This is a genomic window from Oceanobacillus jeddahensis, from assembly GCF_000750635.1.
Classification (GTDB): Bacteria; Bacillota; Bacilli; order Bacillales; family Amphibacillaceae; genus Oceanobacillus; species Oceanobacillus jeddahense.
In genome coordinates, this window is sequence record NZ_CCDM010000005.1 from 287,935 (window position 1) to 345,605 (window position 57,671).

A 57,671-nucleotide genomic window follows, 5' to 3' on the forward strand; every position below is an offset into this window, starting at 1 on the left:
AAGAATTACTATCCAGCTATCGTGTTTTGCTCCCATCGCGATAGGAATCAACAAAGAATTACTTAGCTGAAATAAAATCATAAGGATGAACAATTGTGTTGTACTGATTTTTGCCTTTTCCATAAATGAATGCTCTCCTTTCTTCCGTCATTAGACGAGAGTACTTTCAACCTCAAGAGAGGCTAATATATCAGACATCCTGAGGTATAAGAACACCCGGCCTATCAGAGGCATTTGTACATCGGAATGTGCAGGATGAAATTCAATGATGGGAGAGGATTCATTCACCTTTCATTTCAAGATCAAAAAGATATGGGCTGTTTCGCATCCCTGTACGGCGAATAAAGGCTTCCACTGTCACATCGACATCCAATGCTGGAAAATATACATCCTGCCACTTTGGCTCAAGTTCTTTCCACTTTTTTGGTTCAGATTGATGCAGCTTTTCTCCAAAACCAAAAATATCGGTTTTCGTTTCCTTTGCTTCCTGAATGGCGGCTTCTACTTCTTGCTTAATTTTTTGCTCCAATACTTTTTCAATTTGTAGCAGTACATGCGGGTCAGCCACATCGACAGGCACTTCGATCGTGCGGAGGTCCCCTTCTGCACGGATATGGATAGAGATAGCCGGCTTGTTGTCCTTTATTTGCGGTGATACGTTTGTTTTCTGGCGGATCACTTTATAGGAGATGGCATCTTTGTGATCCTCCCAATCAATATTTACAGGTGCTTGTCGGATTTGATCTAATATCCATAGTGTCCCTTCATTTTTTTCTCCATCAATCCAGTTCACCAATTTTCCTTCTTTAAAGACACCCATGCCATTTACTTCAAGCGTTGCCGATCCGTCTGAAGACTGAAGCTGCTCCATTGTTTTTGCTTTTTCGATATCTCCGCGTACTGTGAATCCGCTGACCAATGGTTCCTGTCCCGGAGATACAGCGGCATTAATAAATTTTTGAAGATTCGTAGCAATATTTTCTCCATACAGCTTTTCTGTGAATTCTAATGATTTAATCGCTTTTTCAGCAGGGACTTGATCGATAGCTGTTAAAACTTGAACGAAATCGCTTGCCTTGCCTCCCCGTGTAATTACCACTTTTGTCGTTGTCCGGAATTCAAGGCCTCGTTCCATTGCATCTAAAACAGAGGATAGTCCTTCTTCTCTGGCAAGCTCTTCGCTGACAACCAACAGACTCGTATGTGCAAAATAGAGGTCTCTGGAAACTACCTTGGAGGCACGATCAGCTACTTCTAACGGATTGCTGCCTGTTGTTGTATACGTGGCTATGCTCGGATTTTGTCCGGATGCTCCTCCCTGAAGCGCCCCGGGCACGTTCATTGGATTAATTAGTTGAAATGTGCCAACATACGTGCCGTCTTCCTTTTTATCAAGAGCATAGGCAGAGACAATTGCTAGTTCTTTTAACTCTATACTGCTCCAGCATCCAGAAAGGAAAGTAAGCGAGGCAGTCATGAAAAAGAGGATTATCCATTTACGAATCATTTTTATTTCCTTCTTTCGTATCGGCCCTGATCATTCCTCTTTTTATTGGTGGTGAAGGTCTTTGATTCTTGCCCTGACGAACTGAATTTTGGGGATGAAGAGATTTTGGTCTTTCATTGAACGACCATATTGGTCCACGCATAATGGTATCCTTCAAACTTTTCGGATTCAACGGTGCAATGGGTGACAGATAGGGAACCCCAAATGAACGTAAGCTGGCAAGATGAACAATCAGCATGATTAAGCCAAGGATGATCCCATAAAATCCGGCAATTGCTGCACTTAGCATAAAAGCAAAACGCAGCAATCGAGCTGAAATAGCAATGTCATACGTAGGAGTTGCTAAACTGGCAATCGCGGTTATCGCAACAACAATTACCATTGCTGGTGAGACGATACCGGCCTGGATTACTCCTTGTCCAATGACCAATGCCCCCACAATGGAGATGGTGGCACTGATCTTGTTTGGCATCCTTAGCCCAGCTTCCCGCAGAATTTCAAATGTAACTTCCATTATCAGTGCTTCAACAATCGCTGGAAAAGGGACGGAATTTGTCTGGGAAGCGATAATGATGAGCAAATCTGTTGGAATCATTTCTTGGTGAAAGGTTGTAACCGCCACGTAAAAAGCAGGACCAATCAGCGAAATCATATACATGGTAACGCGCAGCATCCGAATTAAGGTACTAATTGGAAATCGAACATAATAGTCTTCCGGTGTTTGAAAAAATTGAATCATTACCGCAGGAACAATCAACACATGAGGCGTTCCGCTGACAAAAATCGCAATCCTTCCTTCCAAAAGGTTTCCAGCTACAGAATCGGGCCTTTCCGTATGAATAATTGTCGGAAACAACCCCGAACTCTCGTCTTCAATCACTTGTTCAATATAACCGGAATCAAGAATGCTATCGAGATCCACCCGCCCCAAACGCTGCCGAACCTCCTCAACGATGTCGGGATCAGCGATACCATTTAGATACATTATTGTGATATCTGTTTTTGTCTGCTTGCCCAGATTCATGGATTCCATCCATAAATTTGGATTTTTAATAATTCGACGCACGAGCGCTGTATTGATATTAATCGATTCCGTAAATCCTTCTTTAGATCCCCGTAAAGTTATTTCCGAATCGGATTGCTCGACGAAACGTCTTTCTCCGCCTTTGGTACTGGCAATCAGTACTTCTTCTTTTCCATCTATGAGAATAATCGTGTCACCAGATAACAGAGATTGGAATAAGGTATCCCAATCTTTGACTGTTTCCAAACTGCTGACTGCAACCACTTTTTCAGAAAAAACGGTGAAAATATCTTTGTCCTGAAATTCTTCCTGCGCGCTTTCCTCCATTGCCTGTACCAAAAACTCATTAATCGTTGGATTATCCACTAATCCGTCTACATAAGTAATTGCTGTATTTACTTTAGGATCATGGCCAAAAGGAAGCATCCTGATAATGATGTCAGGGCTGTTACCTGTTTTTTGTTTGATTATATTCAAATTTTCAGTAATCGAAGTGCTAATGCTTTTTTGTGTATCGTTCGCTGAATCTGTAATTTGCTCTTTATCATTCATTTTTTTGCGTAATTTACGATAGGACATAGCACAGAACACCTCGTTGTTATGGTTACCTCTAATTTGTTCATTAAGTAGAATTTTTATGCACAGATTGAATTTAGTTAGTTAAGTGGAGGAAAAGGAGTAAAAGTCATTCTCAACATAATAAATGGAATAAAATAAATTTTGGCAGAATGATGGAAGTATAATAAAATTAATATATTCATTTTGCTAATGGAGGATTAAGAGGAGAACGATAGAGCGTGGCTTCGAATTCATTTGTCATATATCAAAATGAAACTTTGTAGCGGTAACTGTAGTATTACCTAATAGTAGTTACTCGCCGCTATATTTATCGCAGTGTAACTGGCTGAGACTGGGACTACAATTACTCGCTCCATCGTAAAAAGTTGTGCGTCGAAAAACCCTCACTGAAGGAAGTTTCACTTTATGTTTAATATAATAATGGTATCTATGTAGATACATAGCAATGGAGGCAAAGAATGAAACAACTTTATATAAAACAAAAGGTATTCAGTTTAAACGAAAAGTTCACAGTAAAGAATCAAGAAGAAAAAGATGTATATTATGTAGAAGGCAGTTTTATGCGTATCCCCAAGACTTTTTCTATAAAGGATGCAAAGGGAGAAGAGGTTGCAATTATAACGAAAAAAACGCTCAGCTTTTTACCTAAATTTTTTGTAGAAGTGAATGGCCAAGAAGTGTTAGCGATCAAGAAGGGACTTTCCTTTTTTAAAGCACGTTATACCATTGACGCAGCAGGGATTGAAGTACGTGGAAACTGGTGGGACATGAATTTTCAGGTATATCAGCACGGCGAGATCATTGGGAAGGTAAGCAAGGAGTGGTTCACTTGGGGAGACAGTTACAAGGTGCAAGTAGTAAATGAAGAGATGGAAACCAGCCTTATTGCGCTTGTTGTCGCCATCGATTGTGTGAAAGCTGACGAAAAAGGAGCTGCTTCAGCGAGCTCATTCACGAATTAATGTTATAAGAACTGTTCAATAATATAGATAAACTCCCCTTTGATTACTCAGAGGAGAGTTTATAAACTTATATAGCTTACCATTAGATATTTATCGCAGTGTAACTGACTGGGACTGCGGCTGGGGCTGCGATTACCAATGTTGTCAGGTTAATGTATTTTCTTACATTTAATACAGATAGTAGTAAAACTATCTAGCGGAGGAAAAACACGGAGACTCCTGTGGGAAAGCGCGGAGGGAAGACCCCGCAGAAAAAAGCGAACTTCTTTTTTCGAGGAGGCTGAGCTCAAGCCCACGGAAAGCGTAGTGTTTTTCTGGGGTTGCGATTACTCACCCCACCATAACCCGTCGCAGCGGTCGTATTAACCTGACAACATTGAGACCTGCGATTACTCGGTCTATTAAAACCGTTGCTGCGATTACTCGTCCCATCGTAAAGAGTTATGCGTCGAAAAACCCCCGATGGAGGAAGTTTCACTTTATATTTTCTTCCTGTTCGATGAAGCTGAGAACAGAACTCAAAGCTTCATCTAAATCATCAGCATAAATATGGATTTGTTTGTCTTCCGGATAGTAATGGAGCGTATGCTCATACCTTGGATCATAATAATATTCCAGTAACAGCGCTACAGCAGATTGGAAATTTCCCTGCTCTAAATCATCACCGATTTGCTTCGCTACAGGTGTGTGAATATGCTTTTGAATTCGCCCGAAAGCTTCGATTACTTGCGCCCGATGTTCTTCTGGATTATATTCACACAGTATATTCTCAATTCGTTTCTCCAAAGGCAAATGGATAAATAGCTGCATACTTGATTCTTTTGTATCATGTAAGAATAAAGGCAGCGTTGCCTTACCGATTCGCTTGCTTTCGCCTTCTAACAGAACAAATGGCATTTGATCATATCGTTCCATTTCTTGAACTAATAACGATTCAAATGTTTTTTGATTATTCGGTTCCAGGCCGATTTGGCCGAATATCGATCCACGGTGATTTGCCATTGCTTCTAAATCAAGTACAGGATAGCCTTGCTGTTTTAGCCTGTGCAGTAAAATGGTTTTACCAGTTCCTGTATAACCATTCAACACATACATTTTTGGAGAGAACTGCTGCTGTTCTAATTTATTTACAATCCATTGTCTGTAAGAGCGAATGCCGCCACTCAATCTGGAAACCTGCTGTCCCATTAAATCGACAACAGTGGCAGCAGTTTTGCTGCGCATACCACCGCGCCAGCAATAAACCATCTTTTCTTTTTCCAGCGATTGAAATTCGGCAATAAATTCCGGCAGCTTGATAGAGAAAATCTCTAACCCTTTTTCTTTGGCTGCTTCGGGACCAACTTGTTTATAAATTGTACCTACTTCAGCCCGTTCATCATTATCAAAAACGGGAATATTGATACTGCCCGGAATACGGAATTCAGCAAATTCTTGTGGAGAACGCACATCCACCAAGCAGATAGAATCTTCTTTTTGTTTCTTTAATAAATCAAGTAGCTCTATATCTTGAAACATACTTTCACTTCCTATATAAATGAATTATTCTTCAACAGTGATATGTCCATTGTTTTCATCTATAACGCGGCCAATGACGGCAGCTTCGATATTTTTATTCTGGAGCTCTACAAGTAATTTTTCCGCGTCTGCTTCTTTCACAGCTGCTAATAAACCTCCTGAAGTTACCGCATCACAGAGTATCCACTGATCGATCTGATCTAGTGATTCAGTAAATGTAACATCTTCTTTTAAATAGTTAAAGTTATTCTTCGTACCACCTGGGACAGCGCCATTTTCAGCAAGCTCTTTTACTCTTGGTAAAACAGGAACTTGCTGATTCGAAATACGGATTTCGACATTGCTTCCTTTTGCCATTTCTGAAGCATGTCCAAGCAAGCCAAATCCGGTAACATCGGTACATGCGTGTACATCATAGTTATCCATTGTTTCCGCAGCGGTTTTATTCAGTATTGCCATGATGTTTGTTACACGGTCTATTTCTGATTCGTTTAATAAACCTCTTTTAATCGAAGTGGTTAAAATTCCTACACCGATTGGTTTGGTTAAAATCAGCACATCCCCGGCTTTTGCGCCGCTGTTTGTACGAATTTTATCAGGGTGAATGGTTCCAGTAACGGCCAATCCGAATTTTGGTTCTTTATCATCGATGGAATGACCTCCAACTAAGGCTACCCCAGCTTCTTTTAGCTTACTGTCTGCGCCCTCTAATATACGAGAAAGGATCTGTTTATCTAAATCAGCAATTGGAAAAGCAACAATATTCAATGCCGTAATCGGCTTTCCACCCATCGCGTAGACATCGCTGATAGCATTTGCAGCAGCAATTTGTCCAAAAGAATAAGGGTCATCTACAATGGGAGTGAAGAAGTCGAGTGTTTGAACAATGGCTGTGTCGTCATTTAATTTATAGACACCTGCATCATCACTGGTATCCAACCCTACTAATAAATTTGGGTTATCTGTCGCAGGGGAGAGGGACTGTAGTACCTGGCGTAAATCAGCCGGTCCAATTTTACAGCCGCATCCGCCTTTAGAAGATAAAGCGGTTAGTTTTATTGACTCATTATTATTCATATGATCAACCCTTCTACATTGAATTTTCCATATCCATTTTAACATATGGCAGAGAAAAGGATGTTTTGACGGGATTTTAGAGAGAATGGTTATTGTTATTTCCTACAATCTTTTTTGCTGATATGATACGATGGAATCTGTATGAAATGGGGGAAGACGTGATGAGGAATAAAAAGATCCCTGCATGGTTTAAGGTAGACATCTTATTCAGCGTTCTTAAAGTATTTGTATTGTTTTTACTAACTATCCTTGTTTTATTTACAAATATTGTGATAGGTTCTGTTTATTTGTTTGTAGCTGTTTTTTCTATTTTATCTTTAACACACTTAATTGCGATTTATAAAATTACGGAGAAGATGCGAATTCCTTTGATTATTGAAATGTTGCTTATTCCATCTCTTTTTGTATTGATAATTTTGATGTTTTAAAAATAAATAATGTGATTACAGCTTACCTTTTCAGATTATTGGATAAAGAAAACACCTTGGAAAGCAGCTTTCTAAGGTGTTTTCTTTATCGATCTATTCAACTTGTTCTTCATAATACTCTTCTAAAGTAATACCTTGTTCGGTTATATACTTAGCTGTTTTTTCACCGACATAGCGAAGATGCCAGGGCTCGTATTGATATTCGGTAATATCTTCTTTTCCTTCAGGGAACCGGATAATAAATCCATATTCCGGAGCGTTTTCAGCAAGCCATTGTCCTTCTTCTGTTTCGCCAAATGCTTCTACCAACTCTAAGTTTACTTCTGCACTGGTGACATCCATAGCCAGCCCAGTTTGATGTTCGCTTTCTCCAGGACGTGCACTATAAGTATTTGCATGGTCCTCTCCATGTTGTGAAGCATTTGCTGCGAATATATCATCCTGACGATCATAAGAACGGTAACCGGATTGGGCGAACATCTCCAAACCAGCCTCTTCCGCGCCTTCAAACAATTCCTCTAAAGCATGTGCAGCATTCTCACGCATATACTTTTGAGGTAAATCCTCCGTGAATGGGAAAGGAACATCCGGGACAATTAAGTCTTCCGGGATGTAATCATCTGGAAGTGCAAAGCTCTTATTTACCAATGCTAATTCGTCGTATGGATTACTGACCACTTCTGTTCCAGCTTCAGTTTTTTCTGCTTCTTCTGAAGGCAAGACTAATCCTTCACCAGGCTCCATTGATTCTCCTTCCTCAAAATAAAGTAATAAGGCATCTCTAGTTGCTTCATCGTAGAAGCCTGAAGCTAATAAGTCCTCTGATTGTATTTGAAAGTCTGTTATAGCCCAAGTAAGCTCTTCATCAAACTCCTCTGTTGCTTCCAGATCATAGCCGATGGCATTGAGTGCATTCTTTAATTGTAATACAGCTTCATCAGTATCAAATTTCTGTAACACTGCATCGGGCGGCTCTACTTCGGTTTCTTCTTGTTTTTCTGCTTCTTCCGTCTGTTGCCCATCTGCTTGCTTGTCTTCCTCTCCATGTTGTTGTTCAGGTGTTGTTTGTTCCGATGCTGGAACATCCTCCTGTGATTGGGAAGGCTCTTGTGGTTCGCAGCCAATCAGCATGAAGCAAATCGCTGAAAGGATGACCCAACTAACTCCTTGCATATCATGATATCTCCTTGCTTTTAATAGAATTGATTCACCTCAAATACGAAGATTTGATAGATTCATTTTTAAATTGAGCTGTTTATAGAAAATAGTCATATTCAGCTTTATCACGGAGAAGCGTCCGTAAAACTCCCGCCTCAAAATAAAGCGTGAAAATAAATTTATTTAGGCGGGAGATGAGGTGAGCTAACTCCCTGAATCACTTAGGCTAACGCAGTGGGAGAATGAAGGAAGCAGACTAAGTTCGCGACGTCCTGGGGCTGGGACTGCGATTACTCACCCCACCGTAAAGAGCTGTGCGTCGAAAAACTCCCACTGAGTGAAGTTTCGTTTTATGCATATAGCAGCTAAGTCCTTTTTTCATCCGTATATGCACGGTAGAAAAAAATAAATAAGAGAACGGGAAGCTGAATACTTATCATTCTAAAATATAGAAACACTGTATTATCAGATTGGGAAAAGGATTTCCATTTCATCTTATATTATATGATGTATGGAAGTGAAAAAGAAAGGAAAGTGAAGAAATAATTTTAAAGGAAATAATTAGAAAAAAGGTTATCACCAAACTTTTAGGTGATAACCTTTGTTACATTGATGCAGTAAGAATATTTATCACGGAGAATCGCCCGAAAAACTCCCGCTGAATAAGTTTCGTTTTTCATCTTTGTTATGCATTTTTTGTTGCAAATAAACGGCTGATTTCTACGATAACGTTTGCTGCTTTTTCCATATTATCAATAGAAATATATTCAAATTTGCCATGAAAGTTTTCCCCGCCAGTAAATAAATTCGGTGTCGGTAATCCCATAAATGAAATCTGAGAACCATCTGTGCCGCCACGAACTGGATGAATAATCGGCTTAATATCAAGGTTTTTAATAGCATGTTCAGCAATATCCACGATATGTTTTACAGGTTCAATTTTTTCACGCATATTGTAATATTGATCATTCATTTCTAATTGGATTGCTTTTTCACCATAAACACTTTGCATTTCTTCTACATACTGTTTAAGTGTATCCTTGCGAGCTTCAAATTTCTGCCGGTCATGGTCACGAATGATGTAGTAAACATTTGTTTTTTCAACATCACCTTCTACAGATATAAGATGATAGAAGCCTTCATACCCCTCTGTGTGTTCTGGAGATTCCTCTTCAGGGAATTTGCATATAAATTGTGCTGCCATTTTACCGGCGTTCGCCATTTTATTTTTTGCTGTTCCCGGATGAACACTGTTTCCGTAAAAAGTCACTCTGGCAGCTGCGGCATTAAAGCTTTCATACTGCAATTCGCCTAAAGGTCCGCCGTCTACCGTGTAAGCATAGTCACAGCCAAAACGTTCTACATCAAATTTATGTGGCCCACGCCCAATCTCCTCATCTGGTGTAAAGGCAACACGAATTTTTCCATGTTCGACTTCCGGATGATTGATTAAATACTCCATTGCAGTCATAATTTCAGCAATGCCAGCTTTATCATCGGCACCAAGTAATGTTGTTCCATCGGTAACCATTAATTGATGGCCTTTATAACCGGCAAGCTCAGGAAATTCTTTTGGAGAAAGAATTACTTGTAAAGCTTCATTCAATACAATATCTCCGCCATCATAATCGATAACTTTAGGTGAGACACCTTTTCCAGTAAAGTCTGTTGCTGTGTCTACATGCGCTAAGAAGCCAATTGTTGGAATGTCTTTATCTGTGTTAGCTGGCAATGTGGCCATTAAATAACCATTTTCATCGTGCGATACCTCTTCCAGTCCGACGTCCTTCAATTCATTTTCCAATAATTTAATTAAATCCCATTGGCCTGGAGTGGAAGGTGTTGAGGACGAATGCATATCCGATTGTGTATCTATTTTTGCATAAGTTTCTAACCGCTTGATTAGTTGTTCCTTCATTAAAAAGACTCCTTCTGAATTAATTTTAGTTGAATAATCTAATTATTAACGTGAAATTTACTACGATTTTTTTCACGGCTCTTTGTATATTTTACCATATACCACATAAAATCCGTATTAGAATATTTTTGTGAATAAAGAGTTTTTTTAATAATTACTTTAGAAAAATTTTTTCTGTTAAAATAAACAGGGAATGGTATGATTAGAAAAAAAGAATATGGGAGGGTCAGATTTTGAAAAACATCATTAGCGTAGAAAGATTAAAGAAACGTTTAACACAAAATAATATTGTGATTGTAGATGTGCGGTTTAATTTAATGGATGCTGATGCTGGGCGAAAGGCTTATTTACATGGTCACTTACCTGGTTCTGTCTATATGGATTTAAATAGAGATCTATCCGGCAAAGCAGGGAAGCATGGCGGAAATCACCCTTTACCTGACTGGGAGTTATTTGCAAATAAATTGGGGAAATTAGGTATTTCAAATGATACGACAGTTGTTGTGTATGACCAGGGAAATGATATGTTTGCGCCACGTTTTTGGTGGCTGCTTGATTATTTAGGACATGATAAAGTTTATATTTTAAATGGTGGATTAGATCGTTGGGTAGAGGAAGGTGGAGAGCTGACAACAGAGGTTCCGAATCTCCAACCAACCATTTTCCGGAAAAATGAAAAAGCGAATCGATATGTTGATATGGAGGAAGTAAAAGAAAAAATAGGGTCCCCTAAGACAACGATTATTGATGCTAGAGCACGGTCAAGATATTTAGGCGATGAGGAGCCTCTGTATGCTCGTGCAGGCCATATTCCGGGAGCTATAAATTATTTTTGGAAGGGCGTTTTAAACGAAGACGGTGCTTGGAAAAATGAGCAGCAAATAAGGGAGCACTTTTCCGAATTAGATAAGGATGAGGAAATTATTGTGTCCTGCGGTTCTGGCGTTTCCGCATGTCCAAATATTCTTGCTCTGGATAATGCTGGATTTAAAAATGTAAAATTATACCCAGGGAGTTTTAGTGACTGGATTTCTTATGAAAAAAATGAAGTAGCTATCGGTGAAGAAGATGAATAAAGAGCGTTGTGCTTGGGTGAGCGAGGATCCTGTTTATATTGCATATCATGATGAAGAATGGGGTTATCCTGTTTTTGAGGACGATCGTTATTTATTTGAAATGCTAAGCCTCGAAGGTGCGCAGGCTGGCCTGAGTTGGATTACGATTTTAAAGCGCCGGGAAAATTATCGCCAGGCATTTGATAATTTTGAAGCTGATCTTATCGCTGCTTATTCGGATGAAAAAATAGAAGAACTTATGCAGGATGAAGGAATCATTCGAAACAGACGAAAAATTGAATCTGTTGTAAAAAACGCGAAGGCATTTCAACAGGTTCAAAAAGAATTTGGATCGTTTAGCAACTATATATGGAAATTTGTTGATAGAGAGCCGATTGTGAATCATTGGGACGAGCATAAAGACGTCCCGGCTCAAACAGATTTGTCAAAGTACATCAGTAAGGACTTAAAAAAGAGAGGTTTTTCCTTTGTGGGACCGGTAATTTGTTACTCATTTATGCAAGCAACTGGTATGGTAAATGATCACACGACAAACTGTTTTCTAAGCAAAAAAGAATAAATCGTCTATTTTTTGTGGATGTTTTTGCTAATAAAGATACTCTTAAAAGAGAGAAGCACTTTGCTTTGTTTTAACTGCCTGTTATTGTAAACTAAAAAAGAATCATTAAGTTATCAGTAAATGTAGTGCTGTTATGCATTCTCCATGCTATTTTAGTATATTTCTTCTTTATTCCATCAGGAGAAAAACGGATGCTCATGCGCTGATAAGACAATAGACTGATCTGAATAATCAAAGATAAAAACTCGCAGGAGGTATTAACACGATGAAGTACATTACACTTAATAATGGTTTAGAAATGCCACAACTAGGTTTTGGCGTTTGGAAAGTAGAAAATCAAGAAGCTATTCCTGCTGTAGAGCATGCTTTAAAGTCTGGTTACCGTTCGATTGATACCGCAAAAGTTTATGGGAATGAAGCTGGTGTCGGACAAGCAATTGTAAATAGCGGTGTACCTCGTGAAGAAATCTTTCTTACCACAAAAGTTTGGAACGCAGACCATGGCTATGAAGAAACATTAAAAGCATTTGATGCAAGTCTGGAAAGACTGGGGACAGATTATGTGGATTTGTATTTGATTCATTGGCCGACACCGGAATACGATCAATATATTGATACGTATAAAGCATTGGAAAAAATCTATAAAGACGGCAAAGCAAAAGCAATTGGTGTATGTAATTTTGAAATAGAGCATTTAGAACGCTTGCTGGACGAGTGCGAAGTTGTTCCTGCTGTAAACCAAGTAGAATGTCATCCGTACTTGCAGCAAAAAGAATTACGTGCATTCTGCAAAGAAAAAGGTATTTACGTGGAAGCATACAGCCCGCTCATGAATGGAAAAGATGTGTTAGAGGATGAAGCACTGACGCAAATTGCTGAGAAAAAAGGGAAAACAATTGCGCAAGTAATTCTTCGCTGGCATTTACAGTCAGACTTAATTGTGATTCCAAAATCAGTAACCCCTTCTCGTATTGAAGCAAATTTAGATGTGTTTGATTTTGAATTAAGTGAAGATGAAATAAAAACAATTGATGCTCTGGATCGCAATATTCGTAGTGGAACTCATCCAAACGAAATGCACAAACGCTGATCTGAAACATAATATTCATTCTGAAATAAAGCAAACACCTTCTTTTATATAGGGAGAAGGTGTTTGATTTATTAAATAAGAAAAATAAAATTATCAGTTTTAAATCACTCAACTTTCACACCTAAGAATAAGCATATATATCTTGCCATTCCAGGATTATCGTGTTCTTCATTATTGTGCTTGTTTTTTGGTTACATATCAGCGATCGCCTTACACCTCACCTTCTATTCTTTATCAAGGGAGTTAACAAAGGAATAATCAACTCCTGTTTCTATGGAAATGAAGTTACTTTTTAACGTGCGAAAGTTGAGTAAATAAATATAGACACGGAATAGAGCTTAAATCTTAAAAATATTTCATGATCATTTGAAAAAACGCTTTACAGCTTGTTCATACTCTTTAAAGTAAGCAGGGATTTCATTTGCGGTTAAATGAGCATACATTTGTTTGGCAATTTCCTGGTTATACCATTTTTGTTGGCTATAGTCAGCGTTAAAATTCTTCCAAATAGCATCACCAAGCTCTGCATGTTCTTTTTCCAGCTCTAAGAGATTATCCAGTTTATCCGCAATAATCAGATATTTTATTTCTTTGGATGCATCTTTTAAATGATCCACCGTCTGCTTTTTTCTATCCCACCATGATTTTGATTTATCTTCCGTATGCGATGCAACGAGTTCAGCAACCACTTTGCCAAATTGTTGTTCAATTTCTTCGATGCAAATATCCGTATCTTCTACAACATCATGTAAGTATCCTGCACTAATTAAATCATCCGAACAGCCTTCTTTTTCCAGACGTTCCGCAACACGGATTGGATGGGTTATGTATGGTTCGCTGGAATTTTTACGTACCTGTCCTTGATGCGCTTTTGTGGCAAAAGCTTTTGCATGGTCTTTTTTCATTATTTCCTCCCAAAAACATAAATAAGTAGTATTATTATAACAGAAAAAGCGAGTATAAATTGATTTTTTTCCTAATGAAATATAAAACGGAATGTGATGTCGCACAAGTGAATATTATCCATTGGAATAAGGTCATTTGCCTTTCATTTATTGTGGGAAACAAGTACACTAGATGTAATGATAGTTGAGGAAATAAGAGTAAACATACCTGAATCTATTTGTGGGTAATGGCTATTATTCTCCTCCGATGGCACATATATTGTGATAAATTGAGATAAGCGAGGGACATTCATGGAAAAAGGAATTAACCAACGTAAAACAGAACATATCCGTCTTTGTCTTGAAGGGGATGTAGAAGGCGTAAATAAATCAACGGGGCTTGAAGGAATTCATTTTCTTCATAATGCTTTGCCAGAAATTGATTTTGCTGATATTTCATTAGAAACATCATTTTTAGGTAAAGCCTTGCAAGCACCATTTCTTGTCAGTTCCATGACTGGCGGATCAGAACTGGCGACAACAATTAACCAAAATTTAAGCTTAGCAGCAGAACAAAAAGGCTGGGCACTTGCAATTGGTTCAACGAGAGCGTTCTTAGAGAGTGACCAGCATAAAGATTCATTTCTTATCCGTAGACAGGCTCCAACCGTGCCGTTAATCGTTAATATTGGTGCTGTCCAATTAAATTACGGTTATGGAGCAGAGGAATGTCAGCGTATCATTGATAAGACAGAGGCTGATTCGATCGTTCTTCATTTAAATTCACTTCAAGAAGCTGTACAAGACGGTGGCGATTTGAATTTTAAAGATTTACTGCCAAAGATTGAACAGGTTTGTAAACAGGTGAATGCCCCAGTTGGTGTGAAAGAAGTAGGGTTTGGCATCGATGGAGAAGCTGCAAAGAGACTTTATGATGCAGGAATCTCCTATATTGATGTTGCAGGAGCCGGCGGCACATCCTGGAGTCAGGTGGAAAAACTGCGCTCGAAGGCCCCCTTGAAGAGAGCTGCTGCAGAAGCATTTAATAACTGGGGAAATCCAACTAAGGATTGTCTTGTATCGGTACGTAGTCAGCTTCCAGAAGCGCCTTTAGTTGCAAGTGGCGGTATGAAAACAGGTGTAGATGCTGCGAAAGCAATTACGATTGGAGCAGACATTATCGGCTATGCGAGGCACTTACTTCAAGCAGCAACAGAGTCGAAAGAAGCTGTTGTTCAAACCATGGAACAACTAGAATTAGAATTAAAAATGACGATGTTTGGAATTGGCGCTGTTAATTTAGAGGAATTAAAAAATACAAAGCGTATCTCCATTAACGGAAAATCGTTGTTAGATGCATAGGTTGAAAAAGGAGCAGTTTTGAAACGCAAAATGTGATGATGTAATGATGCTGACACAAGTAGTAAGGGAAGACTTTACATTAATAAGTGGAGAAGAAATCGAATATGAGGAGCAATAAAAACTGATGTAAATATGATATAGGGAGGATGACATTATGAATATTCTTGCTAACAATCAGGATATAGGCGCTTCAAAATTTGGTTTATGGTCAATTAAATTTTTTGATTTATTAACCTTTAAGAAATCAAAGCATTTAAAAAAAGTCATTCAAGATGTTGAGAAACAAATAGAAGATAATAAAAACAAAAAAATTTATTAATTGATATATATTTTTTCACAAGGACCATCTTAAATTGTCAGGTTAATCAAATATAAGAAGAACTCGTTTCTTAGAAACGAGTTCTTCTTATATTCAGGTTTTAGTTCATTGCAAAAGGGAAAAGTATAAACAAATATAATTTAGTAGAAAAAGTTACTTTAATTTTATTGCGTTTTAGAAACGTATTCTTTGAATAATAACGTTTATTTTGAATGGATAAAAAAAGAAGGAGGCTTTTTTTATGGTTTGGACAATGAATGATTATCCAAGCTCCATGAAAAATCTAGAGAAACCAGTTCGTAAAAAGGCAATTGATATAGCCAATTCTATGCTCGACGATGGTTATATGGAAGAGCGGGCTATTCCGATAGCTATTGAACAAGCAAAGGAATGGTATGAAAATGCTGATAAAGAAGAAATTCAGAGCTATGAGAAAGCTGGAAAACCAACGCAGCGTTCTAAGGAAGGCAAGGAAAGAACAAATAATCCAGAGCGGCTGGAAGAAGGGGAACAGGTATATAAACATGAAGATGGCTGGGCGATAGCTTCTTCCGGCTCCAGTCAGGCAAGTGAAGTAGTTGATACAAAAGATGAGGCAGTAAAGCGGGCGATAGAAATTGCTAAAAATAAAGGGACATTTTTAAAGGTTTACCAGGCTGATGGGACCTTAGAAGAGACAAGAAAATACCACGATTAAAAATAAAACGAAACTTCACTCAGTGGGAGTTTTACGGACGGTTCTCCGTGATAAAACAAACCTTCATTCTCTATGTGAGATGGAGGTTTGTTGCTGTTATTCATGATAAATGCAGATTACTTTGTTCCCAGGTTTCCTTGTGCTAAAATAAGTGAGGAAATTGAGGTGAACATAATGAAAGTTGAAATTTGGTCTGATTTTATATGTCCATTTTGTTATATTGGAAAACGCCGGTTTGAGCATGCTTTGGAGAAATTCTCACATAGTGATCAAGTAGCGGTTCAGTATAGAAGTTATCAGCTTGATCCGACTGCTCAGCACATCCCGGAAAAAAACTTTGCGGAGACATTTTCTGAGCTGAAAGGCATTTCTTTAGAGCAAGTATATACGATGAATCAACAGGTAGCCGAGCAGGCAAAAGAAGTCGGTTTAACTTATCATTTTGATACGATGAAATACAGTAATACCTTTGATGCGCATCGAATTGCTAAATTAGCTGCTGTTAATGAAAAAGAAGCTGAATTGACAGAGCGTCTCTTTCAGGCATATTTTACAAATTCCGAATTATTGAGTGATAAAAACACGTTGATCCGAATAGCAGAAGAAGTTGGTTTGGATAAAGAAGCTGCTGAGCATGTATTGGATAGCTGTAAGTATCGGAATAGAGTCAATGAAGATATTGATTTGGCAAAACAACTGGGAGTTCAAGGTGTTCCATTTTTTGTTTTTAATGAGAAATACGCTGTGTCTGGTGCACAACCAGAAGAAACATTTACGCAGGTACTTGAAAAAGTATGGCAGGAAGAGCAGGAAAAGCCTGTTTTGCAATCATTGAACCCAAATGAGAATAAAACATCTTATTGTACAGGTGATGGATGTGAGAATAAATAAAACGGGAATCTTCAATAGTTGTTTCTGTAAATGAAAGGATAATATCCTTTAAATAACTATAATAGCTACAATTTTGACAGAAAATTGAACGAAATAATCAAAAAAACTGCCGTTAATGGCAGTTTTTTTGATTATCACCATATTTATGTGAATCATCCATTGACGATGGCTGAAATTTTGATATACTAGGTATTGGTATCTAATTGATAATGAATATCATTCTTATTTAGAACTATTAGAACTTGATAATAATTATTATCTAGCTTTAGTTTGAGTGGAATTTTAGAATAAGGAAGTTTGATGAATTCTTATTTGAAAAAAGACTATACATGTAATGAGGATTTGATGCTTGGTTACACGATTGATTCTTTTTTCACTGACTTCTATTTTGTATATAATACTTAAAGAAAGTAGGGCTACGACATGATTGATATTAAAGGATTGACAAAGAAGTATGGTAATAAATCTATCGTAAATGACATATCGGTTCAAATTCAGCCTAACAAAATTACATCGTTTATCGGGCCAAACGGGGCAGGGAAATCAACACTGCTTTCTATGGTAAGCCGCTTGCTTGATGCTGACACGGGAGACGTATTACTAGATCAAAACAATGTAAAGAATATGAAATCGAATGAATTTGCTAAGCGCATTGCCATTTTAAGACAAGCGAATTTTTTCACTGTGAAACTAACGATTCGCCAATTAGTATCTTTTGGTCGTTATCCTTATTCAAAAGGCCGTCTAAATGCGGAGGATAATCGAATCGTTGATCAAGCTATTGAATATTTGAACTTAACAGATATCCAGCATAAATTCTTAGATGAGCTGTCTGGCGGTCAAAAGCAACGTGCGTTTATTTCCATGGTCATTGCTCAGGATACGGAATATATTTTATTGGATGAGCCGTTAAATAATTTGGATATGAAGCATTCTGTACAAATTATGAAAATATTACGTAAGCTAGTCGATGAGCTTGGTAAAACAGTTGTAATTGTATTGCATGATATTAACTTTGCTTCTGTTTATTCGGACCAGATTGTAGCTTTAAAAGAGGGCCGTTTAGTAAAAAATGGTCCAACACACGAAATTATTAATTCAGAGGCATTAAACGAAATCTATGATATGCATATTCCGGTTCATATGCAAAACGGTTGCCGTTTTTGTGTATACTTTGACTCTCATATAAGTAAAACCAGCTAATCATTCAGACCCTTAAGGTGCTAAGTGAAACAGGGAATGGTTTGTTTAAAAATGTCCAGCCCTTTTGCTTTCTCAATAAATAAACATACCCCCATGGGAAATATTTTCTCTATCACAACCTGACTTGAGTTGGTGCGGTTAATTGAAAATGATTCTTTTAAATCATGCGTACTTCTTTCATAGGGGTACGCATATCTATCATATGGGACATCGTTCTAACTACATAGTAGTATATGTTCAAGAAACTTGTGCTTAAAACGGTTTCTTTTATTGTTTTAGGTAACACTATTTTTAACTTGATCACTGCATCTGCAGTTGAAGAAGGGATGGGAATACGGGGCATTTAAGCAGGTGTTTTATTGTATGGGATATAAGATTTCAAAATATAGTTGACATCTCTTTTTATTTTGATATACTTTAAACAAGCTAATTGAGATTGATTATCATTATCAATAAATTGTGTTATAGCGATGCACTATAGTAAAACAGGAATTATTATTCAAATCTCGCGCTAAAATATAATGCAGATAGTAGTTTAATCAATTCAGTAGTCAGTTTGTCAATAAAATATACATACGGAAAGAGGTAGGAGAAATGAGAAAATCAAATGTATTTAAATCAACATTTATTATAGCAATTTTCGCAATTTTTGCTTTGGTATTGGCAGCTTGTTCGGATTCAGGCAGTGAAAACGAAGATGCCGATGATCAAACAAATGATGATTCGTCTGGAAGTGAAACGGTTGAAATCGAGGATGCTCATGGAACGGTTGAAGTCCCGGTAGATCCAGAAAATGTGGTTTCTTTAGATAGTAGAACTTTTGAAACATTATCTGATTGGGGAGTTGAATTAGCTGCTGCTCCAAGAGATTTAATACCTGAGGATATAGACTATGCAAGTGATGAATCTATTGAAAATATAGGAAACCATCGCGAACCAAATCTTGAACTTATAGCAGCTGCAGATCCTGAACTAGTTATTGTAGGTCAAAGATTTGGCGGGTTTTATGAAGATATTAAAGAATTAGTGCCGGAAGCAGCAGTTATTGATCTTAATTTTGATGTTTCCGAGGAAGCTGACACGCCTGGAGAAAACTTAGAAAATGGGTTTAAGGATATTACAACTTCTCTTGGACAAATTTTTGATAAAAATGAAGAAGCAGAACAATTGATAGCTGATTTTGAACAATCCATTGAAGATGCTAAATCTGCTTATAACGGGACAGATACAATCATGAGTGTTATAGTATCTGGTGGAGATATTAATTTTGCAGCTCCTCATTCCGGCCGTGTCTGGGGACCACTGTATGATATTTTTGATTGGACGCCGGCATTAGAAATTGATCAATCTTCTTCAGATCACCAAGGTGATAATGTTTCTGTTGAAGCTATAGCAGAAACGGATCCGGATTGGCTTTTCGTAATGGATCGTGATGCTGCTGTTTCATCTGAAGAGGAAGCATCTCCTGCCCAAGATGTAATTGATGATGCACCTGCTCTTCAAAGCACAAATGCTGTTTCTGAAGGACAGATCCTTTATGCACCGGCAGACACGTATACAAATGAATCTATACAAACATTTACTGAATTATTTGAAGATCTTGCAGATACTTTAGCTGAGTAATTTAGAGAGGTATAACTATAGTGCGTAAAAATACAAAACAAAAAATGTCCGGGGCTGAGAATTCTCAGTCCCTGCATACTAATCATCAAAAAATATGGACGAAGCCTTTTATATTAGCAATTATCATTGTTATTATTTTAGGTGCTATTTCCATGTCTGTGGGAGTTTATGATATACAAGGACGAGTAGATGGAATGGATATGTTTTTCATTACCCGTATCCCGAGGACAGCTGCGCTCATGCTTACTGGAGCTGCAATGGCAATGTCTGGACTCGTCATGCAGCTTATTACTCAGAATCGTTTAGTTGAACCTACCACAACAGGAACGATTGAATGGGCAGGCTTGGGACTGGTTTTAGTTTATTTATTAATTCCTGCCCCATCTTTAGTTGAAAGAATGACTGGAGCGATCATTTTTTCCTTTATAGGAACAATGGTTTTCTTTTTGTTTTTAAGAAGAGTGAAGCTCCGTTCTTCTTTAATCGTCCCGATTATCGGGATCATGCTTGGAGCGGTTATTTCAGCCGTTGCCACATTTGTTGGACTTGTTTTTCAAATGTCGCAAAGTGTTGAAACCTGGTTTGTCGGTTCTTTTGCATCGATTCAGGTTGGAAGATATGAATATTTATGGCTGATTGTTGTCGTTACTTTTCTTATTTTTATCTATGCTAATAGATTGACATTAGCTGGGTTAGGGGAGGATGTTACAAAAAGTCTTGGGGTGAGTTATAATACAATTGTTCTTGTTGGGACGGCTCTTATTGCTGTTGCAGTAGGAATTGTTGCAGCTGTAATTGGAAACTTACCTTTTTTAGGTTTGATTGTACCAAACATTGTTTCCATGTTTAGAGGTGATGATCTAAGGAGTAACCTGCCTTGGGTATGTGTGTCCGGAATGGCGGCTCTGACCGCAGCTGATATTATATCCCGGACAGTTATTATGCCATTTGAAGTACCTGTTTCTTTGATACTTGGAACAGTGGGCGCAGTTGTATTTATTGTTATTTTATTAAGAAGAAGGAGGCTAGGATAACAAATTGGATTATACTAACGAAAAAAATGTCAAAATGGATTCTAGCCTTCCAAATAAAGATAAACCATCTAGAGCTTTTCGTTCAAAAAAAGAGGAAAGACGTTATTGGATACTGCTGATCGCACTGATTGGATTAGGTATTCTTTCTTCGTATGGTCTTTTAGTTTATAACAATCCGGTTCCAGTAGACTCCCCTTCCTTTATTCCGGTTGCTAAAAGAAGAATGGTAGCTATTGTTTCCATGATTATTGCAGCAGTCTGTCAGAGCTTAGCGACCGTTGCATTTCAATCGATTACGAATAACCGAGTGATCACTCCTTCGCTTTTAGGATTTGAAGCACTATACTCCACAATACATACGAGTACGATGTTTTTCTTCGGTACCACGGCATTTATAGGTTACATGGGTACTGGGTCATTTTTATTTCAAGTGGCTGCTATGGTCGCGATGTGTTTGATACTGTATGGATGGTTACTTTCCGGAAAGTATGGAAATTTACAGCTTATGCTTTTAGTTGGAATCATTATTGGAACGGGACTAAGGTCTTTGTCAACTTTTATGAGAACACTGCTTGCGCCTTCTGAGTTTGATATTTTACAGGCGCAGTTGTTTGGCTCTGTCAACAATGCGGATGCAGCATATTTTCCGATTGCCATTCCAATCGTAATCGTTGTGGCATTCCTTCTGCTCGCATATTCTAAGCGATTAAATGTATTATCGCTCGGAAAAGAGATTTCCAGTTCTTTGGGATTGAATCATAAATTTAGTATCATTTATGTTCTTGTGTTAGTTTCTATTTTAATGTCAGTATCAACGGCTTTAGTTGGACCGCTTACTTTCTTTGGGTTTTTGGTTGCAACATTGAGTTATCAGTTGGCACAAACGTATGATCACAGATACATTTTTCCAATGGCGCTGGCTATCGGCTTCCTGGTACTAACTGGTGCATATTTTATTATGAATCATGTATTTAACGCCCAGGGCGTTGTTTCCATTATTATTGAAATCGTCGGCGGAGTAACATTTTTGGTTATCATCTTAAAGAGAAAGACTTTATGATAATTTAAATTTATTAATGTTTTATATCACAGTGTAGCTGGCAATAAAGCTCTTATTTCAAGAATTGAGAGAACTAGAAAATTCTAAGTGGAATCCAATAGTCAGTAACAGCTAAATTCGTTCTGTCCTACAGGATGTGAGTCAGAAGTTATGTTTACTCGCGCTGCTGGAAACATTTTTACATTGAAAACATTTTCCTCTGAAGAAATTTTCGTTTTATATCTTCTGAATAACTTAAACAAGAGTAGCATTTTACGTTGCTCTTGTTTATTTTTGCTGTTAAAGAATAAGAATGAATATAAAAAGTCATACTGTTAAAGAAACGTTTTCTCACAGAGAACCGTCCGTAAAAACTTCTGCCTCAAAATAAAGTGTAAAAATAAATTTATTTAGGCGGGAGATCAGGTGAGCTACCTCCCTGAATCACTTAGGCTAACGCAGTGGAAGAACAAAACTTCCACTGAGTGAAGTTTTGTTTTATAAAATTTAATACTTTAAAACTTGAAACACTGGAAGCATGTGTGGTTGAATGGAACATGACAAATTTTTAAAGTGAGGGATGTTTTAATGAAGAAATTGACACTTTCAATATTTATGATAATCACTATGCTCTTTGCAGCATGTAGTAATGACGATAATGAAAATGGAGAAGGAGAAGAAGAACAAGCTCAGCAGCAAGAACAAGAAGATGCAGCGCAACAACAACCACAAGAACCGGAGCCAGTTGAATTTTCTGATGATGAATTTGTAGACAGTGATGAGGGTGTAGTCGTTGTAAATGGAGAAGAATTGCAAGGAGATGACTATAATACGGCTTATTCTTTAGTTAAGTCAATGATGCATCAAGCTGGACAAGACGTATCAGATTTAGAAGCATTGCAGGATGAAACAATCAATTTCCTTGTAGAACAAGAGCTTGTTATGCAGGAAGCAAATGATGAAGGCGTTGAGGTAACGGATGAAGAAGTACAAGAAGAAATTGATACACTAAAAGCAAATGGTGAAGAACAATATCAAGCTTCACTGGAGCAATTAAATTTAAATGAAGAACAATTTGAACAACAGCTCAGATATAATTTAGCAACAGTCCATTATATGGAAGAGGCATTTGATACAGAAGCAACAGATGAAGAAGTTGAAGAAATGTACGATGAATTATCTGCACAAATGGGTGATCAACAAATGCAAGATCTAGACGAGATGAGAGATCAGCTTGAACAGATGGTTGAGCAAAATAAGCAACAGGAAGCTTATGCAGATAAAGTAGATGAACTAAGAGAATCTGCAGATGTTGAAGAATTACTTTAATTAAAAAAATAAAAGAGGCTGGAGCATAACTAGCCAAAAATAAACAAAAGAGGAATTTCACAGCGAGTTTTGATGTGAAATTCCTCTTTTGTTTATACTATAGTCCAAACTAAGGCATTCGCTTAGTGGAGTAAAAGGGATTCTAAGAAGGTAAATTAATTTTTAAGAATCACTTTTATGAATACCAAGTTTTCGTTATAAAAAGCTGGTAACTGCATCTACTAAGCTGTAAGTACCGAGGAAGAATACGATGGCAGTCACAAGCCAGCCGATAATATTTAACCACAATTTGTTTACATATTTCCCCATTGCATTTTTCTTATTTACGACAATCATAATGAAAACAGCAATAATAGGTAAGATTATTCCATTTAGTGCTTGTGCGACAAGTAGTACTTCTAAAGGTTCAAAACCAATTGCAGAAGTAATAATACCTAAAATAATAACTACACTGAAAACAGTTTTATATTTTTTATTAGAGAATCCGCCCTCCCATCTCATAAAACTACTTACTGTCACAGCAGCTCCCATAGGGGAAGCAATAGCGGAAGAAAATCCAGCAGCAAAAAGACCAATACTGACAAAGAAGGGAGCTAGGTTCCCCATAAGAGGTTCCAACGGAGATGCGAGCTGAACTACACTTGTAACCTCTGTTCCATGAATTAATGCTCCGGATGTAATAAGAATTGCAGCTGTAATAATTCCGCCTACTGTAATTGAAATGATGGTGTCTGTCCTTACTGCTTTTAAATCATTAATACTATTCCATTTTTGCCCTACCGTGGAAGCATGAATAAAAAAGTTATAAGGAACAACAGTTGTACCAATTAAAGCGATAATCATTAAAATAGATCCTTCTGGAATAGAAGGGATGAAAGCTCCCTCAAGTATACGGAGAATATCTGATGCAGCGACAAACATTGTTGTGATAAAAGTGATACTCATGACGACAATTAAACCAATCATCACTTTTTCAATAAACTTATATCCACCAAGTAAATTAATGATTAAAATTATAGTTCCAACAATAGGTGCGACATAATTTTCAGATATACCAGTTAAATAAGAAATACCCAGGGAAGTTCCTAACAAGTCTCCGCTTATGTATGCTGCACACCCTATACATACGGCGATGAGAACTATCCATACCGAAGCAAATTTGAGAACTTGATTTTGAAATAGTTCCCTGATATTTTCCCCTAAACCTTGTTTAGTTATAATACCAATTCTAGCTACCATTTCCTGAAGAATAATGGTGGCCAGAATAGAAAATATAACTGCCCATAATAAAGCAAAACCAAACCCTGCACCTGCCCGTGTTGCAGTAGTTACGGTACCTGGTCCGATAAATGAAGCGGTAATAATTGCACCGGGTCCAATGATTTTGAGCTTTTCAACAACTTTTGACTGTGCCAAGTCAAACTCCCCCTTTGCTTTATAAGTAATAAAAGGGAGAGCCCCTTTACTACTTTGGTGTCATACAGTCAAAGACTTACATTACAGCTTATAAGGGCTCTGAAAAACCAAGATACGCTATCAAAACTACCTTTGATGAACGAGTATCGATTTTTTAGGCATGCCCGCCATGTATATGACCAGCCAATACATACAGTACTGCTGTAGATACAAAATGCGCTGAATTCTGATTGAAATCCTGCTGCGGATATACTTCCACAAAATCCATACCGCATAATCCACGTTTAGCAAACTCATATATCATTGTTAGAAGCTCGTAGGAAGTTAATCCATTTCCATCAACGGGTCCGCCTGGATTGAAAGCAAAATCAAGTACATCACTGCAAATGGTTAAGTAGACAACATCTACATCTTTAGCAGCCATTTCATAAATTTCATTCGCATATTTCTTTAAATCGCGTTGTGCACGAATATCGTTGATGGTTATAGTTACAGCACCGGCGTCTTTTGCATGCTTGCCCGTTTCCGGCTTATTGCGGGGACCTTTGATTCCTGTATGAATTAAGCTTTCATTCCGCACACCTTCTGTTTCATATAAGCGCATAAAAGGGGTACTTCTTGCAAACTTATCTCCATCATGATGTGGCATATTGTCATAATGAGAGTCGAGATGGATGATACCGACTTTCTTGCCAGTGTTAGTTAGGCCTTTCACAATTGGATACGTAATGCCGTGATCTCCGCCAAGCCCAACAAGAAACTTTCCACTTTTCCATAAATCTTCTGCAAAATCTTCAATTCGATTCATTGTTTCTGGAACATTATGAGGAACGATGCTGACATCACCGACATCTCCTAAACTTAAATGGTCTTCCACATTGATATGATCCAATTCCGGCAGATAAGTGCTATATCTGGCAGAAGATAAACGTATTTGCTTTGGACCAAGTTCGCAGCCTGTATAATCCCCCCATGTACAAGCTCCTTCCCAAGGAACACCATAAATTAATACATCAGTATCATAGTCTTTTTTATTCGTTCGATTTTGTGCTCCTAATAACGGCGGAGTATTACCATAAATATTTGTACTCATTACCATTCTCCTTTTTGAACAGAAGTTATTTTGTATCTGAATTCTTGAATAGTAAGAGAAAGATAGATTGATATCAAGAAAACAGATATGATAAAAAATCTACTTTAACAATTCTCCTTTACTTCATGTATACACTTCAGAAAAAAATATAAACCTTAAATTTTACAATATAAAAAGCCATCAGATTTTAATTCTGACGGCTTTTTATAAATCTATGCAAAATGTATTATTTTTCTGTGACTCTATCGATAGCGTCTAATAACTTTGTCATCTGTTCCTTTGTCCCAATCGAAATTCGTAAATAGCTTTCCAGTCGCGGTTTATTAAAATAACGGATTAAGAAGCCTGCTTGTTTCAGCTCGGTGAATAAACTTTCTGCCGCTATATTTGCTGGAGAAGCAAGCACGAAATTAGCTTGGGAAGGGAGGACATGGAAGTCTCTTTTCTCTAATTCCTGCTGGAAATATTCTCTTGTTGCGATAATTTCCTGCCGTGTATTTTCAAAATAAGCTGTATCTCGAAATGCCTCCATAGCCCCGACAATGGCTAATCGGTCAATGGTATAGGAATTAAACGAATCTTTCACTCTCGTTAACCCTTCAATTAAGTCTTTATGTCCCATTGCCATACCTACACGCAGGCCGGCAAGCGATCGGGATTTAGACAGCGTCTGTACAACAAGTAAATTTGGATAACTATCTATCAGGGAAGCAGCTGAACTTTTAGCAAAATCAACATATGCTTCATCAATAATCACAACCTGGTCCCGATTATTTTTTAAGATTTCTTCGATCGATTCCAGCTCCAGGTAAAGACTTGTCGGTGCATTTGGATTTGGAAAAATAATACCACCTTCTGAATGAAAGAAGGATTGGACCGGGATAGTAAAATCATCCGCTAAAGCTACTTCTTCCACATCTAGCTGATAAAGCTTAGCATATACCGGATAAAAACTGTAAGTAATATCTGGATATTTTATGGCTTTTCCAGGTTCAAAAAAGGTCATAAAGCTAAGCGCAAGTACTTCATCCGAACCATTGCCAATAAAGACCTGTTCTTTTTCCAGTCCGTAGTAACTGCCTATTTCTTTCCTTAGTTCATCCACAGATGGAGAAGGGTAAAGTTGTAATTTTGTTTTGGCCTCTTCTTCAATTGCTGTGAGTACTTTTGGAGAAGGAGGAAAGGGGTTTTCATTCGTATTTAATTTGATGATAGAAGGATCATCTAATTGTTCCCCTGGAATATAAGGTTCCAATTCTTCAATTAAAGGATTCCAGAATTTACTCACGATGCTGCCCCTCTTTTTCAATATGGCGTTCATTTAGTATTTTCTTAATGTCTTTGGAGTTTACACCCTGTTCCTCCATTAAAACAAGGGAGTGATACAATAAATCAGCTAACTCATTTGTTAATTCTTCTTTATCATTATTTTTTGCACCGATGACGACCTCGGTCGACTCTTCACCGATTTTTTTAAGGATTTTATCTAATCCTTTATTAAACAGATAGGTTGTATAAGCACCTTCCTGCGGGTTTTCTTTACGGTCTTTAATTTTGTCCGTAAGCTCATTAATCATAGAAAATAGCGGCTTTTCCGTTTCAAATAAGGTTGTTTCAAAGCAAGTCGTTGTTCCTTTATGACAGGCCGGTCCAAGCGGTTGTACTTGGACAACTAAAGCATCCTGATCACAATCCACTGAAATATTTTTGACGATCTGCTTATTGCCGGAAGTTTCCCCTTTATTCCAGAGCTCGTTGCGGCTGCGGGAATAGAACCATGTTTCGCCGGTCTCTAATGTTTTTACTAAAGCAACATCGTTCATATAAGCTAAGGTTAAAACGTTTCCTGTTGCGTAATCTTGAACAATAGCTGGAACGAGTCCATTTTCATCGTATTTAATTGAAATCTCCATCATGTATTCCTCCTCATTGGTATTCCTTGTGAGGATAAATAATCTTTTAATTCCGGAATCGGAATCTCCTCGTAATGAAAGACAGAAGCGGCAAGTGCTGCATCGATGCCTGCTGCAAAAACTTCTGCAAAATGTTCTATTTTACCTGCGCCGCCGCTGGCGATCACAGGAATATTGACGGCATCTGCAATTCTTTTGGTCAATTCGATTTGATAGCCATTTTTTTCACCATCGGCGTCCATCGCATTGACAACAAGTTCACCCGCTCCAAGAGCTTCTCCTTGCTTTGCCCATTCAACGGCATCCATTTCTGTATCTTTTCTTCCGCCGTTAATAAATACGTGAAATGAACCGTCTGCTGTTTTTTTGGCGTCAATTGATAGCACAATGCATTGGCTGCCAAACTTATCGGAGGACTCCTTAATTAACTCCGGGTGTTGCACAGCAGCACTGTTTATCGAGACTTTGTCTGCTCCGGCATGGAGCACACTGTGAATATCCTGGATGGTACGGATTCCCCCGCCGACCATAAAAGGTATGGCGATTTCGCGTGCAACCTGTTCAACAACATCCAGGAAAATATTCCGCTCTTCATTGGAGGCAGTAATGTCATAAAAAACCAGTTCATCTGCACCTTCACGGTTATAACGTGCAGCCAATTCCACTGGATTAGCAACGTCTTTGATATTCTGAAATTTCTTTCCTTTAACAACCCTGCCTTTGTCTACATCCAGGCAGGGAATAATCCGTTTAGCGAGCATGATTGTCCTCCTCTATGACATCTTCCAGCTGAATAGTTCCATCATACAGCGCTTTTCCAATTATCGCGCCATAAAGATCAAGCTTCTGAAGGTTCGTAACATCCTCTTTCCGGGAAACGCCACCAGAAGCAATAATATTCATATTTGTCGCTTCCTGCATGGCTTTCAGCTCTTCCAAATTTGGTCCACGCAGCATGCCGTCCTTTAAAATATCGGTATATACAATCGTCGTTAAGCCGGCTGCTTCTAATTCCTTCGCAAGGTCAGCAGCTTTCTTATCGCTATTTTTTGTCCAGCCATCTGTTGCAATATATCCATTTCTTGCGTCGAGGGAAACAGCGATTTTATCCCCATATAATTGAATCGCTTCGGTGAGCATGTCCCAATCGGTGATTGCAGAGGTGCCAAGAATAACCCGTGCAGCCCCGCCTTCCACATACTCCTTGATGGTGTCTATGGAGCGGATACCCCCGCCGACCTCAACGGGGATGGTTAATGCTTGGATCGTTTTAAGAATTATTTCTTTATTTTTGGGATCTCCTGTCTTTGCTCCGTCTAAATCGACCATATGAAGGAAGGTTCCGCCCGCTTCCTGCCATTTTACTGCTGTGTCCACAGGTGAATCGTTATAGGTTGTCTGCTGATTATAATCTCCCTGCTTTAAGCGGACACAATTGCCATCTTTCACATCAATTGCTGGAAAAATGATCATGAAATCATCTCCTCATAATTTTTCAATAATGCAATACCAATATCCCCACTTTTTTCCGGGTGAAATTGCATCCCTGTCACATTTTTATCTTGTACAATCGCTGGTACGCATCCGCCATAATCTGCGCTGGCAATCAATGTCTTTTCCTCCAGTTCATCGATTGCATAGGAATGGACGAAATAAACATATGGGTTTTTGCCGAGCTGATTTAATAAGCTTTGAGGCTGATTAGGTTGAAGGATATTCCAGCCCATATGCGGAACCTTGACTCTATCTGAAATACGTTTTACAGAACCGGATAGAAGACCAAGTCCTGTGCAGCCGCCATTCTCTTCACTGAATTCATAGAAAAGCTGCATCCCGAGACAGATTCCTAAAATAGGTTTGCCATCTGCTGCTTCTTTTTTCAAAATTGTATCTAACTGATAACGTTGTAGTGCTTCCATCGCATCTTTGAAGGCACCGACACCGGGAAGAATAATGGAATCTGCCTGATGGATTTCTTCCGGGTCCATGGTCAGTTTAGAGTTTTTCCCTAATTTATCTAATGCAAATTGCAGGCTTTTAATATTTCCTGCACCATAATCAATAATGGCAATCATATTCCAGGCTCCTTTAAAATGTTATAGACTTCCTTTGGTAGAAGGAACACCCTTTATGATCGGATCAATGGATACCGCTTCACGAATTGCCCTACCCAATCCTTTGAAGATCGATTCGATCATATGATGTGTGTTGGTTCCGTATAAAACTTCCACATGTAGGGTCACTTTGGCATGGCTTGTAAAACCAATCAAAAATTCTTCCACTAATTCGGTATCAAAATTTCCAACTTTATCCTTTAACCCATCCACTCGATAAACTAAAAAGGAGCGGCCACTGATATCGATGGAAATAGAAGAAAGTGATTCATCCATTGGCGTTGTTGCAGTTGCATAACGCTTAATACTTTCTTTTGTTCCTAATGCTTCATGGAACGCCTGCCCAAGCACAATACCGATGTCTTCCACCGTATGATGCTGGTCCACCTCTAAATCACCATTGCATGCTACCTGCAAATCTAGTCCACCATGTTTGGTAAAGAGAGTCAGCATATGATCTAAAAAGCCGACCCCTGTTTTTAATTCCGATTTTCCTTCTCCATCTAAATTAAGAGCAAGGGATATATTCGTTTCTTTGGTTTGTCGTTCTTTCTCAGCTTGACGCATCGTTGTTCTCCTTTCGAATTCGAATGGCATTTGCATGCCCCGTAAGTCCTTCCGCTTCTGCAATCGTAATAATGGTATCAGCATAATCCAGCAACCGTTCTTTGGAATAATGAATGGTGCTTGATTTTTTCATAAAATCATACACGCCAAGTGGGGAGGAAAAACGTGCTGTCCCATTTGTCGGCAAGGTATGGTTAGGACCTGCAAAATAATCTCCTAACGGTTCGCTGGAATATGGCCCGATAAAAATAGCTCCAGCATGCTTGATTTTCTCAACCTGCTCCTCGGCACGCTCTCCCATTAATTGCAGATGCTCTGGAGCAATCGTGTTAATTAATTCTATTGCTTGTGCTTCCTCATCGCAGATAATTATCTTACCATTTGTCTGAATCGATTCACGGATAATAGCTGCACGCTCCAGTAAAGGTATTTGCCGCTCAACTTCTTTTTGCACTTCCTCTGCATAAGCAGCATCTGTCGTCACACAAATGGAGGTGGCATCCTCTGCATGCTCTGCCTGGGATAATAAATCAGCGGCAACGTAGGAAGGAGGTACGGTATTATCAGTGAAAGCACAAATTTCACTCGGTCCTGCAATCATATCAATCGCAACATCGCCAAATACCCATTTCTTCGCACGGGCGACAAACGCATTCCCTGGTCCGACAATTTTATCTGCTTTAGGAATAGATTGTGTTCCATAAGCTAAAGCAGCAACAGCCTGAGCTCCGCCGACTTTATAAACCTGATCAGCACCGGCAATTTTGGCCGCTGTCAGCACAACAGAGTCTATCGTTCCGTCCGAACGAGGAGGGGTTGTAATTACTACCTGCTCGACACCGGCAACAACAGCTGGAATCACATCCATTAATACCGTAGAAGGATAGCTTGCTTTTCCTCCAGGCACATAGACACCGACACGTTCCAGCGGGGTAATTTTTTGACCAAGACGAATGCCGGGCTGCGGACTGAATTGAAAACCTTCCTCTTTGGTCCTTTGCTGGTACTGGCGAATATTTTCAGCAGCTTCTGTTAATGCTTTGAAAAGCGCCGGCTGTTCCTGTTTTACCTTATCAAAAGCACGATCCCATTCTTCCTCTGAAACAGACAGAGAGGTAATATCCGCTTTATCAAATTTTTGGGTATATGCGAGCGCTGCTTCATCGCCGCGCTCCTGTACAGTACGAATAATTTCCAAAACCTGCTCATCTAAATTTTGCTGCATCAGCTGTGTTGCTTTTTCTGTCTTTGTTACATTTTGTTTATATGTTTCATAACGGAGAATTTGCATTTTTCTCACTCACAACCTGTTCCAGTTTATTTAGTACATCCTGAATTTCTTTTGAGCGTGTTACAAAGCTTGCTTTATTCACAATGAATTTTGTGCTGATGGTTTCAATGTCTGCCAATACCTCTAGCCCATTTTCATGCAGGGTATTTCCTGTCTCGACAATGTCAACGATATAATCAGCAAGCCCGATTAACGGTGCAAGCTCCACAGAACCATTGAGATGTACAGTCTCAATCGTCTGATTACGTTTGTCAAAAAAATTCTTGGCGATATTCGGATATTTGGTGCCAATCGTTAACGACTGATTTTCCGGAAGAGAGGCACCTTTTTTTCCAGCAACAGAGAATTTACATTTTCCAATCCCTAAATCAAGGATTTCATAAACATCTGCTTCTGTTTCAATAATATTATCTCTGCCGACGATACCAATATCAGCAGCACCTTTTTCAACATAAATCGGGACATCCATTCCCTTTAAAAAGATCAATCGCAACGTTTTATCTTTATTGAAAAAAACAAGCTTACGTGTTTTTTCATGAAAACCTTCAAAATGGATTCCTGCTGCTTCTAATAAATCAATGGATTGCTTTGCAGGGCGCCCTTTGGCCAAAGCAATAGTTACTGGCTGCATCATTTAACGTCCTTTCTCAAATACCAATCTAGTAATTCCTCATCTGTTTTAAATTCTTTTTGTTTACTATATACTAATTTTTCAGATTTTACGAGTATCTCCGGTGAATTAGAGTGTATTTCATTTTCATCTAACGTCTTAGCAATGACAGTATGGTTTGCTGCTCGAAGTGACTCTGCAAGTTGAAAAGCACGTTGACGTTCAGAAGCTTCATAACGAAGCTGGATAATCTCATCTTCTTTAAAGATGGCAGGAAGCAGGTTAATAAGCAAATCAACTTCAAAGGCAAAACCGATTGCCGGCGTATCCTGTTGAAAGGAGTGACTTAAATAATCATAGCGTCCTCCCATCATGATGGGCTGGCCAAGCCCTTCCGCAAAGCCCTGAAAGATAATACCGGAATAATAATTCATATGGTTGATCAGTCCAAGGTTGATTGAAATATAGGAATCCACTTGATAGTCTTGGAGAAGCTGGTACACTTTCGATAAATAATCCAGTTCTTCACGCATCTTGTCTGACGATATAATATTCTCCGCTTCATCGATAACAAAGCTTGCATCTCCGTATAACATTGGAATCTTACGAAGCTTTTCGACGAGAGTAGTTTCTAGCCCTAAGTCTTTTAAAAAAGGGACAATCTCTGAGATGTTTTTTGACTGAATATATTGATCCAATTCTTTCTGCTGCACAGTGTTCAGATTAGCTTCTCGTAATAATTCTTTATAAAAGGTAGCGTGACCGATTTCTATTTTAAAAGAAGGAATCTCTAACTCTTTTAAACTTGTTACAGCTAATGCAATCAGCTCCGCATCTGCTTCCGGCGTGCGCTCTCCAAACAGCTCAACACCTGCTTGTGTGCGGGAACGTTCTTCTGTCGTGGAACGGAAAATATCCAAAACATAGGAGAAACGTCCAGTTGCTACTTCTTCCTGCAAATTGGTATAATGTCTGGCAATTGGAATGGTTGCGTCTGGACGCAGAACGAGCACTTTGCCAGCCGGGTCAATCAACTTCAACATATCGGTTGTATTGACGGTTCCTTGAACATCATTATATAAATCATAATTTTCAAAAACAGGCGTCTCCACCTGTTGATAACCAAATTTAGAAAAACGATCGGTTAATGTATGGATAACCTGACGTTTTTTTGAAAATTGTTTCGGGTAGAACATGGTATGAAGCAGTTGTTTATTTCTCATAAAATTCTCCTTCGCATTCAACGCTTTATCAATTTAATGCTTTATCTAATTAAAGTTATTTAGTATTATAGTAATGTTCAGAAAAAAAGTCAATGAAAGGAGCATAACTTTTATGTACGATTTTCATATGCACTCCAGCTTTTCGGCAGATTGCGAGGCAGAGATGGAAGAAATGATTAAGGAAGCTATAAATAAAGGACTCAAAGAAATTGCGTTTACCGAGCATTTAGATGTGGACTATCCAGATAAGGAGTGGGATTTTAGCTTTGATACAGAAGCTTATCAAAAAAAATTAGAAGAGTTACGGGAGAAATATCAGGATAGGATTCAAATCCGTAAAGGGATCGAGGTAGGTGTCCAGCCGCATGTGCTTCAGGAAACATCCGATTTTATTGACCGGGTAAAGCCGGAATTTATTATTTGCTCCATGCATTCGGCAAATAAGCAGGATTTGCATTCCGGTGAATTTTTTGAAGATAGAACCGTAGATGAAGCATATCGTATTTATTTCGAAGAGTATTATGAATGTATAAAGAACTTTAAAAACTATCATATTTTAGGTCATCTGGATTTAGTCAGCAGATACGCATCTGGAGGCTGGGAACATGTGCCGCAGGATATTATGGAAGAAATATTAAAACTGGTTATCTCAGAAGGTAAAGGGATCGAATTAAACACATCCGGCTATAAATACGGCATGAATGCGCCGCTTCCAAGTAAAAATTTATTGCGTTTGTATCGTAAGCTTGGTGGAGAGATAATCACATTAGGTTCTGATGCGCACCGTCCGGAAGAAATTGCTGCATATTTTGGGGAAGCCAAAGAAATATTAACAGATTGCGGTTTTTCTTATATATGCAGTATGAACGGGGATGAAGTTCAGTATCATTCGATAAAGTAAACGTTCTTTCAGGTTACGTATCCCGATTCGTTTAATGACGTTCAAATAATGACTCTTTTTCAACATCTCTACGAATCTGTAAACGTTTTAAAGTAAATATGGTACGATAAAAGTAGGAATATAATACGTAAACGGGAGGAATAGGAATGAGTATGAATATTTTAGTAGCTTATGACGGATCCGACCTTAGTAAAAAGGCAGTAGAAGAAGCCAAAGAGCAGGTGAAACTTGCAGAAGATGCCGTGGTGCATGTGGTTACCGTTATTTCCAATGGCGGGCCGACAGTAAATGCAGCTCTTGCCCGGGCTTTTATGGATGATTTGGCAGAAGAGGCACGTCCGGCGATTCAAGAAGTATATAAAGATTTGGAAGCGGATGGAATAGCGTGTGAAACAGAGGTTTTAATAGATTATTCTTTCCGTAATCCGGGTTCTAAAATGATTGAATATGCCAAAGAGAAAGATATAGATTTGATTGTTTTAGGAAGCAGGGGACTTGGAGGAGTAGGAAGATTTATACTAGGAAGCGTCAGTACGCAAATTGTTCATCAAGCGGAATGTAAAGTGCTTGTTGTGAAATAAGAAATAAACAGGAAAATCTAAAGCTCATTGTAATAGTTGATGAAAGCTTTAGATTTTCTTTTATTTATATCAAAAAATCAAAAACAACAAAGGAAGTGAAGTGTTTTGAAGCAAGCTGGTGTGAAAATAGATGGTGTTATTTATTCTCTTGATGGTGATATTGGGCATAACGCATTTTTAGAGGAATTTTTAGTATTTATTGAAAGGAAAGGCTGGAGCTATGGGGGAGAAAGTTATCAAATTGATGAAGAGAATAGACAAATAGATGATATTGATTCTTAATTTTTAGTGGTATTAAAACCAATTTATCACGGAGAACCGTCCGTAAAACTCCCGCTGAGTGAAGTTTCGTTTTATTTCAAATATTGAGAGCATGGTTTATAAGAGGATAAAAGACGATAAATAAAGAGCAATAAGTCCATCGCGGCTTGTTTCCTTATTGGAATAAATATTTTTATGAAGAAACCAAGAACACTCGTGACTTCAGTCGTGAGATGAATTGGTTTGGACTAAAGCACTCCTCATCTTGGTTAAAGAACAAATGTTCGATATAATAAGGTTAAGGAAAGGGGGAGTGAAAACCTTGGCAATATCAAAGGAAAAGCATTTTGGCGTCCAAAAGCAAGTTCTGAAATTGAAATCGAAACAGGAGTATCTAGCATTAAGAAAGCTATACCATCTAAGTAAAAACATGTATAACGTTGGACTTTACAGCGTACGCCAGCATTTTTTCAAAACGAAAGAATATCTTAACTATCATCTGTGTAAACAAAATGAAAACTATCAATTAATGGGATCAGCAGCCGCGCAACAAACATTGAAAAAGGTAGAAGAAAACTTCAAAAGCTTTTTTGGTTTACAGAAGATGAAAGAACGGAAAGCTAATATTCCAAGATATATAGCAAAAGACGGCTTCTTTGAGTTAAGCTACCCTCAGTTTAAGTTACAAGAAGATGGTACGTTTAATATACCTACTTCACCTACATTTAAGAAAGAGTTTGGGATGATTAACATCCAGTTTCCAATCAATTTGCACGCGGAAAACATCAATGAAATACGAATTATTCCTAAATATAATGCGCATTACTTTGAAATTGAATATGTGTATGAGATAGAAGTTAAAAAAAGGCGGTTGAGTGAAAACGAAGCCCTTTCCATTGATTTAGGAATAGACAACTTTGCCGCTTGTATCGACACATTGGGAAATGCTTTTATCATTGACAGCAAACGGATAAAATCGGTAAATCGATGGTATAACAAAGAAAATGCACGTTTAGATTCCATCAAAAACAAGCAAAAAGTAACCCAGTTAACCTCCCGACAAATTCGTATACTTCAGAAACGCAACCATATTTTACACGATTATTTAAATAAAACAGTCTCCCACATGATTCAGCATTGTCTGGAACATGGAATCAGTAAAATAGTTGTTGGTCATAACGAGGGCTGGAAAAACAAAAGTAACATGGGAAAACGGGCGAATCAACGTTTTGTACAAATTCCACACAGTTTATGGATGAAAAAGATGGAATCTATGTGTGAGCGTTATGGTATCGTGTTCATGAAGCAAGAAGAGTCTTATACATCAAAGGCAAGCTTTCTTGATGATGTTCCGCTCCCTGTATTTACAGCAACGAATCATAAAGGGCTTATTTTTAGCGGCAAACGCATCTACCGTGGTCTCTATCAAACCAAATCAAACCGTTTGATCAACGCAGACATCAACGGTGCAGCGAATATCTTACGTAAATGTACCCATACATCCGCATTAGCGGGCAAGGTGGTTAGGGGGCTTTTGGCGGTCCCAGTGAGAATTAGGTTGACTTAAATTATTGTCAATTGAAACTTGCAGAATCTCGTTATTTTAATGACGAGTTGTTCAAATTCTTGAGCCAAAAGATAAAAATGAAGGAAAGAAACGCTAAAGTAGCTATTAAATTTTTTTGTAGCAGCTTTAGCGTTCTTTTTGGTACGTTAGAAAAGCATAAAAAATGTAACACCTATCTAAAAGCAAAAAATCTCTTGACCCTTAATAGGTACCTGTGTATAATTTTAATCGTAATCGTTACGAATAGTAATAATTACGTATTATGAAAGGAGTGTCCTTATGAAGAAATGTTGGCAAGTGGGAATTATTTTAGGCTTCATTAGTTTTCTATTTATAGCTGGCTGTCAAGCCGGTAATGGGGAAGCGGATAGTCAGGAGGAAGAAACAGACAGTCAAGAAGAGGCGGAAGGGAATCATGAAGAGGGAGACCATGACCATGGCGGTGAAGCGGTTTCCTTTGATGATGTACCAGAAAATATCGAAATTGAAGGCTTATCCGATCATTACCATACAGGGGATGTTTTTAGATTAGAAGCAGTAACTGAAGAAAACTTGGACCACTGGCATTGGTACATACGTGATTCTTCTGAAGAGGAATGGACGGTGGCAGAAGACCAATACGAGGACTCTTATATGGGAGACGCGGAAGTAGACGGGCAGGAGGTTCTTGCAGTGCTATACGATGATGATCATAATCCTGTTGCTAAATCTCCTGTTACAGAAATTACGATTGATGACCATGAAGGGGAAGATCATGATCATGAAGATGCAGATGAAGAAGATCATGACCACAATCATGAAGAAGAGGATCATGATCATTAATCGCATGATAAAGAAATGAATCATTGGTTGACATATTATCTGTCTGATTTAAGTACAAGGATAATAATGCCATTACGGATGGTGTATAAATGATGAAAGCAAATAGAATGCTGTTTATAAAAGCAGGTTTTATTTGCTTTTTTTGTACCACTATAAGAATGAAGCATTACATACCATTTGGGGTTTTTCTAGAGACCAAACAATTAAAAAATAAGTTGTCAATATCGAAAAAAATTAATAAACAAAATATAAGAAATAGTGTCCCAGCAAGGGAAGGATGTTATAATAAATCTGTGCTTTTATTCATGGTGCAAACACAGATTTACAAAAGAAATTGAGGGAAATAAATAGATGAAAAAGAAGATTGCAGGTATTATCTTAAGTGTTCTGGTGATCGTCGTTGCAGCTTTGAGTGTTTATTTTTACCAGAATGAAGAAACACACGCAGAGGATTATACTGGTGCACCGACAATTTTTATACATGGTTATAAAGGAACGAAAAATTCATTTGGATATATGCTTGACCGTTTTGAAAATACGTACGAGTGGGGCAATAAAGGGTTTATTTACTATGTAACAGAAGATGGAAATATTGTTGATTATAATTTAAATAAAGGAAGATATGCACCGACGTTTGTGCAGATTGTGTTAGAAGATAATCGTGCCAGTTTTGAAGACAGTACCGAATGGATTGCCAAAGTGCTTCTTCATTTAAAGGAAAATTACCGGGTGGAAGAAGTGAATCTGGTTGGACACTCGATGGGTGGAATAATAGCTGTAAAATATACGATGGAGTATGCGATGAATGACTATCCAACTGTCAATAAACTTGTGGCAATCGGCAGCCCGTTTGATGGTATTTATAATGAAAGGTATTTTGAAATTCATCAAGATGCAGCTGCAGAAGATTTGAAACCTGATTCCCATGCTTTAAACATGTTGCAGCAGAATATGTTTCCGGCGGATGTGGATGTGTACAGTATTGCCAGTACAGGAGATTCGGTTGCTGTCCCGGAAAGTGTCAAAGCGCTGAGAAGTCTGATACCCGAACAAAATTTTAAAGAAACGATTATTGATGACCCCCAGCTGACACACAGTGCCATGCACGAAAGTATGCAAATTGATAAACTGATTCATAGCTTTTTGTGGCAAGATTAAAGGGAATCAACTACAATAGTATAGGATTGATTAATCATCAAAAAAACTTACTTCAGTCATGCATAAATACGCAACTGGAGTAAGCTGAATGCCTGTTTTTAACAACGCAGGTAAGGAATGAGAATACCAAAGTCAAATATATTTGTTTTTGACGAATTAAAGGAATGATAGCATGAATAAATACCATCATCTCTATGAACAATTAATTCAACATACAAATAAAGATAATGTACTGGTGAATGAACCGATTAGAGAACATACGTATACTAAATTAGGCGGGGCGGCAGATTTTTATATTACCCCGTCGACTTATGAAGAAGTGCAGGCGATTATTCGTTTTGCAAACCAAGAAGATGTCCCATTTACGATGCTTGGAAATGGATCGAATTTAATTGTGAAGGATGGCGGCATCCGCGGGATCGTTATGAACCTGCAGCAGTTGTCGTCTATTTGGAGAGAAGGGGATAAGGTTATCTCCCAAAGCGGGGCAAGAATTATTGATGCCTCCCGTTTTGCTTTAAATGAAGAGCTTGCCGGGCTAGAGTTTGCCTGTGGCATTCCAGGGTCTGTCGGCGGAGCGCTATACATGAATGCAGGCGCATATGGTGGAGAAATTAAAGATGCGCTGGAAAGCACGATAGTTGCGACAAAGGACGGCGAACTGCTGACATTAACTGCCGATCAATTAGATCTCAGTTATCGCACAAGTAATATCCCGGATAACGGGTATATTGTTTTGGAAGCAACATTTGCGTTAAAGTCCGGGAACAAAGAAGAAATTAAAGAAATGATGGATGATCTTACATATAAAAGAGAATCCAAACAGCCGCTGGAATATCCGTCTTGCGGCAGCGTGTTTAAACGACCGCCCGGTTTCTTTGCAGGTAAGCTGATTCAAGACTGTAATCTTCAAGGGAAGCAGATTGGCGGAGCGGAAGTTTCTACAAAGCATGCTGGTTTCATTGTAAATAAAAGTAATGCCACCGCATCCGAATATATTTCCTTAATTCAATTTGTGCAAGCAACGGTGAAAGAGAGATTTGATGTGCAGTTAGAACGTGAAGTGCGGATTATTGGCGATGATGTGGAAGGTTAGTTTTATGGAACAGATTCTGTGCGTGACAGAGGATGCCGGAATAAAAAAGAAAGATTGACATGTCTTTTATTCATTCTTATAATATGAAGTGTTATTTTAAACTTCAGGCAGAGGTTCTTAGCTTAAACCCTCTATAAAAAACTAAGGACAACTTGCGATTATCGAGTCGTGTTCCTTGGGAGCACGGCTTTTTCTATGTGAGAAAGTTTTGAACTGCGGGGTAATAGAAAGGAATGGATTTCTGTTATCTTCATATATCTAAAGGAGGTGACGAGTATGGCAGGAAGAAGCGAAAAGGATCTGCAAGGAATTGAATTGCTGGGGAATAAAGAAACGAAATATGCGTTTGATTATACACCTGAGATTTTAGAAACATTTGATAATCAGCATCCAAATCGTGATTATTTTGTAAAATTAAACTGTCCGGAATTTACAACGCTTTGTCCGATAACGAATCAGCCGGATTTTGGAACCGTCTATATCAGCTATATTCCAAATATCAAAATGGTAGAGAGTAAGTCTTTAAAATTATATTTGTTCAGCTTCCGGAATCATGGTGATTTCCATGAGGACTGTATCAATATTATCATGAATGATTTAATTGAGCTGATGGATCCGCGTTATATTGAAGTGAGAGGAAAATTCACGCCGCGCGGGGGGATTTCCATCGATCCATATTGTAATTATGGAAAAGCCGGAACGAAATTTGAAAAGATGGCAGAAAACCGGTTAATGCAGCATGATATGTATCTGGAAACCGTTGATAACCGATAGAGGGAAACTAAGATCCTTGAACCTTTGAAGAGAAGGGAACAGGATAATGTATATTTATTTTAATGCCATCTTTGTTGGCTTATTGTTATTGTCGAATATTTTGTCAGTTAAATTATTTCAAATGGGAAGTATTGTTCTTCCCGCTGCAGCAATTGTTTATGTGATAACTTATCTGATGACGGACGTCATTGGGGAGGTTTATGGAAAGCAGGCAGCCAGAAGAACGGTACAAGCCGGATTCATTACACAGGTGCTTGCCATGATCTTCATCTATATTTCCATTCAGCTTCCGCCGGCTGCGGATTTTCAATCACAGGCAGCTTTTGAAGAGATTTTCAATGGAAGCTTCCGGATCATTTTGGCGAGTCTGGTTTCCTATTTTGTTAGCCAACACCTGGATGTCTCCATTTTTCACACATTAAAAAAACGGCATGGAGAGAAAAAGCTGTGGCTGCGTAATAATTTATCAACGATGACGAGCCAGCTCTTTGATACAGTCCTATTTATTACTATTGCTTTTTGGGGTGTTGTTCCGACATCTGTTTTACTGGGAATGATTGTATCGCAATATATTTGGAAATTTACCGTTGCAGCAGTTGATACACCATTTGCGTATCTGCTGGTCCGCTGGGCGCGAAAATATGAAGAAAAACATCAAACGGAGTTATTAGAGGCTTCTTAATTAAGCAGGAGAAGTTTCCTGGCATAATAATAGGAAAGAATAAGAAAACCAGCCAAAAGAAGAATCTGGCTGGTTTTTCTGGTATAACAGCCGATCTTTTTGCAATAGAAGTGAGTACGGTGTGAAGAAAGTCAGCTTCATCTTTAATTCTAATCGATTGTTTTTTAGTGAAATTCATATCAACGAAAAAATTAGAGCTTTTTCCGTAGTTGAATAATCATGATGATTCCTATGATGAAAAAAATCAAGATGAGGATGGTCCCAAATGATATACCTGTAATAATAAACATAACGATTGATCCGAAGAAACTCATCAGCGTAAATACAATAGAAAAAAGATAATTTGTTTTCTCCTTGGAATAGTTTCTTTTCTTACTTAATACAGCTATTATGATTTGGAGCAGTAAAAGGCAAAATAAAATGATTAACCATCCATTATATACGAAGTCCTCTGTTTCCATAAAAATCCCCACTTTTAACCGATTATCTAATATACAAAACTTTCGCACCCAAGAATAAGCATATATATCTTGCTATTTCAGGATTATCGTTTTCTTCATTACCGTGCTTGCTTTTGGTTACATATCGACCATTTTGAAATTGGTGATTGTGCATAGCTCCGCTCCGGCCAACCACTCCGCTTTCCGACGTACAAATGTTTTCGATGGGGTGAGTAATCGCAACCCCAGGAGTCACGGGTTTAGCCTGCAAACTTCATAGGAGTTATAATGAACGAAACTAGCCCCTGATTCGTCATAACGTAGGTTAATGGGGGTATAGAGTAGTAAGAAAGACTATACCAAATCAGAGCTATTACACGAAAGGAGCTAGTAAAATGCATTATAACACAAAATATGTAGGTTTAGATGTGTCGAAGAATAAAATTGCAGTCTGCGTGGTTGGCCTCCGCTCTGATGGGATTCTACAGCGAAGATAGAAATTAATTGAAAAGGAAGGCGTAATTCACTAGGATAGAAGATAAGAAGAGTAGATGGAGGTATATTATGGGGGCTTATATTGCTGTAATTGTTGTTTCGGTCATTGTGGTAGCAATGGTTATTATTTTATCTTTGGTTACTTTATCAAAAGGATATGGCTATAAGCATAAAATAGATCCGCTTCCTGATGAAGAGGAGAAGAAGGAAAGTGATAGCGATAGCGATGAGGAGGAACGGAAAGAAGAAAAGAAATAAGGTTATCTAGGAGAAAGCTATGAATAGAATGAGTGTATTTATTATCGCAGCGTGTGCAGCTTCTGGTGTTTTATTTGTTTTATATTCGCTTTCTTTTACGCATCAGGCAATATATGTAGCGGTGGATGGAAGCGATCAAAATGAAGGTACATTGGAGCGTCCCTTTCAAACAATTGCAAAAGCCAGCTTGGAGGCTGAGGCAGGTACCACCGTATATATTCGGGAAGGAACGTATAAAGAGCCCTTGGTTGTCCAGCACAGCGGCACGAAGTACAAGCCAATCACCTTTCAAGCGTATCAAGGGGAAAAAGTCATTGTGGATGGCGAGAACCTAAATACTTCAGATGGGGATCGTGCGCTTGTTGTTCTGGAAGATAAGAATTACATAAATATAGAAGGTTTGACTATCAAAAATGTAATAACAGATACAATAGATGAAACGGTTATGGGTTTTTTTATCAGCGGTTCCAGCAGTCATATTACAGTGAGAGATAATACCATCAAAGAAATAAAGACATGGCATGAGAAAGGGAATGGACATGGGATTGCAGTATATGGAACAGGTTCGATGAGGGATATAAATATCATAGATAATATCGTTGAGGATTTAAAGTTGGGCACCAGTGAATCGGTTGTATTAAATGGTGATATTGATGGGTTTACGATAGAGGGGAATAAGGTTCAATACAGTGATAATATTGGAATTGACCTGATAGGGTATGAAGGTGTTGCCAATAATCCTTCTGCTGATTATGTCCGTAATGGGATAGTACAAAATAATACAGTCCACCATGTTTCCTCTTTTACCAATCCGGCGTACAATGGCGAGTATAGTGCGGCAGCTATTTATGTAGATGGCGGAAAGGATATCCTTATTAAGGAAAATGAATTATATGAAAATGATATAGGTATTGAAGCAACCTCAGAGCATAGTGGAAAATATGCTGAGAATATACAAATGATAGATAATCTGATCTCAAATAATTATTATACAGGAATAGCTATCGGTGGCTATGATGAAGAGAGAGGCGGCACGCGCAATACGCTGATTACGAATAATACTCTTTATCAAAATGATACGAAACACTTAAAAGGCGGTCAGCTTCTGGTGCAGTATAATGTACATGATAATGAGATAAGAGGAAATAGATTTACTGCCAGTCCATCACGCATTTTTATTGCGAATTTCTTTCGGGAAAACAGAGATAATCGTCTGATTGAAAATATTTATTATAGCGAACAGAGCGAAGAAGCTATCTGGATTTGGAAGGATGAGGAGTACCGTTCTTTTTCTGCATTTAGAGAAGCTTCTGGAAGCAGTGATGAAAAATCACTATATATTGATACAAGAAAAGAAGAATAAAACGGGATATGTGGTCTGTTTTAGAGAAACCTCTCCCGCTGTTTAAAATAGACGACAATCCAAGTGATATTTTTAATCATCAAATAGAGAAGAGAAGTTTTAGCCCTTCCAAAATAGGTAATATTTTTATAAAGGAAGGAGGTTTCCAAAGATGGCACGAAAGAAATATTATGTAACGGTGGATACGGAGGAAATCAGCGAGGTTTCGCTTCCTGATAATGGGATTGAGTATGAAATATATGCAACACCAGAAGAGGTAAAAGAAATTGAAGTTCTGTTTACAAGAAAAGAGCAAAATGCAAAAGATGCGGTTAAATTCGTAGGAAAACCATTTGATGAGCGGCCTGTCGATGCAAAACGTGCTAACTATGAGGGGGACTTGATTGCTCTTTATCGTAAATTGTACGATTTAGGAACTGATGAAACCAAGAAAGAAATTAAAGAACTTCGTTTATTTTAAGATGAGAGATTCAAAAAAAGAAATGCAGGCAATGAAAAGCTGCTGCCTGCATTTCTTTTTGAAAAATATATCCGTAAAATAGCGTAAATCATACAATTTTATTCCTCTTCAACAGGAGGACGGTACCCCTGCTGCAGCTCAGAAATACTTAAACCAAATGTCATCTGTAAATGCGGGTAATCTGTAAAGTTATTAAAATCTCCACCCCATTCAAACCCTAAATCCTTTGCAATCTCTGCAACTTCAAACCAGTCGGACTCTCCATTGTTATTCCCGTCATAATGGATATCCCAGATGACCTCTCCATCATGATTACGAATTGCATAATCAACAGCCAGTCCATAATTATGGTAACTTTCTCCGGCTCTGGCATGGGTAACAATATCTTCTTCATTTTCTCTGCCTCTTGCATACAGTGTTTCCTGCTCTTCTTCTGTGCGCAGGCCATCTGTAATAACAACCTCTATATCTATATCATCTGCACGATCAATTAACGTATCGACAGCTTCTTGGACATCGGGATGAAGTTCTGATACAGTTTCTTCTCCATCCACTCTTTCATAAGAAGGAGTTGTTTGCTCATAAAGCCAGAACAGCAAACCTATAAAAAGAATAATTGCCATCCAAGAAAGCGTAAAATGCTTTAAAGCTTTCATTCGATATTTCGGGCTCCTTTAAAAAGAATCTCTCTAGTAATATCATAACATGTACAAGCTTCTCATGAAGGGTTGAACAACTAGAAATCTGGTAGTTTTGCAAATTGATTTCTTGGCTGATTTAGACATATAATGAGAGAAACCTGACAGAAATGGAGGGAAAATAATGTATTACCTCATCAGCTGTTTAATTGGCTATATTTTTGGCTGTATTCATGGATCGCAAATCATTGGAAAGATAAAGAAACGGGATATTAAAGGGGAAGGTGTAAAGAATGCGGGAGCATCGAATGCAACGATTCTGTTAGGTTGGAAATATGGGATTGTTGTAGCGCTCATCGATATTTTTAAAGCGACACTTGCTATTTTGCTTGTTCTCTTTATTTTAAATGAAGCGGGAATTTCGACGGCGGAAATCTCGTTATCCATTTATTTGACGGCTTTATTTGTTATTATTGGTCATAACTATCCAATTACGATGAAGTTTAACGGCGGGAAAGGGACAGCATCTTTAGTCGGTGCATTGATTGCTATTGATTGGCGGGTAGCTTTGATCGGGATTGCTATCTTATTATTTTTTACTTTTGCAACGGATTATCTTGTTATCGGTGTTTTATTTATGTACATATCCTTTCTTATCACAACTTATTATTTCTTTGGAAATGGACCTGCGCTGGTGGTGATATTTTTAACACTGCTATGTATATACAAGCATATGGGAAATTATCACCGGATTCTATTAAAAGAAGAGACCAAACTATCCAGTATGTTTAAAAAGAGTGCTTAAAGAGAAAAATTTAAAAAGGAAGTTTTTTATTAAGGAGCGTGCAAGGGTTGGATATTCTACTATGGGTCATCATTATCCTATTATTTATCGCAAGTTTTCTAGGGATCGTTTTTCCGATGATTCCATCTGTCATCGCGATTTGGGGCGGATTTTTGGTCTATTATTTCTTTATAAATAGTGACTCCCTGACCTGGTGGTTCTGGACAGGGATGATTGTTATTACTGTCATCTTGTTTGTAGCGGATATTATTGCCAACAGCTATTTTGTGAAAAAGTTTGGAGGCAGTAAAGCTGGAGAAAGAGGGGCTGCTGTCGCTGTAATTGTCGGCTCATTTATCACACCGCCATTTGGAATTATCTATGTACCATTTTTAACAGTTCTTGCTATTGAAATGATGCAGCGGCGGACAGCAAAAGAAGCAATTCGAGCTTCTATCGGTTCTTTTTTAGGATTTTTAGGTGGATCTGTAGCGAAAGTAGTATTGCAGCTGATAATGATTGTCTGGTTCTTGATCGCAGTTTGGTTTTAATTAGACAACATATATGAAAAAAATCGTCAGCTTCTTGACTTTCATCAGTGAGAACTATATATTAAAAGCATAGTTGAAATGTTGACGGAGAATAGTACGTTGTCCATGTCTAACACAGAGAGAAAAAGAGTGCTGAGACTTTTTCTTAGACATACAAGGGAACCTGCCTCCTGAGTTCGCCATATAAGGATATATATATCTGAAGTTGGCGCGGTTTAAGGCCGTTATCTAATGAAGTGTATATATGTGCCGGCTGTGTCTTTAAATGATGGAACAGAAGCATATGTATAAACAAGGGTGGTACCACCACTAAACCTCGGTCCCTTTTTTGGATGGAGGATTTTTTATGTTGGAAAAGAAAGTTGACACATATTGAAATAGTAAATAGCAGAACAGTAAAATGAGAAAGAGGTGCTTACGTTGGGTAAGAAAAATAAACAATTTGTAGAAAAAATTACAGCGATGGAGGATGATTTCGCTCAATGGTACACGGATGTAGTTAAGCAGGCAGAGCTGGTTGACTATGGTCAGGTGCGCGGAACAATGATTATTAAACCTTATGGCTATGCTATTTGGGAGAACGTAAAGGATGAACTGGACCGTATGTTTAAAGAGACGGGGCACACCAATGTAGCCTTCCCGCTTTTTATTCCGGAAAGCTTACTGCAAAAAGAGAAGGACCATGTGGAAGGATTTGCTCCTGAGGTTGCCTGGGTAACTCATGGAGGGGACGAGGAATTAACAGAACGTATCGCAGTACGTCCAACCTCTGAGGTGCTTTTCTGTGATTATTACTCAAATAATATCCACTCCTATCGTGATTTGCCAAAGCTATATAACCAATGGTCTAATGTAGTCCGCTGGGAAAAAACAACACGCCCGTTCCTGCGTTCTTCTGAGTTTCATTGGCAGGAAGGTCATACGGCGCATGCGACAGATGAAGATGCGACCAAAGAAACCAATCAGATGCTTGAAATTTATGCCAAGCTGGTGGAAGACTACCTAGCAATTCCTGTTCTAAAAGGAAAGAAAACAGATAAAGAAAAATTTGCCGGAGCTGAATTCACGTTAACGATTGAAGCGTTGATGCATGATGGAAAAGCCTTGCAATCCGGTACTTCTCATCATTTTGGTTCCGGATTTGCAGAAGCATTTGACATTACGTATCTGGATGAAAATGGAGAAAGCCAATTTGTTCATCAAACTTCCTGGGGATTATCTACCCGGATTATGGGTGCATTAATTATGGTACACGGAGACAACCGCGGATTAGTAGTACCTCCAAAGATTGCGCCGACACAGGCAATGATTGTACCAATCGCGCAGCATAAAGAAGGGGTTCTCGATAAAGCTTATGCATTACGAGATCAATTGGCTGGTATTGCCCGCGTGGACATTGACGGCAGTGATAAAATGCCGGGCTGGAAATTTAATGAATATGAAATGAAGGGTATTCCGGTCCGTATCGAAATGGGGCCAAAGGATATTGAGAAGGAACAGGTTGTTCTTGTCCGCCGTGATACGGGAGAAAAAGAATTTGTCGCCTTAACCGATGTAGAAGAGCGTCTGGCTGCCTTACTGGATGAAGTGCAGGCAAACCTCTACAATCGTGCGCTGGAGCATCGTGTAGAGATGACACATACTGCGATGGATATGGAAGAATTCAAAACAGAAATTGAAAAAGGCGGATTTGTCAAAGCAATGTGGTGTGGAGATGTTGCTTGTGAAGAACAAATTAAAGAAGAAACATCAGCAACATCTCGCTGTATTCCGTTTGAACCGGAAAGTGTCTCTGATAAATGTGTATGCTGCGGGAAAGAAGCAAAAGAATTGGTTTATTGGGCAAGAGCATATTAATAATAAATCATCAGGTGAGACGAATCTGTTGGTTTAAGGAATAAAAAATCACCCGCTTTTATCCCAGGATAAAAGCGGGTGATTTTTGAAAAAAGATTTCAAGAAATAAAGTAAGAAGGACACGATGCTCTAGTACCTGAGTTGGCCATACGATGTGATCGATCTTAGTCGATGAAAGTGCAGCGGTTTTGGTGGAGGTGAGTAATCGCAATCCCAGCCCCAGCCCCAACACCAACTAAGGCGATCTGTCTCCTTTCAGCTTTGGCTTGCCAAGTTGTCTCTATTATTCGTCCATGACATCTGCAATTTCTTCTTGCAATTTATCAAAAATATCCTGATCGATATCGGACACTTCATCACGATAGTATTGATGTACAGGCTCTGCAGCCTCTCTAAACACTTCAATTTGTTCATCTGTTAACTCAATGATTTCTGTCGGATTATCGGTATCTGCTTCAATCGCATCGATACCTTCTTGATTTTGATTAGTTTGTTCTTCGAAGACCCAATCTTGCATTTCTTCCACGGTCTCGTCGACTACTTCTTTCACATTATCATCCAAGCCGTTATACCAATCCGTATTCACAGTTGTCATCGCAACATAGTTATTATGGTTAGAAACAGTAACAGTATCTTGTACTTCATGAAAGCTTGCAGATTGAATAAAGAAAATTGGGTTTTCTTGTGCGTCTACGGTCCCGCGGTCTAGTGCTGTGTATAATTCATCCCAGCTCAATGACTGAACAGTTGCGCCATAAGCAGCATATGTTTCACGCATAAGCGGTGATTCTTGTACGCGGATATTTAAACCGCTCCAGTCTTCAGGAGACTCAATCCCTACATTACTAGACCAAGCTGTTGCCCCTTCTGTCCAGTAAGATAGAGGAGAAATACCATGTTCTTCGTATTTGGCACGTAAATCCTGATTCAATGCCTCACTATTTGTTAATACTTCCTGTACTTGCTCTTGATCAGACGGGAAGAAATAGTGCAGGGAGAAGATTTGTCCATCCTGTACCTGATTCCCTGTGAAACCAGGAGACATTACGGCAAGTTCGACGCCACCTTGCTGGAGTAATTGGGCTTGGTCAACTTCACTTCCCAAAGCACCGAACTCCAGTGGTTCGACGGTAATTGCGCCATCTGTTTTTTCACTGATGCGGTCTGCAAATTCTGCGGCATACTCATATTGAACTTCACCTTGAAGCTCTTCGGTTACAAACTGCCATGACTCTTCTGCAAAGTCCCCATTACTAGCATCTCCGTTACTTTCTCCATCGCCATTCCCTCCACATGCTGCTAATAATACGCTGAGCGCAATAATAGAGGAAAGCATCCATGAGAATCTTTTGTTTAAAATAATAAATACCCCCTAAATTTTATATATAAAACAGCAATACATCTGTTTTATTAATTAATAAGTACTAATGATAACTGCGGGAAGAAAATTAATAGCACACCAATAAATAATAAAATTAAAATATATGGAGGTGTACTCCTGATTACTTCCAGGTATGGTTTATTGAATACCGCACTTGCTGTGAAAATATCTACACCAAATGGCGGTGTAGCAGATCCTAATGCTGCTTGGAAAGTAATAATCACACCTAAATGGATTAAATCGACACCTGCTGTTTCTGCCGCTGGTATAAATATAGGTGTTAATACGAGAATAACAACAATCGGATCAACAAACATACATCCTATAAAGAAAAAGATACTAACTACGATAAGTACATAGATGGCGCTTGGGTCTGTTCCCAACACTGCTTCAGAAATTTGCTGGGGAATTCTAGCGTAACCAAGTACCCATGAAAATAATTGCCCTCCAGCGACTAGTACAAATACTGCTGATGTAACTAAACCTGTGGATAGGGCAATACTTGGAATCTTTTTTAACGGAATGGTCCGAAAAATAAAGACTTCTAGAATAAATGCATAGAGTACGGCAATACCGGAAGCTTCAACAGGGCTGAATGTACCTGTATAAATACCGCCGATAATCAGAACAGGGAATCCTAAAGGTAACAGCGCTTTACGGAAAGATTTCCATCTCTCACCCCAGCCTTGCCGTTCAGCTAGTGGGATATCTTTTATTTTTGCATAAATCACACTATAAATAGCAAAAGCAAGAAATACCAATAAACCTGGGATAATACCTGCGATAAATAAATCACCGACAGATACGCCAGAGCCAGCTGCTAATGCATATATAATCATGCCAATACTTGGCGGAATAAGTAAGGCAACATCACTTGCGTTAATAATTAATGCAATAGCGCTGGAATCTTTATATCCCGCCTTCAACATTCTTTCCCGCATCGGGCGTCCAATTGCTACTACTGCTGCTTGTGTAGAACCGGAAATGGCCCCAAATACAGAACAGGCAGCCGCTGTTGTTACAGCATATCCGCCACGAATGTGACCGATAAATGAACCAATGAAATCTAGCAGCCTATTAGAGGTTTTTCCTGAAGTCATAATATCTGCCGCAAAAATAAATAAAGGCACACACAGTAAGACAGAAGATGAGATTCCTGTTAATAACTGTCCCATCAGCAGGTCCATATTTAAATTTGGATTAAATATAAGCATCACCACGACAGGAGCTAACATTAATGGAATCATCATCGGGAAGTTTAAAAAAAGCAATACAATCATTATCGATAACATTGTCGCTAACATAAGTTTTTCCTTTCTGCACGTTTTCAGTTTACAAATTGATGTCTTCTAATTTAACATCTTGTTTCTTTTCTTGATCATTATAATCTGGAGCATCAACACCTATATACACGGTATCTTTTGCTTTTGCAGTAAAATTAATATAGGTATTTCGCAAATATTGGATGCCTGCTGTTAAGAAACCGATCGGGATAAATATCCCCATAAGATATCTCGGAAGCTCCAGGGAGGTAGTAACAGCTCCTGTGTTATATTCAAACATCACAAAGCTGTATGAGTAGTACGCAAGTATAAACATAAAGATACTTGTAACAAAGTTAATGATAATCATCATTACTTTTCGGATTTTAAAAGAGGCAAAGTCATAAAATGCTGACATACTGATATGTCTGCCTTTTCTTGCTGCATAAGCGATTCCCATAAAAGTAGCAATAACAATTGCAAATTGGCTAACCTCGTATGCGAAAAAGAATATTCCTGAATTAAAAACTTCTCTGGCAATCACATTACCGATTATCATAAAAGAAATAAGGATGATAGAGAAGCTTAGAATAAACTCTTCCAGCTTCATGAAGGCTTTATCCATCCATTGTAGAATTTTCAATACATTGTTCCTCCTCTGTACATAGTGTTCAAACAAATTATAAAAAAACGTCTTTTATACTTAGGGAATCCATTGTTATGTATCTTTATTGAACTACCCCTGATAAGGACTTTCCCCCTTAATTAGCCAATTATTTTTTATCACGGAAAATCGCCCGTTAACCTCCCGCCTCTAAACAGACAGTCAAAATGAATGTATTTAGGCAGGGGATAACGGGCGTTAACTCCCTGAATTACGCAGCTATACATTCAGTGGAAGAAAAGCAAAACTCCCACTGATTTGCAGTTTTGTTTTATGTTACAGAAATGTTTCACTATATTCAAATCAGCTATAAGGCGATTAATCTTCAAGAAAAGGGATAAATCTCCATCTAAGTCATATAGAAGTATTTAACAGCTATATGATGCCAAATACGCTCTTATAGTTAAGAATACTTTTTAATTACCTTAAAGAGGATGTTCAAATTTAAAGAAGCTGTTCATGAATAATATCCAGCTATTGAATCATCATTTTATCTTTGTTATAAATATACATTTGGTGAGGGAATAAATATGAAAGCAAATTTAAAGAATGGAATAGATAAAGTAATGAATGATTTTACCAATATAAGTGATACAATTTTTTATCATCTTGGTCGAGAAGACTCCATCCTCAAGCGAAGCTAGGGTGGAGATAAATCGTTTTTTTTGTATACAAACATAAGTTCGTGTGATACAATATCAATATACGAAACATTCTTTGAGAACTGGATATACAGGGTTGTGACAAGAAATGCTTTGTCACGTAAAATATCCAAGCAGTACTTGACACGCACACACTGAAGTTGCGAAAACCAAGCTAAAATAGGGTGTGCGGTGAAACCGTCGTATAAAGTATTAAAGCGTTCACCGTAGGGGCTACGGGTAGAGCCTGCTAAAATAACTGATGGTTGCATTGGTGTTCGCAGGAATCTCCATCTTCAGATTTTGTTTGAAATCAAGATGGAGTAGTTCAATGACAAATGAAGAAGCAATGAAAGCGATGAAAGAAGAGTTCCATAAAAATAAAACGCCCGTTTAGTAATTAGAAAATAGTGGAGGAAGTTATCAAATCAACTTCCTCCACTATTTTCTAATGAAGAAGCGCTTCGATATCCTTTTCAATCGTATCCGGATTTTTTTGCGGTCCAAAACGTTTAGATACCTTTCCGTCCGTATCAATAAGGAATTTTGTGAAATTCCATTTGATTTGTTCGCCTAATATACCTTTTTGCTCGGTCGTTAAAAAATCAAAAAGAGGATGTGCCTTATTTCCTTTTACATCGACTTTGGAAAACATTTGAAATGTCACTCCATAGTTCTGTTGGCAAAATTGATTAATTTCTTCGTCTGCCCCCGGATCTTGATGGCCAAACTGATTACATGGAAAACCGAGCACTTCAAAACCCTGTTCTTTATACTTTTCATACAGTCTTTGTAAGCCTTCAAACTGAGGGGTGAAGCCGCATTTACTTGCAGTGTTTACGATGAGAAGCACTTTCCCTTTGTAATCTGACAGGGATTTCTCTTCGCCGGCCATTGTTTTTGCTGAAAAATCATAGATAGTTGTCATATTACCTCACCTCGAAAAAAATGATAAGATGTACATACATAAAATTAATTCCAATTGTATTATAGCAAGAAAGGGCGTTTATTTGTGACTAAAATGATAAAAGATATTCCATTAAAGTCGGGTGAAAAAAATGCTTATTTACGTTATCTCACTACTACTGATTTACCCGATATTTTAGAATTACAAACGATTGTTTATGAAGCTTTAGAGGATAAAAAAAGGCTGGAGACCCTGGATGAAAGTGAATTTCGGACGATATTAGAGGGAGAGCCGCTGATGGTTGGTATTTTTCATCAGGAAAAGCTGATTGCTTTCCGGGCGTTTCTGAATCCAGTTGCAGATGAGGAAGGGTTGGGAGAGGATATCGGCCTGACAAAAGAACATTTTGCAGAAATTATCTATTCGGAGATTTCCAATGTACATCCGGATTACCGTGGCAATCATTTGCAAACCCAAATGGGTGAATTTGTGATGGAACAATTAGATAGAAACAGATTCCGCTATATTTTAGCGACAGTTGCTCCCGGGAATATTCCAAGTATGAAGGATAAATTTGCATTGGGAATGTGTATTTATCAAGTGAAGGCTAAGTATGGCGGAAAGCTGCGCTATATTTATTGTAATGATTTAGCATTAAACGATGTACAATCGAAAGAGCAAAGAGAAATAGATATAAAGGATATTGGTGGTCAAGCAAAGCTAATAGAAGAAGGTTATATTGGTATAGAGATGAAAAAAACAGGCGCTGACTGGATAATCATTTATCAGAAATAATACAAAAACAGGCTGGAGAATGGAATCTCCAGCCTGTTTTTGTAGCTTATATTATGAAACGTTTGTTGTTTCCGGAAGTGTTTCGCCAATAGCTGCTAAACGCTCTTGAATTTCTTCTGTAGATAAATCATGTTCTTTCACATAAAGGTTACGTGGTGTCACACGACATTCATGCGTGCATCCACGTAAATATTTATGTTCATTTTCCTCAGAAGCAAGCATTTGTCGATTACACTCTGGATTTGCACAATTTACATATCGCTCACAAGGTTCTCCATCAAAATAATCCTTGCCGATGATGACATGCTCTTTTTGGTTGACTGGGACGCTGATACGCTCATCAAATACGTAGAGCTGTCCATCCCATAATTCGCCTTGCACTTCAGGATCTTTCCCATAAGTAACAATACCGCCATGCAATTGACTAACATCATCAAAGCCTTCATCTTTCAGCCAGCCGCTGAATTTCTCACAGCGGATGCCTCCTGTGCAATACGTGACAATTTTTTTATCTTCAAGCATTTCTTTGTTTTCTTGTACCCAATCCGGTAATTCACGGAATGTCTTAATATCTGGACGGATCGCGCCGCGGAAATGCCCTAAATCATATTCATAATCATTACGGGCATCTAATACGATGGTATCTTCGTCCTGTAATGCTTTATAGAATTCTTTTGGCTCCAAATACTTTCCAGTTGTTTCTAACGGATTAATATCATCTTCTAAACGAAGCGTAACTAATTCATTTCTTGGACGTACATGCATTTTTTTGAAAGCATGCTTATCATGGACGTCTACTTTGAATGTCATATCTTCAAAGCGAGGATCGGCATGCATATGGTTCATATATGCGTTTGTCTGTTCGATCGTACCTGAAACAGTCCCGTTAATGCCCTCTTCAGCTACTAAAATACGTCCTTTTAGTCCAAGCTCTTTGCAATATTTAAGATGCTCAGCTGCAAATGCTTCCGGATCCTCAATATGCACATAATTGTAATAAAGTAAAACGCGATATTCTTGATTTGTTTCCATTTGGTTTACCACCTGTTCATTCTGTATATTTGCAAGATACACAAATGAGTCTGGTTTCGTTTATTCATTTTTCGTCTTGCAATTCTTTATTTTAGCATGTTTTTTTGCTTTGTTCCAGCCTTTGAAAAAAACGTGTCCCTTATTATTTGAATCGTCTTGGACTTGAGCATAGTCAAGTTAATCTTAACTTCCATAAAATGAAGTATTCATGAAGGAAGGAGATGAAATAATGAGCGACTCATCCAAAAAAGCAATGATGCCTGACAAAGTGGTTGAGGTGATGGTAGATAGCATTTTCCGTAAAAATGGTATCAAACCGGAAGAGGTGAAAAATAACCTTTCTGAAAAGCAGCGTGAGATGTTAAAAGAAATGGTTACTGATTTAAAAGCACAGGTAGAGGAGTTTCAAGAGAAAAGAAATGAATCTAAAACAGAATAGTTTCTATAAAAATGTGAAGAAAACCCATTCGTTCTTCACATTTTTTGTGAAGCTTAATGAACATTGGTATTGCATATTCCCTAAAATTTGGACTAGGTGATTTTGCCATTTTCCATGTTCTTTGTGCAGGTGTACAGGAAGTATAGTTATCAATACCATAAATTAATTTAGAACTTTAAGAAAGGAGTGTTAATCGATGTCTGTCTACAGAAGTAAAACAGAAGGAATGAACCGTTTCCATGAAGATTTATATGGAGACGACTATATGTGTCCTCCAAAAGAAAATGATTATGACTGCGACACAAATAATTATCAATCAGCACCAGCTTATCATGATAATTCCTTTAGCCCGAATTTTGGTGAGGCAACTGTTGTTCAAGATGGAGATGAATATTCATATATGGAGCAGGAATCTGCAGAGGTTATTTGGGTGAAAGAATCATGCAATATCAACGTCAATTCAACAGATACTCAAATTGGTGCGTCCTTACAGGCTGCGCTACAATTAGCAATTGCCATTGTTATTCGTTTGTCCATTGCCGATTCTGCGGATGAAGAAGCAGTAGAACAAGAATTGTTGCAAACAATCAGTTCCAGCCAAGTAAATAAACAAAAAATATTTATCTATAATACAAAAGATGCAACTGTAACAACAACAGATACGGACCTTTCAGTAAATATTCAATTGCTTTTACAATTACTTGTTGCTTTGGTAATTATGATTGATATTCTGTAATCCAATTATTTTATAGAAAGGAGTGTAAAACGAGATGATGCAAAAAAAAGAATGGAGAGCGTTAGATTACTGTGATGATGACCAAAATAATCAAGCAGTTGTAGATCAAGAAGCTAAACAGAAGAATATAACGAAGCAATCCTCTGAGGAATGGATTATTATCAAAGATTCTGAGGGTGTAACGGTAACAACAACAGACACACAAGTAGCAATTAGTTTGCAGGTAGGTATTGAAGTAGCTATTGCTGTTGTGCTTAGCATTACATTGGCTGATTCGGATAAAGCAAAGACAGTTTTCCAAGATTTAGAACAAGTGATGAAAACAAAACAAAGTAATCGCCAAAAAACCATTATTGAAAAATCAAAAAATGTTAATATAACAACCACAGATACAGATATTGCAATTAATATTCAGCTATTAATTCAATTACTACTGGCAATTGTAGTAAGTTTGGATATTTTATAAGAATTTTTTACAGTAAAAATAAAAGAAAATAGAAGTAAGCCTCTTCTTTAAGCTCCCTTTATATGGATGATAAAGGGGGCTTAATTAATTTTGAAATATAACCTCCGCTTTACTAAATCACCTTTTTATTAAAAGAAAACACTTATCGTAGTGTATTAGGAAATATAGGCCTTATCCACTCAAATAATAACGTTTTAGGGATTTAGAAAGTGCAATATTGTTGCATTTAATAATTATCAGAAATGTTCTGATAATAGAATTTGTTTAATAGTTACTATTTTTGGTAAATATAAAAATTAATGGATTTTATAACGACGATCGTTGCTGATTTATGAAAACGCTTCTTCCGTTGAAAAACGTCGAATTTTGTTTGATAATACTCCCTGATATTTGCTTGCAATTTTTTATGAAAGGGTTTAAAATAATACTTGCAAAAGGTAATTGGAGTTACAAGAATACTTTACGATCTCTTTTTCAAGACGGTGTAAAAGTATTTAGGTTTCAATGACTTTGCATATCTTGTATAAGGAGGTCATGATAATGACTGGTAAAGTAAAATGGTTTAATGCAGAAAAAGGTTTTGGTTTCATCGAGCGTGAAGATGGAGACGATGTATTTGTACACTTCTCTGCAATTCAAGCTGAAGGATTCAAAACTCTTGAAGAAGGTCAAGATGTTGAATTCGAAATCGTAGAAGGCAACCGTGGCCCACAAGCTGCAAACGTTGTTCGTCTTTAATTCGAATACGAATGATATAAACTGGTAAAAAAACCTCGAATGTTTTCTAGAGACATTCGAGGTTTTTAAAATGATTGAAAAGCTATTTGCTATAGTGTCATCTCTGCTTCATGTGCAAGCAATTTAATCAATGCTTGTGTTCCACTGTCTGCTTCCCCCATATCAGCTAAATCTTTATAAAGTTTTAATGCTAATTCCAGTCCGGGTGCCGGCAATCCCATATTGTGAGCTGATTCTAAAGCGATCTCCATATCCTTAATAAAATGTTTTACGTAAAATCCGGGCTCATAATCTTTTTCGATCATTCTTTTACCTAAATTAGATAAAGAAAAGCTTGCAGCAGCTCCGGTAGATATCGTTGCTAGCACTTCCTCTGCATCTAATCCTGCTTTCCTTGCATAAAGAATCGATTCACAAA

General features: G+C 38.0%; 61 protein-coding genes, 1 riboswitch and 1 other annotated feature (2 of these 63 only partly in view). Of the genes, 34 read left to right on the plus strand and 27 right to left on the minus strand.

The features are described from left to right. The 3 genes from BN986_RS20065 to BN986_RS20075 form a co-directional block, all read right to left on the minus strand. A protein-coding gene (locus tag BN986_RS20065) for a GerAB/ArcD/ProY family transporter (RefSeq protein WP_040983475.1) crosses the window boundary here: on the minus strand, positions 1-123 show its 5' end (the start). It extends 969 nt beyond the left edge of the window; only the first 123 of its 1,092 coding nucleotides appear in the window; it begins with the start codon at positions 121-123; its stop codon lies beyond the left edge, outside the window. A gap of 157 nt (positions 124-280) precedes the next feature. Beyond that, complete coding sequence (locus BN986_RS20070; protein ID WP_040983477.1) at positions 281-1,507, minus strand: Ger(x)C family spore germination protein; 1,227 nt, start codon at positions 1,505-1,507, stop codon at positions 281-283. Further along, on the minus strand, positions 1,497-3,110 hold the full coding sequence (locus tag BN986_RS20075) for a spore germination protein (protein ID WP_040983479.1): 1,614 nt from the start codon (positions 3,108-3,110) through the stop codon (positions 1,497-1,499). Before BN986_RS20075 ends, BN986_RS20070 begins: the two co-directional genes overlap by 11 nt. 458 nt (positions 3,111-3,568) lie before the next feature. On the opposite strand from BN986_RS20075, the gene BN986_RS20080 reads away from it, so the two are divergent. Then, complete coding sequence (locus tag BN986_RS20080; protein WP_040983481.1) at positions 3,569-4,072, plus strand: LURP-one-related/scramblase family protein; 504 nt, start codon at positions 3,569-3,571, stop codon at positions 4,070-4,072. A 474-nt stretch (positions 4,073-4,546) separates the two neighbouring features. Here BN986_RS20080 and mnmH read toward each other — a convergent pair whose 3' ends face one another. Next, entirely contained in the window at positions 4,547-5,590 is a 1,044-nt protein-coding gene (gene mnmH, locus BN986_RS20085) for a tRNA 2-selenouridine(34) synthase MnmH (RefSeq protein WP_040983483.1), read from the minus strand. A gap of 24 nt (positions 5,591-5,614) precedes the next feature. Further along, positions 5,615-6,667: a selenide, water dikinase SelD gene (gene selD / locus BN986_RS20090; protein WP_040983485.1), complete on the minus strand. Its 1,053-nt coding sequence runs from the start codon at positions 6,665-6,667 to the stop codon at positions 5,615-5,617. A 161-nt stretch (positions 6,668-6,828) separates the two neighbouring features. Here selD and BN986_RS20095 point away from each other — a divergent pair, with 161 nt between their 5' ends. Next, positions 6,829-7,095, plus strand: coding sequence for a hypothetical protein (locus BN986_RS20095; protein ID WP_148417180.1), 267 nt, complete (start codon positions 6,829-6,831; stop codon positions 7,093-7,095). 93 nt (positions 7,096-7,188) lie between these two features. Here BN986_RS20095 and BN986_RS20100 read toward each other — a convergent pair whose 3' ends face one another. Together BN986_RS20100 and pepT are read right to left on the minus strand one after the other, a co-directional pair. After that, positions 7,189-8,268, minus strand: a complete 1,080-nt coding sequence (locus BN986_RS20100; protein ID WP_040983490.1) for a D-alanyl-D-alanine carboxypeptidase family protein — start codon at positions 8,266-8,268, stop codon at positions 7,189-7,191. Positions 8,269-8,938: 670 nt separating this feature from the next. After that, positions 8,939-10,171, minus strand: a complete 1,233-nt coding sequence (pepT, locus tag BN986_RS20105) for a peptidase T (RefSeq protein ID WP_040983492.1) — start codon at positions 10,169-10,171, stop codon at positions 8,939-8,941. Positions 10,172-10,404: 233 nt separating this feature from the next. Between pepT and BN986_RS20110 the strand changes: the two genes are divergently transcribed. The 3 genes from BN986_RS20110 to BN986_RS20120 all read left to right on the plus strand — a co-directional run bounded on the left by BN986_RS20110 (position 10,405) and on the right by BN986_RS20120 (position 12,896). Continuing rightward, on the plus strand, positions 10,405-11,247 hold the full coding sequence (locus tag BN986_RS20110) for a sulfurtransferase (protein WP_040983494.1): 843 nt from the start codon (positions 10,405-10,407) through the stop codon (positions 11,245-11,247). Next, complete coding sequence (locus tag BN986_RS20115) at positions 11,240-11,806, plus strand: DNA-3-methyladenine glycosylase I (protein ID WP_040983496.1); 567 nt, start codon at positions 11,240-11,242, stop codon at positions 11,804-11,806. Before BN986_RS20110 ends, BN986_RS20115 begins: the two co-directional genes overlap by 8 nt. A 265-nt stretch (positions 11,807-12,071) precedes the next feature. After that, positions 12,072-12,896, plus strand: a complete 825-nt coding sequence (locus BN986_RS20120; protein ID WP_040983498.1) for an aldo/keto reductase — start codon at positions 12,072-12,074, stop codon at positions 12,894-12,896. Between the two features lie 362 nt (positions 12,897-13,258). Here the strand turns inward: BN986_RS20120 and BN986_RS20125 are convergent, their stop codons facing one another. Beyond that, positions 13,259-13,801, minus strand: coding sequence for an HD domain-containing protein (locus BN986_RS20125; protein ID WP_040983500.1), 543 nt, complete (start codon positions 13,799-13,801; stop codon positions 13,259-13,261). A 291-nt stretch (positions 13,802-14,092) separates the two neighbouring features. Here BN986_RS20125 and fni point away from each other — a divergent pair, with 291 nt between their 5' ends. The 9 genes from fni (at position 14,093) to BN986_RS20165 (ending at position 23,277) form a co-directional block, all read left to right on the plus strand. Further along, the gene (fni, locus tag BN986_RS20130; RefSeq protein ID WP_040983502.1) at positions 14,093-15,142 is read left to right on the plus strand and encodes a type 2 isopentenyl-diphosphate Delta-isomerase; all 1,050 of its coding nucleotides are present in this window, start codon (positions 14,093-14,095) and stop codon (positions 15,140-15,142) included. A 154-nt stretch (positions 15,143-15,296) separates the two neighbouring features. Next, the gene (locus tag BN986_RS27175; RefSeq protein WP_157037093.1) at positions 15,297-15,461 is read left to right on the plus strand and encodes a hypothetical protein; all 165 of its coding nucleotides are present in this window, start codon (positions 15,297-15,299) and stop codon (positions 15,459-15,461) included. Positions 15,462-15,702: 241 nt separating this feature from the next. Beyond that, on the plus strand, positions 15,703-16,158 hold the full coding sequence (locus BN986_RS20135) for a DUF2188 domain-containing protein (protein WP_040983503.1): 456 nt from the start codon (positions 15,703-15,705) through the stop codon (positions 16,156-16,158). Between the two features lie 174 nt (positions 16,159-16,332). Next, positions 16,333-17,049: a DsbA family oxidoreductase gene (locus BN986_RS20140; RefSeq protein ID WP_040983797.1), complete on the plus strand. Its 717-nt coding sequence runs from the start codon at positions 16,333-16,335 to the stop codon at positions 17,047-17,049. A 423-nt stretch (positions 17,050-17,472) separates the two neighbouring features. Further along, on the plus strand, positions 17,473-18,252 hold the full coding sequence (locus tag BN986_RS20145) for an iron ABC transporter ATP-binding protein (RefSeq protein WP_040983504.1): 780 nt from the start codon (positions 17,473-17,475) through the stop codon (positions 18,250-18,252). A gap of 594 nt (positions 18,253-18,846) precedes the next feature. Further along, complete coding sequence (locus BN986_RS20150; protein WP_040983505.1) at positions 18,847-19,875, plus strand: siderophore ABC transporter substrate-binding protein; 1,029 nt, start codon at positions 18,847-18,849, stop codon at positions 19,873-19,875. Positions 19,876-19,919: 44 nt separating this feature from the next. Further along, positions 19,920-20,909: an iron chelate uptake ABC transporter family permease subunit gene (locus BN986_RS20155; RefSeq protein WP_040983799.1), complete on the plus strand. Its 990-nt coding sequence runs from the start codon at positions 19,920-19,922 to the stop codon at positions 20,907-20,909. A 34-nt stretch (positions 20,910-20,943) separates the two neighbouring features. Further along, positions 20,944-21,969 carry an iron chelate uptake ABC transporter family permease subunit gene (locus BN986_RS20160; RefSeq protein ID WP_052401000.1) on the plus strand — a complete coding sequence of 342 codons (1,026 nt, stop codon included), beginning with the start codon at positions 20,944-20,946 and terminating at the stop codon, positions 21,967-21,969. A gap of 594 nt (positions 21,970-22,563) precedes the next feature. Next, a complete protein-coding gene (locus BN986_RS20165; protein WP_244445057.1) occupies positions 22,564-23,277 on the plus strand; it encodes a SurA N-terminal domain-containing protein in 714 nt (237 codons plus the stop codon). Between the two features lie 195 nt (positions 23,278-23,472). On the opposite strand, the gene BN986_RS20170 is transcribed toward BN986_RS20165, so the two are convergent. The 11 genes from BN986_RS20170 to hisZ all read right to left on the minus strand — a co-directional run bounded on the left by BN986_RS20170 (position 23,473) and on the right by hisZ (position 33,504). Continuing rightward, complete coding sequence (locus tag BN986_RS20170) at positions 23,473-24,693, minus strand: Nramp family divalent metal transporter (RefSeq protein ID WP_040983508.1); 1,221 nt, start codon at positions 24,691-24,693, stop codon at positions 23,473-23,475. A gap of 154 nt (positions 24,694-24,847) precedes the next feature. Further along, positions 24,848-25,786, minus strand: coding sequence for an agmatinase family protein (locus BN986_RS20175; RefSeq protein ID WP_040983509.1), 939 nt, complete (start codon positions 25,784-25,786; stop codon positions 24,848-24,850). Positions 25,787-26,012: 226 nt separating this feature from the next. Further along, a complete protein-coding gene (gene hisC / locus BN986_RS20180; protein WP_040983510.1) occupies positions 26,013-27,074 on the minus strand; it encodes a histidinol-phosphate transaminase in 1,062 nt (353 codons plus the stop codon). Continuing rightward, entirely contained in the window at positions 27,067-27,699 is a 633-nt protein-coding gene (gene hisIE, locus BN986_RS20185) for a bifunctional phosphoribosyl-AMP cyclohydrolase/phosphoribosyl-ATP diphosphatase HisIE (protein ID WP_379555866.1), read from the minus strand. The genes hisC and hisIE overlap by 8 nt, the downstream gene beginning before the upstream one ends. Next, the gene (hisF, locus tag BN986_RS20190) at positions 27,699-28,460 is read right to left on the minus strand and encodes an imidazole glycerol phosphate synthase subunit HisF (RefSeq protein WP_040983511.1); all 762 of its coding nucleotides are present in this window, start codon (positions 28,458-28,460) and stop codon (positions 27,699-27,701) included. Before hisF ends, hisIE begins: the two co-directional genes overlap by 1 nt. Then, complete coding sequence (hisA, locus tag BN986_RS20195; RefSeq protein ID WP_040983512.1) at positions 28,450-29,172, minus strand: 1-(5-phosphoribosyl)-5-[(5-phosphoribosylamino)methylideneamino]imidazole-4-carboxamide isomerase; 723 nt, start codon at positions 29,170-29,172, stop codon at positions 28,450-28,452. The genes hisF and hisA overlap by 11 nt, the downstream gene beginning before the upstream one ends. Continuing rightward, a complete protein-coding gene (hisH, locus tag BN986_RS20200; RefSeq protein WP_040983513.1) occupies positions 29,169-29,774 on the minus strand; it encodes an imidazole glycerol phosphate synthase subunit HisH in 606 nt (201 codons plus the stop codon). The genes hisA and hisH overlap by 4 nt, the downstream gene beginning before the upstream one ends. Before the next feature lie 21 nt (positions 29,775-29,795). Then, positions 29,796-30,380 (minus strand): imidazoleglycerol-phosphate dehydratase HisB, encoded by a 585-nt coding sequence (hisB, locus tag BN986_RS20205; protein WP_040983514.1) that lies wholly within the window; start codon positions 30,378-30,380, stop codon positions 29,796-29,798. Beyond that, entirely contained in the window at positions 30,367-31,671 is a 1,305-nt protein-coding gene (hisD, locus tag BN986_RS20210) for a histidinol dehydrogenase (protein ID WP_040983515.1), read from the minus strand. Before hisD ends, hisB begins: the two co-directional genes overlap by 14 nt. After that, positions 31,652-32,302: an ATP phosphoribosyltransferase gene (gene hisG / locus BN986_RS20215; RefSeq protein WP_040983803.1), complete on the minus strand. Its 651-nt coding sequence runs from the start codon at positions 32,300-32,302 to the stop codon at positions 31,652-31,654. Before hisG ends, hisD begins: the two co-directional genes overlap by 20 nt. Then, positions 32,302-33,504, minus strand: a complete 1,203-nt coding sequence (gene hisZ / locus BN986_RS20220) for an ATP phosphoribosyltransferase regulatory subunit (protein WP_052400974.1) — start codon at positions 33,502-33,504, stop codon at positions 32,302-32,304. The genes hisG and hisZ overlap by 1 nt, the downstream gene beginning before the upstream one ends. A 112-nt stretch (positions 33,505-33,616) precedes the next feature. On the opposite strand from hisZ, the gene BN986_RS20225 reads away from it, so the two are divergent. The 12 genes from BN986_RS20225 to BN986_RS20285 all read left to right on the plus strand — a co-directional run bounded on the left by BN986_RS20225 (position 33,617) and on the right by BN986_RS20285 (position 44,362). Continuing rightward, positions 33,617-34,405, plus strand: coding sequence for a histidinol-phosphatase HisJ family protein (locus tag BN986_RS20225; RefSeq protein WP_040983516.1), 789 nt, complete (start codon positions 33,617-33,619; stop codon positions 34,403-34,405). A 146-nt stretch (positions 34,406-34,551) separates the two neighbouring features. Next, positions 34,552-34,986: a universal stress protein gene (locus tag BN986_RS20230; protein ID WP_040983517.1), complete on the plus strand. Its 435-nt coding sequence runs from the start codon at positions 34,552-34,554 to the stop codon at positions 34,984-34,986. Between the two features lie 105 nt (positions 34,987-35,091). Continuing rightward, on the plus strand, positions 35,092-35,268 hold the full coding sequence (locus BN986_RS27455; protein WP_187378593.1) for a hypothetical protein: 177 nt from the start codon (positions 35,092-35,094) through the stop codon (positions 35,266-35,268). A gap of 301 nt (positions 35,269-35,569) precedes the next feature. Beyond that, positions 35,570-36,814, plus strand: coding sequence for an RNA-guided endonuclease InsQ/TnpB family protein (locus BN986_RS20235; protein ID WP_244445058.1), 1,245 nt, complete (start codon positions 35,570-35,572; stop codon positions 36,812-36,814). A gap of 279 nt (positions 36,815-37,093) precedes the next feature. Continuing rightward, positions 37,094-37,636, plus strand: coding sequence for a hypothetical protein (locus BN986_RS20240; RefSeq protein WP_052400977.1), 543 nt, complete (start codon positions 37,094-37,096; stop codon positions 37,634-37,636). 351 nt (positions 37,637-37,987) lie between these two features. Continuing rightward, entirely contained in the window at positions 37,988-38,794 is an 807-nt protein-coding gene (locus BN986_RS20250; protein ID WP_040983519.1) for an alpha/beta fold hydrolase, read from the plus strand. Between the two features lie 172 nt (positions 38,795-38,966). Beyond that, complete coding sequence (murB, locus tag BN986_RS20255; protein WP_040983520.1) at positions 38,967-39,890, plus strand: UDP-N-acetylmuramate dehydrogenase; 924 nt, start codon at positions 38,967-38,969, stop codon at positions 39,888-39,890. Between the two features lie 104 nt (positions 39,891-39,994). Then, positions 39,995-40,041: riboswitch (PreQ1 riboswitch) on the plus strand. Positions 40,042-40,166: 125 nt separating this feature from the next. Continuing rightward, on the plus strand, positions 40,167-40,664 hold the full coding sequence (gene queF, locus BN986_RS20260; protein WP_040983521.1) for a preQ(1) synthase: 498 nt from the start codon (positions 40,167-40,169) through the stop codon (positions 40,662-40,664). 46 nt (positions 40,665-40,710) lie between these two features. Beyond that, the gene (locus BN986_RS20265; protein ID WP_040983522.1) at positions 40,711-41,346 is read left to right on the plus strand and encodes a queuosine precursor transporter; all 636 of its coding nucleotides are present in this window, start codon (positions 40,711-40,713) and stop codon (positions 41,344-41,346) included. A 1,004-nt stretch (positions 41,347-42,350) separates the two neighbouring features. Beyond that, complete coding sequence (gene ytzI / locus BN986_RS20275) at positions 42,351-42,539, plus strand: YtzI protein (protein WP_040983525.1); 189 nt, start codon at positions 42,351-42,353, stop codon at positions 42,537-42,539. Positions 42,540-42,558: 19 nt separating this feature from the next. Further along, entirely contained in the window at positions 42,559-43,902 is a 1,344-nt protein-coding gene (locus BN986_RS20280) for a DUF1565 domain-containing protein (protein WP_040983813.1), read from the plus strand. A 151-nt stretch (positions 43,903-44,053) separates the two neighbouring features. Beyond that, positions 44,054-44,362, plus strand: a complete 309-nt coding sequence (locus tag BN986_RS20285) for a hypothetical protein (RefSeq protein ID WP_040983527.1) — start codon at positions 44,054-44,056, stop codon at positions 44,360-44,362. Positions 44,363-44,460: 98 nt separating this feature from the next. Here the strand turns inward: BN986_RS20285 and BN986_RS20290 are convergent, their stop codons facing one another. Continuing rightward, positions 44,461-45,018 (minus strand): M15 family metallopeptidase, encoded by a 558-nt coding sequence (locus tag BN986_RS20290; RefSeq protein WP_040983529.1) that lies wholly within the window; start codon positions 45,016-45,018, stop codon positions 44,461-44,463. Positions 45,019-45,184: 166 nt separating this feature from the next. On the opposite strand from BN986_RS20290, the gene BN986_RS20295 reads away from it, so the two are divergent. The 3 genes from BN986_RS20295 (at position 45,185) to proS (ending at position 48,192) form a co-directional block, all read left to right on the plus strand. Further along, positions 45,185-45,805 carry a glycerol-3-phosphate acyltransferase gene (locus BN986_RS20295; protein WP_040983531.1) on the plus strand — a complete coding sequence of 207 codons (621 nt, stop codon included), beginning with the start codon at positions 45,185-45,187 and terminating at the stop codon, positions 45,803-45,805. Between the two features lie 47 nt (positions 45,806-45,852). Further along, on the plus strand, positions 45,853-46,335 hold the full coding sequence (locus BN986_RS20300) for a DUF456 domain-containing protein (protein WP_040983533.1): 483 nt from the start codon (positions 45,853-45,855) through the stop codon (positions 46,333-46,335). 72 nt (positions 46,336-46,407) lie between these two features. Further along, positions 46,408-46,663 (plus strand) — a binding site (T-box leader). A 92-nt stretch (positions 46,664-46,755) separates the two neighbouring features. Further along, positions 46,756-48,192 carry a proline--tRNA ligase gene (gene proS, locus BN986_RS20305; RefSeq protein WP_040983535.1) on the plus strand — a complete coding sequence of 479 codons (1,437 nt, stop codon included), beginning with the start codon at positions 46,756-46,758 and terminating at the stop codon, positions 48,190-48,192. A gap of 283 nt (positions 48,193-48,475) precedes the next feature. Here proS and dctP read toward each other — a convergent pair whose 3' ends face one another. The 5 genes from dctP to BN986_RS20325 form a co-directional block, all read right to left on the minus strand. Then, positions 48,476-49,528, minus strand: coding sequence for a TRAP transporter substrate-binding protein DctP (gene dctP / locus BN986_RS20310; protein ID WP_040983537.1), 1,053 nt, complete (start codon positions 49,526-49,528; stop codon positions 48,476-48,478). 74 nt (positions 49,529-49,602) lie between these two features. Beyond that, complete coding sequence (locus tag BN986_RS20315; protein ID WP_040983539.1) at positions 49,603-50,877, minus strand: TRAP transporter large permease; 1,275 nt, start codon at positions 50,875-50,877, stop codon at positions 49,603-49,605. A 28-nt stretch (positions 50,878-50,905) separates the two neighbouring features. Further along, positions 50,906-51,478: a TRAP transporter small permease gene (locus BN986_RS20320; RefSeq protein ID WP_040983541.1), complete on the minus strand. Its 573-nt coding sequence runs from the start codon at positions 51,476-51,478 to the stop codon at positions 50,906-50,908. A 661-nt stretch (positions 51,479-52,139) separates the two neighbouring features. Further along, positions 52,140-52,412, minus strand: coding sequence for a hypothetical protein (locus BN986_RS27570; protein WP_211198904.1), 273 nt, complete (start codon positions 52,410-52,412; stop codon positions 52,140-52,142). 176 nt (positions 52,413-52,588) lie between these two features. Beyond that, on the minus strand, positions 52,589-53,068 hold the full coding sequence (locus tag BN986_RS20325; protein WP_040983543.1) for a glutathione peroxidase: 480 nt from the start codon (positions 53,066-53,068) through the stop codon (positions 52,589-52,591). Positions 53,069-53,161: 93 nt separating this feature from the next. On the opposite strand from BN986_RS20325, the gene BN986_RS20330 reads away from it, so the two are divergent. Further along, positions 53,162-53,842 (plus strand): GNAT family N-acetyltransferase, encoded by a 681-nt coding sequence (locus tag BN986_RS20330; protein WP_040983815.1) that lies wholly within the window; start codon positions 53,162-53,164, stop codon positions 53,840-53,842. A 51-nt stretch (positions 53,843-53,893) separates the two neighbouring features. Here the strand turns inward: BN986_RS20330 and trhO are convergent, their stop codons facing one another. After that, positions 53,894-54,874 carry an oxygen-dependent tRNA uridine(34) hydroxylase TrhO gene (gene trhO, locus BN986_RS20335; RefSeq protein WP_040983545.1) on the minus strand — a complete coding sequence of 327 codons (981 nt, stop codon included), beginning with the start codon at positions 54,872-54,874 and terminating at the stop codon, positions 53,894-53,896. A 229-nt stretch (positions 54,875-55,103) separates the two neighbouring features. Between trhO and BN986_RS20340 the strand changes: the two genes are divergently transcribed. The 4 genes from BN986_RS20340 to BN986_RS20355 all read left to right on the plus strand — a co-directional run bounded on the left by BN986_RS20340 (position 55,104) and on the right by BN986_RS20355 (position 57,253). Continuing rightward, positions 55,104-55,313, plus strand: a complete 210-nt coding sequence (locus BN986_RS20340; RefSeq protein WP_040983547.1) for a hypothetical protein — start codon at positions 55,104-55,106, stop codon at positions 55,311-55,313. Between the two features lie 196 nt (positions 55,314-55,509). Next, a complete protein-coding gene (locus BN986_RS20345; protein WP_040983549.1) occupies positions 55,510-56,049 on the plus strand; it encodes a spore coat protein in 540 nt (179 codons plus the stop codon). A 34-nt stretch (positions 56,050-56,083) separates the two neighbouring features. Next, positions 56,084-56,515 carry a spore coat protein gene (locus BN986_RS20350; RefSeq protein WP_081922274.1) on the plus strand — a complete coding sequence of 144 codons (432 nt, stop codon included), beginning with the start codon at positions 56,084-56,086 and terminating at the stop codon, positions 56,513-56,515. A gap of 537 nt (positions 56,516-57,052) precedes the next feature. After that, positions 57,053-57,253: a cold shock domain-containing protein gene (locus BN986_RS20355; protein WP_198048619.1), complete on the plus strand. Its 201-nt coding sequence runs from the start codon at positions 57,053-57,055 to the stop codon at positions 57,251-57,253. 89 nt (positions 57,254-57,342) lie between these two features. Here the strand turns inward: BN986_RS20355 and BN986_RS20360 are convergent, their stop codons facing one another. Then, positions 57,343-57,671: the 3' portion of an NAD(P)-dependent oxidoreductase gene (locus tag BN986_RS20360; RefSeq protein ID WP_316244935.1), read on the minus strand. It continues 685 nt past the right edge of the window; the window shows 329 of its 1,014 coding nt (coding positions 686-1,014); its start codon lies off the right edge, out of view; its stop codon occupies positions 57,343-57,345.

Excerpts from the sequence above, each read along its gene's own strand:
- BN986_RS20070 (WP_040983477.1), bottom strand. The coding sequence starts at position 1,507 with ATGATTCGTAAATGGATAATCCTCTTTTTCATGACTGCCTCGCTTACT.
- BN986_RS20075 (WP_040983479.1), bottom strand. The coding sequence starts at position 3,110 with ATGTCCTATCGTAAATTACGCAAAAAAATGAATGATAAAGAGCAAATT.
- BN986_RS20080 (WP_040983481.1), top strand. The coding sequence starts at position 3,569 with ATGAAACAACTTTATATAAAACAAAAGGTATTCAGTTTAAACGAAAAG.
- mnmH (WP_040983483.1), bottom strand. The coding sequence starts at position 5,590 with ATGTTTCAAGATATAGAGCTACTTGATTTATTAAAGAAACAAAAAGAA.
- selD (WP_040983485.1), bottom strand. The coding sequence starts at position 6,667 with ATGAATAATAATGAGTCAATAAAACTAACCGCTTTATCTTCTAAAGGC.
- BN986_RS20095 (WP_148417180.1), top strand. The coding sequence starts at position 6,829 with ATGAGGAATAAAAAGATCCCTGCATGGTTTAAGGTAGACATCTTATTC.
- BN986_RS20100 (WP_040983490.1), bottom strand. The coding sequence starts at position 8,268 with ATGCAAGGAGTTAGTTGGGTCATCCTTTCAGCGATTTGCTTCATGCTG.
- pepT (WP_040983492.1), bottom strand. The coding sequence starts at position 10,171 with ATGAAGGAACAACTAATCAAGCGGTTAGAAACTTATGCAAAAATAGAT.
- BN986_RS20115 (WP_040983496.1), top strand. The coding sequence starts at position 11,240 with ATGAATAAAGAGCGTTGTGCTTGGGTGAGCGAGGATCCTGTTTATATT.
- BN986_RS20120 (WP_040983498.1), top strand. The coding sequence starts at position 12,072 with ATGAAGTACATTACACTTAATAATGGTTTAGAAATGCCACAACTAGGT.
- BN986_RS20125 (WP_040983500.1), bottom strand. The coding sequence starts at position 13,801 with ATGAAAAAAGACCATGCAAAAGCTTTTGCCACAAAAGCGCATCAAGGA.
- fni (WP_040983502.1), top strand. The coding sequence starts at position 14,093 with ATGGAAAAAGGAATTAACCAACGTAAAACAGAACATATCCGTCTTTGT.
- BN986_RS27175 (WP_157037093.1), top strand. The coding sequence starts at position 15,297 with ATGAATATTCTTGCTAACAATCAGGATATAGGCGCTTCAAAATTTGGT.
- BN986_RS20135 (WP_040983503.1), top strand. The coding sequence starts at position 15,703 with ATGGTTTGGACAATGAATGATTATCCAAGCTCCATGAAAAATCTAGAG.
- BN986_RS20140 (WP_040983797.1), top strand. The coding sequence starts at position 16,333 with ATGAAAGTTGAAATTTGGTCTGATTTTATATGTCCATTTTGTTATATT.
- BN986_RS20145 (WP_040983504.1), top strand. The coding sequence starts at position 17,473 with ATGATTGATATTAAAGGATTGACAAAGAAGTATGGTAATAAATCTATC.
- BN986_RS20150 (WP_040983505.1), top strand. The coding sequence starts at position 18,847 with ATGAGAAAATCAAATGTATTTAAATCAACATTTATTATAGCAATTTTC.
- BN986_RS20155 (WP_040983799.1), top strand. The coding sequence starts at position 19,920 with ATGTCCGGGGCTGAGAATTCTCAGTCCCTGCATACTAATCATCAAAAA.
- BN986_RS20160 (WP_052401000.1), top strand. The coding sequence starts at position 20,944 with ATGGATTCTAGCCTTCCAAATAAAGATAAACCATCTAGAGCTTTTCGT.
- BN986_RS20165 (WP_244445057.1), top strand. The coding sequence starts at position 22,564 with ATGATAATCACTATGCTCTTTGCAGCATGTAGTAATGACGATAATGAA.
- BN986_RS20175 (WP_040983509.1), bottom strand. The coding sequence starts at position 25,786 with ATGAGTACAAATATTTATGGTAATACTCCGCCGTTATTAGGAGCACAA.
- hisIE (WP_379555866.1), bottom strand. The coding sequence starts at position 27,699 with ATGGAGATTTCAATTAAATACGATGAAAATGGACTCGTTCCAGCTATT.
- hisF (WP_040983511.1), bottom strand. The coding sequence starts at position 28,460 with ATGCTCGCTAAACGGATTATTCCCTGCCTGGATGTAGACAAAGGCAGG.
- hisA (WP_040983512.1), bottom strand. The coding sequence starts at position 29,172 with ATGATCATTTTTCCAGCAATTGATGTGAAAGATGGCAATTGTGTCCGC.
- hisH (WP_040983513.1), bottom strand. The coding sequence starts at position 29,774 with ATGATTGCCATTATTGATTATGGTGCAGGAAATATTAAAAGCCTGCAA.
- hisB (WP_040983514.1), bottom strand. The coding sequence starts at position 30,380 with ATGCGTCAAGCTGAGAAAGAACGACAAACCAAAGAAACGAATATATCC.
- hisD (WP_040983515.1), bottom strand. The coding sequence starts at position 31,671 with ATGCAAATTCTCCGTTATGAAACATATAAACAAAATGTAACAAAGACA.
- hisG (WP_040983803.1), bottom strand. The coding sequence starts at position 32,302 with ATGCAGCCAGTAACTATTGCTTTGGCCAAAGGGCGCCCTGCAAAGCAA.
- hisZ (WP_052400974.1), bottom strand. The coding sequence starts at position 33,504 with ATGAGAAATAAACAACTGCTTCATACCATGTTCTACCCGAAACAATTT.
- BN986_RS20225 (WP_040983516.1), top strand. The coding sequence starts at position 33,617 with ATGTACGATTTTCATATGCACTCCAGCTTTTCGGCAGATTGCGAGGCA.
- BN986_RS20230 (WP_040983517.1), top strand. The coding sequence starts at position 34,552 with ATGAGTATGAATATTTTAGTAGCTTATGACGGATCCGACCTTAGTAAA.
- BN986_RS20240 (WP_052400977.1), top strand. The coding sequence starts at position 37,094 with ATGAAGAAATGTTGGCAAGTGGGAATTATTTTAGGCTTCATTAGTTTT.
- BN986_RS20250 (WP_040983519.1), top strand. The coding sequence starts at position 37,988 with ATGAAAAAGAAGATTGCAGGTATTATCTTAAGTGTTCTGGTGATCGTC.
- murB (WP_040983520.1), top strand. The coding sequence starts at position 38,967 with ATGAATAAATACCATCATCTCTATGAACAATTAATTCAACATACAAAT.
- queF (WP_040983521.1), top strand. The coding sequence starts at position 40,167 with ATGGCAGGAAGAAGCGAAAAGGATCTGCAAGGAATTGAATTGCTGGGG.
- BN986_RS20265 (WP_040983522.1), top strand. The coding sequence starts at position 40,711 with ATGTATATTTATTTTAATGCCATCTTTGTTGGCTTATTGTTATTGTCG.
- ytzI (WP_040983525.1), top strand. The coding sequence starts at position 42,351 with ATGGGGGCTTATATTGCTGTAATTGTTGTTTCGGTCATTGTGGTAGCA.
- BN986_RS20280 (WP_040983813.1), top strand. The coding sequence starts at position 42,559 with ATGAATAGAATGAGTGTATTTATTATCGCAGCGTGTGCAGCTTCTGGT.
- BN986_RS20285 (WP_040983527.1), top strand. The coding sequence starts at position 44,054 with ATGGCACGAAAGAAATATTATGTAACGGTGGATACGGAGGAAATCAGC.
- BN986_RS20290 (WP_040983529.1), bottom strand. The coding sequence starts at position 45,018 with ATGAAAGCTTTAAAGCATTTTACGCTTTCTTGGATGGCAATTATTCTT.
- BN986_RS20295 (WP_040983531.1), top strand. The coding sequence starts at position 45,185 with ATGTATTACCTCATCAGCTGTTTAATTGGCTATATTTTTGGCTGTATT.
- dctP (WP_040983537.1), bottom strand. The coding sequence starts at position 49,528 with ATGCTTTCCTCTATTATTGCGCTCAGCGTATTATTAGCAGCATGTGGA.
- BN986_RS20315 (WP_040983539.1), bottom strand. The coding sequence starts at position 50,877 with ATGTTAGCGACAATGTTATCGATAATGATTGTATTGCTTTTTTTAAAC.
- BN986_RS27570 (WP_211198904.1), bottom strand. The coding sequence starts at position 52,412 with ATGCAACCATCAGTTATTTTAGCAGGCTCTACCCGTAGCCCCTACGGT.
- BN986_RS20325 (WP_040983543.1), bottom strand. The coding sequence starts at position 53,068 with ATGACAACTATCTATGATTTTTCAGCAAAAACAATGGCCGGCGAAGAG.
- BN986_RS20330 (WP_040983815.1), top strand. The coding sequence starts at position 53,162 with ATGATAAAAGATATTCCATTAAAGTCGGGTGAAAAAAATGCTTATTTA.
- trhO (WP_040983545.1), bottom strand. The coding sequence starts at position 54,874 with ATGGAAACAAATCAAGAATATCGCGTTTTACTTTATTACAATTATGTG.
- BN986_RS20340 (WP_040983547.1), top strand. The coding sequence starts at position 55,104 with ATGAGCGACTCATCCAAAAAAGCAATGATGCCTGACAAAGTGGTTGAG.
- BN986_RS20345 (WP_040983549.1), top strand. The coding sequence starts at position 55,510 with ATGTCTGTCTACAGAAGTAAAACAGAAGGAATGAACCGTTTCCATGAA.
- BN986_RS20350 (WP_081922274.1), top strand. The coding sequence starts at position 56,084 with ATGATGCAAAAAAAAGAATGGAGAGCGTTAGATTACTGTGATGATGAC.